A 57,671-nucleotide genomic window follows, 5' to 3' on the forward strand; every position below is an offset into this window, starting at 1 on the left:
CTCCTCCCCGTCTCCTTCCCCTCCTCCTTCCACCTCCTCTCTCTCGCCCACGCCCCGTCCCTGGGAGACCTCGCCATGCCCACAGCCATACCCAAATTCGCCCGAAACGCGGCTTTTGCCCTCACCGCCTCCGCCGTCCTGCTCACCACCGCCTGTACCGGCCAGTCGAGTTCGGGCGCCGACGACGACGCCTCCAAGGACACCACCATCAACTTCTGGCACGCCTGGAGCGCGCCGAACGAGGTCGCCGGGATCAAGGCGCTGATCGCCGGCTTCGAGAAGGCCCACCCCAACATCCATGTGAACGTCGTCGGCAACATGACCGACGACAAGATCAACCAGGCGCTGCGCACCGGCGGCGACCGGGCCCCCGACGTCATCTCCTCCTTCACCACCAACAACGTCGGCAAGTTCTGCTCGTCGGGCGCCCTGGTCGATCTCAACCCCTTCTTCAAGAAGTCGGGCATCGACCCGGAGGCGACCTTCCCGAAGGCGATGAACGAGTACACCCAGTTCGACGGCAATCGCTGCTCGGTACCGCTGCTGGGTGACGCGTACGGGCTCTACTACAACAAGACGGCGTTCGAGAAGGCGGGCATCGCCGCCCCTCCGAAGACCTGGTCCGAATTCGAGGCCGACGCCAAGAAGCTGACGATCTCCCAGGGCGACAGCTACAAGCAGCTCGGATTCATGCCGAACTACCACGGCTGGGAATCCACCACCGAGCACTACTTCGCCCAGTTCTCCCCGACGTACTTCGACAGCAGCGGAAAGTCCGACCTCGCCAAGGACCCGGCGTTCGAGGCCGGCTTCAAGCTGCAGAAGAAGCTCGTCGACGAACTCGGCGGTTTCCAGAAGCTGGAGAAGTTCCGCTCCACCCTCGGTGACGAATGGGGCGCCAAGCACCCCTTCCACACCGGCCAGGTCGCCATGCAGCTCGACGGCGAGTGGCGTCTGGGCATGGCCGAGGAGGCCAAGCCGAAGTTCGAGATCGGCGTCGCGCCGCTGCCCGTCCCCGACGACCAGGCGGACCAGTACGGCAAGGGCTACATCACCGGCACCATCGCGGGCATCGCCGCCACCAGCAAGAAGCAGAACGCGGCCTGGGAGCTGGTGAAGTACATGACCACCGACACGGACGCGGTGGTGGGCTTCTCCAACGCCATCCACAACGTGCCGTCCACGCTGACCGCGCTGAAGTCGCCGAAGCTGAAGTACGACCCGCGGTTCAAGACGTTCCTGGACATCGCCGCGAACCCGAATTCGACGACGACTCCCGCCTCGATCAACGGCGGTGTGTACCTGGTGACGATCCAGCAGTTCGGATACGACTACGAGAGCGGAAAGGTCACCGATCTCAAGGCGGGGCTGAAGAAGACGGCCGCGCAGATCGACACGGACATCGCCCAGGCGAAGTAATGAGCGCCATCACTCTCGCGTCGAAGCGCCGCCGGGCGGCGCTTCGTACGGCCGCCTTCATGTCGCCCTGGCTGATCGGCTTCGCGGTGTTCTTCGCGTATCCGCTGATCTCGACGGTGTATTTCTCGTTCATGCACTACGACGGTTTCAAACCGCCGACGTGGAGCGGAACGCAGAACTGGACCTACGTCTTCGAGCACTATCCCCTCTTCTGGCCCGCCCTGCGCAACACACTGTGGCTGGTCCTCGTGATGGTCACCCTCCGGGTCGTCTTCGGCCTCGGCGTCGGCATGCTCATCACGAAGATCAAGACGGGTACGGGTGTCTTCCGCACCCTCTTCTACCTGCCCTACCTCGCCCCGCCGGTCGCGGCCACGATGGCCTTCGCCTTCCTGCTCAACCCCGGTACGGGCCCGGTCAACTCCATCCTGGAGAAGACCGGCATCCCGGCGCCGGGCTGGTTCAACGACCCGGCCTGGTCCAAGCCGGCCCTCACGCTGCTGGCCCTGTGGGGCGTCGGCGACCTCATGGTCATCTTCATGGCCGCGCTGCTCGACGTGCCGACGGAGCAGTACGAGGCGGCCGAACTGGACGGCGCGTCGGCCTGGCAGCGCTTCCGGTACGTCACGCTGCCGAACATCTCCCCCATCGTGATGTTCGCGGTCGTCACCGGAGTGATCCAGACGATGCAGTACTACACCCAGCCACTGATCGCGGGGAAGGTCGCCTCCGGGGTGATCCAGGGCGCGGGCACGCAGTTCGAGCCCGGCTATCCGGAGAAGTCCACGCTCACCCTCCCCCAACTCGTCTACAACCTCGGCTTCCAGCGCTTCGACTACGGCTCCGCGTGTGTCGTCGCCCTCGTCCTCTTCGCCCTGTCGATGGTGTTCACCGCGTTCCTGATGCGGCGCCGGGGCGGTCTCATCCAGGCAGGTGACTGACCATGGCCCAGGTACTGGACAAGCCGGTGGAGCTGCGGCCGGCCGTGACGCCCGCCGAGCGCACCGCCCGCCGCAGGGCGCTCCTGGAGTGGATCGCGGTGCACTCCCTCGGGCTCGCCACCGCCCTCTTCTTCACCCTGCCCTTCGTCTTCGTGTTCCTGACCTCGCTGATGAGCGACAGCCAGGCGCTGAGCCGGGATCTGATCCCGCACACCTGGGAGTGGGGCAACTACAAAAAGGTGTTCGACACCCCGGGCTTTCTGACCTGGTGGAAGAACACCCTGATCTACGCCGGCCTGGGCACCGCCCTGACGGTCCTGTCGTCGGTCCCGGTGGCGTACGCGCTCGCCAAGTTCCGCTTCCGGGGCCGGAACCTGTCACTCATGCTGGTGATCTCGATGATGATGCTGCCACCGCAGGTGATCATCATCCCGATGTATCTGTTCTGGGCCAAGCAGCTCGATCTGTCCGGCACGCTGTGGCCGCTGATGATCCCGATGGCGTTCGGCGACGCGTTCTCCATCTTCCTGCTGCGCCAGTTCCTGATGACCATCCCCAACGAGTATCTGGACGCGGCCAGGGTGGACGGCTGCGGCGAGCTGCGGACTTTGCTGAAGGTCGTCCTGCCCATGGCGAAGCCCGGCATCGCGGCCGTCGCGCTCTTCCAGTTCTTCTACGCCTGGAACGACTACTTCGGCCCGCAGATCTACGCGTCCGAGAACCCGGGCGCCTGGACGCTGAGCTACGGCCTGGAGTCCTTCAAGGGTGCGCACCACACCGACTGGAACCTCACCATGGCCGCGACCGTGCTGGTCATGGCCCCCGTGATCCTCGTGTTCTTCTTCGCCCAGAAGGCGTTTGTCGAGGGCGTCACGCTCACCGGAGTGAAGGGTTGACACGTATGAAGCTCACCGTGGTCGGCGGAGGCTCGACCTACACCCCCGAACTCATCGACGGTTTCGCCCGGCTCAGGGACACCCTGCCCATCGAGGAACTGGTCCTGGTGGACCCGGCCGCCGAACGGCTGGAGCTGGTCGGCGGCCTGGCCCGCCGGATCTTCGCCAAGCAGGGCCACCCGGGCCGGATCGTCACCACGTCCGACCTGGACGCGGGCGTCGACGGCGCCGACGCCGTGCTGCTCCAGCTCCGCGTCGGCGGGCAGGCCGCCCGGGAAAAGGACGAGACCTGGCCCCTGGAGTGCGGCTGCATCGGCCAGGAGACCACCGGCGCGGGCGGTCTGGCCAAGGCGCTGCGGACGGTGCCCGTCGTCCTCGACATCGCGGAGCGGGTGCGGCGCGCCAACCCGCGCGCCTGGATCATCGACTTCACCAACCCGGTGGGCATCGTGACCCGTGCGCTGCTCCAGGCCGGGCACCGGGCGGTCGGGCTGTGCAACGTGGCGATCGGCTTCCAGCGGAAGTTCGCCGCGCTGCTCGGTGTGGCAGCGGCCGACGTCCATCTGGACCACGTCGGCCTCAACCACCTCACCTGGGAGACAGGTGTACGGCTCGGCGGTCCCGAGGGCGAGAACGTCCTGCCGAAGCTGCTGGCCGAGCACGGCGACGCCGTCGCCGACGACCTGCGGCTGCCCCGCCCGCTCCTGGACCGGCTCGGCGTGGTCCCCTCGTACTACCTGCGCTACTACTACGCGCACGACGCGGTGGTGCGGGAGCTGCGCACCAAGCCCTCCCGGGCGGCGGAAGTGGCCGCCATGGAACGCGAACTGCTGCGGATGTACGGCGATCCGGCCCTGGACGAGAAGCCGGAGCTGCTCGCCAAGCGGGGCGGTGCCTACTACTCGGAGGCCGCCGTGGACCTGGCCGCGTCGCTGCTGGGCGGCGTCGGCAGCACGTACCAGGTGGTGAACGCGTACAACGGGGGCACGCTGCCCTTCCTGCCGGACGACGCGGTGATCGAGGTGCAGGCGGCGGTCGGCCCGAAGGGGCCCGTCCCGCTGCCGGTGCCCGCGGTGGACCCGCTGTTCGCCGGCCTGGTGGCGAACGTGACGGCGTACGAGGAACTGGCTCTGGAGGCCGCGCTGCGCGGCGGCCGGGACCGGGTCTTCAAGGCGCTGCTGTCCCATCCGCTGATCGGCCAGTACGAGTACGCCGAAGCCCTGACCGACCGACTCGTCGCGCACAACCGGGAGCACCTCGCGTGGGCCTGACCGCAAGTGTCCTCGCCATCGACGCGGGCAACAGCAAGACCGACGTCGCGGTGCTGACGAGGGACGGGGAAGTCCTGGCCACGGCACGCGGCGGCGGGTTCCGGCCGCCGGCCGTGGGGGTGGAGACCGCGGTGGACGAACTGGCCGCGGCCGTCGCGCGGGCCTACGCCGACGCCGGGATCGCCTCCGTCTCCCATGTCTCCGCCTGTCTGGCGAACGCCGATCTGCCCGTGGAGGAGGAACAGCTGGCGACCGCGCTGCACGCGCGCGGGTGGGGCGCGTCGGTGGAGGTCCGCAACGACACGTTCGCGATCCTGCGGGCGGGCATTTCCGAGCCGCGCGGTGTGGCGGTGGTCTGCGGCGCGGGCATCAACTGCGTCGGCATGCGCCCCGACGGACGCACCGCCCGCTTCCCCGCCCTCGGCCGTATCTCCGGCGACTGGGGCGGCGGCTGGGGGCTGGCCGAGGAGGCGCTGTGGCACGCGGCCCGCGCGGAGGACGGGCGCGGGGGCCCGACGGAACTGACCCGGACCCTTCCGGCCCACTTCGGGCTCGACTCGATGTACGCGCTCATCGAGGCCCTGCACCTGGAGCACGTCGCGCACGCCCGGCGCCACGAGTTGACGCCGGTGCTGTTCGAGACGGCCGCGCGCGGTGACGCCGTGGCACGCTCGGTCGTCGCCCGGCTGGCCGAGGAGGTGGTCACCATGGCCACCGTCGCCCTGACCCGGCTCCAGCTGCTGGACGAGGAGACGCCCGTGCTGCTGGGCGGGGGTGTCCTCACCGCCGGCCATCCCCAACTCGACGACGGCATCCGGGACCTGTTGTCGTCGCGGGCACCGAAGGCGGTGGCGCGTGTGGTGACGGCGAGCCCGGTGCTGGGGGCGGCGCTGCTGGGGCTCGACCGGGTGGGCGCGGACGCGGAGGCGCAGGAGCGGGCGCGGGCCCATTGGGAGTCCTGAGCGGGGCGGCCCGTACCAGGGAACCGAACAGATTCCCGCAGCGTATTCATGGGCAGGGGGTGGTGCGGACACCGCACCGCGCCGCAAGTCGACCGGACTGCGATCCGATCAAGATCCAGTGAAGGCCGGTGCGGAATGTCGGTCCGGGCAGCGATACTGGCGGCGAACGATGACCACGGGGGAGGTCAACAGTGACACACCCGCCGACAAGCAGCACGGCACCACCAGGACCGGGGTCCGGCATGCCCACCATGCCGGCCGTCCCGCCCCAGCCCCGACCGCCCGCGCCCGCGGGCCGGCCGGGGCAGCCGCGTCGTACGGCGTTCGCCGAGGGCGCCGAGCGGCTGCGCGCCGCGGCGACCACCGAACCCGGCCGGCTGCGCATCATCGGTGCCGTACTGGCCCTCCTGGTCGTCGCGTTCGGCGCGGTCACCGCCTGGCAGACGACCGACCGCGCGGCCGCCGCGGACGACGTGCTGCACAGCAGCCAGCCGCTCAGCTCGGACGCGGCCGACATCTACCGCTCCCTGGCGGACGCCAACACGGCCGCCTCCAGCGGCTTCCTGGCGGGCGGCCAGGAGACGGCCGCCGCCCGCGACCGGTACGAGAAGGACATCAGCACGGCCGCCGCCAAACTGGTCACGGCGGCCGCGGCCTCCGACCCGGGCTCGCCCTCCGAGGCCGCGATATCCAAGCTCAACAAGCTCCTCCCGGAGTACAAGGGGCTGGTCGAGCGGGCCCGCACCTACAACCGGCAGGGCTATCCGGTCGGCGGCGCCTATCTGCGCTACGCCAACGACAAGATGCAGAACGAGATGCTCCCGGCGGCGGAGGACCTCTACAAGAAGGAGAACGACAAGCTCAGGTCCGACTACGGGAACGCCACCCCCTACCCGTGGGCGGCGATCGCCCTCGGCGTTCTCGTCCTGGCCGCGCTCGCCTGGGCCCAGCACCGCAACTACCGGCGCACCAACCGGGTGCTGAACCACGGCCTGGTCGGCGCCACGGCCTTCGCGACCGTGGTCCTGCTGTGGCTGGTCGTCGGCCACAGCATCGCCCGCGCGGGCCTGAACGACTCCTACGACCACGGCGTGCGTTCGCTGAACGTGCTGCACGACGCCCGGATCGCCTCCCTCAAGGCCCGCGGCAACGAGAACCTGAGCCTGGTGGCCCGCGGCGCCGAGACGATCACGGTCGGCGACACGACGTACGACGCGTTCTACTACGACTTCGACAAGGACATGAAGGCCCTGGGCAAGGGTCTGACCGAGGCGCAGCGGCTGTCCGACGACCAGGCGGGCAGCAAGCCGGTCAAGGCGGCCGAGGGCAATATGACGGTGTGGAAGCAGCGCCACGCGTCGGCCCGTACCGAGGACGAGAACGGCAACTACCAGCAGGCGCTGGACAAGGTGATCGGCGCCAAGGGCGCCACCGGCGAATGCTTCGACAGCGTCGACGACAACCTGAAGACCGCGATCACGCACGAGCAGGCCGAGTTCGGGCAGGCGGCCGGTGACGGCCGGGACGCGATGACCGGACTGCCCATCGGTGCGGCCGTGCTGGCCGTCCTGGGCGCGGCGGGCGCGCTGCTCGGCATCGGGCGCAGGCTTTCGGAGTACCGGTGAAAGGGGGCGTGACGATGAACGCACGCAAGGGCTTTTTTCGCCGGGTGCGGGCCTCCCTGCGCGGCTGGGGCGGAGTGGGCGCGATGGCGGTCGTCTGCGCCGTGGCGCTGGCGTTCGCCCTGCTGCTGCCGCTGACCCAGACGCACGGCGACGGGGACGGCGCCGCGGGCCTCGGCGGCCAGGGCGTGGCCAACGGCAGCCAGGCGCGGGCGGACGGCTGCAAGGACTCGGAGGCCCAGAAGCAGACGCTGTCCCCGTCCGGCGCGGACGGGGACACGATCGACGCGATCAAGGCCCGCCAGGGCGCGAAGCGGAAGCTGATCGTCGGCGTCGACCAGAACAGCTACCACTGGGGCTACCGCAACCCGAACAACAAGGACGCGGAGCTGGAGGGCTTCGACATCGACCTGGTCCACCGGATCGCCCAGGACATCCTCGGCGACCCGAACGCGGTCCAGTTCAAGGCGATCCCGACCAGCCAGCGCATCCCGGCGATCCAGGACGGCCGGGTCGACATGGTCGTGCGCACGATGACCATCAACTGCGACCGACTGGACCAGGTCGCCTTCTCCGCCCCGTACTTCAAGACGGGCCAGACGGTCCTGGCGCCCAAGTCCTCGTCCATCACGGGCTACGACAAGTCGCTGGCGGGAAAGAAGATCTGCACGGCGTCGGGGTCCACGGCGTTCGCCAAGCTGGACGCGGACCGCAAGGCCGGCAAGCTGGTCTCCTCGGCCGACATCGACCACAACGTCCCCAACCAGCTCGACTGCCTGGTGCGGCTGCAACTGGGCGAGGTCGACGCCGTGGTCACCGACGGCGCGCTGGCCGCGAGCCAGGCCGCGCAGGACCCGACGGTCGCCCTGAAGGGTTCCGCCTTCACCACCGAGTACTACGGCGTGGCGATGAAGAAGGACGCCAACGATCTGGTACGCCGGGTCAATCAGATCCTGGTGGGCTACCGCGCCAACGGCTGGCAGGCGTCGTACGACAAGTGGCTGTCGGCGACACTGGGGGAGGACGCGACGCCGTCGAAGCCGCCCGCGCCGGAATATCTGCGCAAGAGCTGACCGGGCGTCACCCGGGCGAACTCCGGGCAGACCTCCGGGAAGACCTCCGGTAGAACGGATCGCGAACACACAGCCGACACAGACCCCACACAGCAGCGAGAGGTGATCGATGGGCGTCACGGACCCCGCCGGGCCGGTGATGGACCGGGACGAGGTGGACCGTGCGCTGGCGCGGCTCGGCGCGGAGCACGAGGCGATCGAGAGCTCGCTGCTCGCCCTGCAGGACCACGCGGGCCGCAGACTCCTCGAAGGCGCCGAGCTGACCGGCACGACCAAGGAACGCTGGACGGCCGCGGACGCGTCGATCACCCTGCTGTGGGCGTACTTCGACGCGTACACGGCCGCGCTGCGCAGCGCCCGGGAGATCCGCGCCCGGCGCCGCTGGTCCAGCCGCGAGGACCTGCTGGAGCTGACCGAGCTGCTGCGCGGGGAGTCCGTCACGGTCGCGGGCAGCGCCACCGCGACGGCGAACGCGCCGACGCTGCTGTCCGCGGCGGGCCGGCTCAGCCAGCAGTTCACGCTGGCGGCGCTCGTGGAGCGGATGAACGAGCTGTACGCGAGCTCGCTGGACATGGTCGTGGCCGCCGACGCGGTGTGGTCGGCGCTGCCCGCCCGCATCGATTTACTCGCCGCGGAGCTCCAGCGCACCCGCAAGCTCGCGCACTCCGTCGGAGTGCGCCCCGGCGAGCACCCGTCCGGCGACGACCTGGAGCGGATCACGCGCACGCTGACGAGGCTGCGCGAGGAGGTCGTCTCCGATCCGCTCGCCTACTGGGTGCCGGCGCCGGGCAGTTCGGCTCCGGGCGGCGGCCGTCCGGACACGACGGTGTACGACCGTGAGGCGCGGGCCCTGGAGGAGGTACGGCGGGAGATCGACGCCGTGCTGACGGTCCGGCAGGACGCCGAGCAGCGCCTGGTGAAACTGCGGGACGTGCTCTCCCGCGCGGACCGCACGCTCGCCGAGGCGCGCACCGCGCGCGGCGAGGTCCTCGCGAAGATCGCCGCCACGGAGGTGCCGGTCGTCAGCGGGCCGCCGACCGTGCTGCAGGAGCAGCTGGCGACCGCCGCCGAGTACCGCAGACAGGCGCAGTGGCACCGTCTGTCCCCGCTCCTGGAGTCCCTGGAGCAGAAGGCGGAGGACGAACTGCTGCGCGCCCGCGAGTCGTTGACCGCGGTCACCGCGCCGCTGGCGGTCCGCGCCGAGCTGCGCGGCCGTCTCGACGCGTACAAGGCGAAGATCGCCCGGCACGGACTCGCGGAGGATCCGTTCCTCGTCGAGCGGTACGACGCGGCGCGCCGCATGCTGTGGAGCGCGCCGTGCGACCTGCGCGTGGCCGAACAGGCCGTACTGCGTTATCAGCAGGCGGCGGCCGAACTGCTGGGCGCCCCGCGGGTGCCGGGGCAGGGCGGGCCTCAGGACCGGAGGGGGGAGTAGCCAGCCATGAGTCAGGCAGGGCAGACATGTCAGCGGCCCGGCTGTGAGGGGTCGTACGAGGACGTGGGCGGCGGTGAGCTGTACTGCGACACATGCGGTCTGGCTCCCGTCGTCTCCGCCAACGGGATGGTCGGTTCGCCGCCCACCGGGATCAGCGGCAGCGGCAAGGGCTCGGCGGGCAGCGCCGGTTCGCGTGCCAGCGCCCGCAGTTCGCGTACGTCGTCGCAGTCGTCGAAGTCACGGCGTTCGGTGTCGGGGCGGCTGTCGCGCTCGGTGTCGGGCAAGTCCACCGGCCGTTCGGTGTCGGTGCGCAGCTCCGGCTCCGCCTCCGGCTCGTCCGGGCGTGCCCGGCTGGGCGCCGGCCTGGTGGCGGTGCCCCAGGTGCCGCGGCCCGACCCGCGCGCGATGGTGCTGGAGAACCCGGAGGTGCCCGAGCGCAAGCGGTTCTGCTCGCGCTCGGACTGCGGGGCGCCGGTGGGTCGGGCACGGGGTGAGCGCGAGGGCCGTACGGAGGGCTTCTGCACCAAGTGCGGCAACCCGTACTCGTTCGTGCCGAAGCTGAAGTCCGGCGACATCGTGCACGGCCAGTACGAGGTCGTGGGCTGTCTGGCGCACGGCGGTCTGGGCTGGATCTACCTCGCGGTGGACCGGGCGGTCTCCGACCGCTGGGTGGTGCTCAAGGGCCTGCTGGACACCGGTGACCAGGACGCGATGGCGGCGGCGATCTCCGAGCGGCGCTTCCTCGCGGAGATCGAGCACGCCAACATCGTGCGGATCTACAACTTCGTGGAGCACCTCGACCAGCGCACCGGCTCGCTCGACGGCTACATCGTCATGGAGTACGTCGGCGGCAAGTCGCTGAAGGAGATCGCCAACGCGCGCCGCACACCGGACGGCAGACGGGATCCGCTGCCGGTGGAGCAGGCGTGCGCGTACGGCATCGAGGCCCTGGAGGCGCTCGGCCATCTGCACAGCCGCAATCTGCTCTACTGCGACTTCAAGGTCGACAACGCGATCCAGACCGAGGACCAGCTCAAGCTGATCGACATGGGCGCGGTGCGCAGGATGGACGACGACGAGTCGGCCATCTACGGCACGGTCGGCTACCAGGCGCCGGAGGTCGCGGAGGTCGGCCCGTCGGTGGCGAGCGACCTCTACACCGTCGGCCGTACGCTCGCCGTGCTGACCTTCGACTTCCAGGGCTACACGAACGTCTTCGTGGACTCCCTGCCGGACCCGGACAACATCGAGGTCTTCCGCCAGTACGAGTCCTTCTACCGGCTGCTGGTCCGCGCCACCGACCCCGACCCGGCGCGCCGGTTCGCCTCCGCCCAGGAGATGTCCGAGCAGCTGACGGGTGTGCTGCGGGAGGTCGTGTCGCTGCAGACGGGGCGGGCGCGGCCCGCGCTGTCGACGCTGCTCGGGCCCGAACTCAAGGTCACCGACACGGAGCTGTTCCCGAAGCCGGACGGGGACGTGTCGCGGCTGGGGGCGAGAGAGGTGCCGTCCGGGAAGCGGAGAGCCTCCGGACAGCAGAGAACTTCCGGAGGGCAGGGGGCCTTTGCCGCGCCCGCTCCGGCGTCCCCGAACGGCGCGGCCGGACTCGTCAAGCCGATCGCCACGCCCGCCGCCGCCCTGGCGCTGCCCGTTCCGCTGGTGGACCCCTCGGACCCCAACGCCGGTTTCCTGGCGGGTCTGATGGCCTCCGCGTCGGGTGAGCTGCTCGGCGCGCTGGCCGCGGCTCCGCAGCAGACCGTCGAGACGCGGCTGCGGCAGATCCGTGCCCGGCTGGAGAACGACGACTCCGAGGCCGCGCTGATGTCCCTGGCGAAGCTGGAGGACGAACAGCCCGACGACTGGCGGGTGGTGTGGTACCGGGGTGTGACCTCGCTGGTCACCGGTGACTTCGAGGCAGCCGCGCTGGCCTTCGACGCGGTCTACGACGCCTTCCCCGGCGAGCCCGCGCCCAAGCTGGCGCTCGGCCTGTGCGCGGAGGTGCTCGGCCAGCTGGACAACGCCGCGGAGTACTACCGGCTGGTGTGGTCGACCGACCCGAGCTATGTGAGCGCGGCGTTCGGCCTGGCCCGTGTGCAGCTCGCGGCGGGCGACCGGCGCAGCGCCGTACGGACGCTGGAGTCGGTCCCGGAGTCCTCGATCCACTACACGGCCGCGCGGGTGGCCGCCGTACGGGCGCGGCTGCGGCAGCGCACGGCGACGGCCGGGGACACGCCGTTCCTGGAGGACCTGACGGCCGCCGCCGGGCAGGTCGAGGCCCTGGACGCATACGGTCTGGACCCGGCACGGCGCGAGCAGTTGTCGGCGGAGGTGCTCGGCAGCGCGCTCGACTGGATACTCTCCGGTGGCCAGGACGCACAGCCTGCCGCCGGCGGGCGGGTGCTGCTCGGCAGCGGCCTGGACGAGCGGGGCCTCCGCTTCGGTCTGGAGCGCTCGTACCGCACGCTGGCCCGGCTCGCGCCCGGCGGCGAGGAAAGGATCGACCTGGTGGAACGGGCCAACCGTTACCGCCCCCGGACGTGGGTGTAGTTGATGTCGCAGATGCCCCAGCAGGCCGCACCGTCGAAGTGCCCGAACTGCGCGGAGCCGCTTGAGTCGGGTGACCGTTTCTGCGGTGCGTGCGGGTACGACCTGTCGGTGGTGCCCACGCCGCCGCAGGACCACCCGACGCTCGCCATGAACGGCGCCGGCGCGTCCGCGGACGGTATGCCCTGGCCCGTCGCCCCCGAGCCGTCCGGCTCCGAGACACCGGCGGCGGTGCATCTGCCGACGGACCTCCCGGGGACCGACTCGGGCGGCTCGCCGCTGTCGCCCGCGTCGGGCTCTCCCGTCTCCCCGGCCTCGGGCGTACGGTTCGACCGGCCGCCGGAGCCCGAGGAGTACCCGCTGCAGGCACCGGACCCGCGGGTGGCCGCCGACCTCGCCGCCGGTGCGGAGAGCAAGGTGTGCGTGGCCTGCCGGGCGGGCCGGGTCGACGACGACGGCTACTGCGAGAACTGCGGGCACGCGCAGCCGCGCGAACGCGACCACATGGAGCAGGAGTCCGGCCCGCTCGCCGCGGTCAGTGACCGCGGGCTGCGCCACCACCGCAACGAGGACGCCTTCGCCATCGGCCACACCGCGCTGCCCGACGGCACGCCCGCGTCCGTGGCGATCGTCTGCGACGGCGTGTCCTCGGCGACCCGTCCCGACGACGCCTCGCTCGCCGCGTCGCAGGCGGCAGGCGAGTCGCTGCTGGCCGCCCTGCCGCGCGGTACGCATCCGCAGCAGGCGATGCACGAGGCGATCGTCGCGGCCTCGCACGCGGTCAACGCGCTGGCCGACGAGCCCGCGACGGCCCGTGAGCACGCCCCGCACCAGAACGCCCCGGCCTGCACGATCGTCGGCGCGGTGGTCACCTCCGGTCTGCTGGTCGTCGGCTGGGTCGGCGACAGCCGCGCCTACTGGGTGCCGGTGGACCGCAGTTCGCCCCCGGCCCGGCTCACCGAGGACGACTCCTGGGCGGCGCAGATGGTCGCCGCGGGCCTGATGAGCGAGGCGGAGGCATACGCCGACGAGCGCGCCCACGCGATCACCGGCTGGCTCGGCGCGGACGCCTATGAACTGGAGCCGCACACCGCCGCCTTCAAGCCGGACCGGGCGGGCGTGGTGGTGGTCTGCACCGACGGCCTGTGGAACTACGCGGAGGCGGCGGAGGAGATGTCCGAGGCCATCCCGTCGGACGCCGCCACCCGCCCGCTGCACAGCGCCCGGGTCCTGGTCGGGCACGCGCTGGACGGCGGGGGCCACGACAACGTAACAGTGGCCGTCGTCCCGTTCCCCGCGCCGCCGCAGGGGGCAGGATCGGCCTGAAGGCGCATACGGAGCCGACAGTCACATACGGGGAACCCTGAGCGGACCGGAGGGGACCGGTCCGCATACAGTCGTCGCCCACGCAACTGGTGGGGTCAGAGGGGGATTCAGAGCAGTCATGGCCAATTTCTCGAAATCCAACGTGCCGCAGTTCTCGATGGACGTGTACCAGAACGAGTACCTGCCGGAGGGCGGCCGCGAGGTCAACGCGATCGTCACCGTGACGGCGACGGGCGGCGGCACCGTCGGGAGCGCGGTCGGCGCGCCGCATCTGTACTCGGCCGGGCAGGGCCCTTCCGCGGCCGTGGCGATCATGGTCGACTGCTCGGGCTCGATGGACTACCCGCCGACCAAGATGCGCAACGCCCGCGACGCCACGGCCGCCGCGATCGACACCCTGCGCGACGGCGTGCACTTCGCGGTGATCGGCGGCACGCACGTCGCCAAGGAGGTCTACCCCGGCAACGGACGGCTCGCCGTCGCCGACGCCACCACCCGGGACCAGGCCAAGCAGGCGCTGCGCAAGCTCAGCGCCGGCGGCGGTACGGCCATCGGCACCTGGCTGCGGCTCGCCGACCGTCTGCTGTCCTCGGCGGACGTCGCCATCCGGCACGGAATCCTGCTCACCGACGGCCGCAACGAGCACGAGTCGCCCGAGGACCTGCGCGCCGCGCTCGACTCCTGCGCCGGTCGCTTCACCTGTGACGCCCGGGGCGTGGGCACCGACTGGGAAGTGAAAGAAGTCACAGCAATCGCCTCCGCCCTGCTCGGCACCGCCGACATCGTCGCCGACCCGACGGGCCTGGCCGCCGACTTCACGCAGATGATGGAGACGGCGATGGGCAAGGAGGTCGCGGACGTCGCCCTGCGGGTGTGGACGCCGGTCGGCACGGCCATCAAGTTCGTCAAGCAAGTGGCGCCGACGGTGGTGGAGTTGACGGACCGTCGCACGGAGGCGGGCCCGCGCGCCGGGGACTACCCGACCGGCTCCTGGGGAGACGAGTCCCGTGACTACCACATCTGCGTCGAGGTCCCCACGGCCGGTCTCGGCCAGGAGATGCTGGCCGCCCGGGTCTCCCTGGTCGTACCGCAGCCGGACGGAACCGTGCAGAACCTCGGCGCCCAGGGCCTGGTGAGGGCCGTGTGGACCGACGACATGGTCGCGTCCACCTCGATCAACCCCCAGGTCGCCCACTACACCGGCCAGGCCGAACTGGCACAGGCCATCCAACAGGGGCTGGACCTTCGCAAAGCGGGCGATATGGATGGAGCAACGGCCAAACTGGGCCGGGCCGTTCAGCTCGCGAGCGCCTCCGGGAACGCCGATACTGCGAAACTGCTTGCGAAGGTGGTGGACGTGGTGGATGCCGCGACGGGTACTGTGCGACTGAAGGCGAAGGTCGCGGAGGCCGACGAGATGACCCTCGAGACCCGGTCCACAAAGACTGTTCGTGTAAAGAAGTGACCTAGAGCGAGCTCAGGAAAATCCTGACAGAGAGGGGGAAGCGCCGACATGCCGACCTGCCCGAACGGACACCAGTCGGGTTCCGACGACTGGTGCGAGGTCTGCGGTCACCGCATGGCCGGTGCCGTACCTCCGCCTCCCCCGCCGCCGCCGGCCGGCGGCGGATACGGCTTCCCGCCACCGCCTCCGGGCGGCCCCGGCGGACGCCCCGCCGGCCGACCGAACCTGTCCGCCGTGCCGGACCTGGAACCGGAGCTCTGCCCGCAGTGCCGTACGCCCCGCGAGGGCGGCGCGCCGTTCTGCGAGGAGTGCCGGTGGAACTTCCTCACCAACACGGCCACCTCGTACACCCCGGCCGCCCCTCCGCGGCCCGCCGGCCCCGGCCAGGGTGCCCCGCGTTTCCAGCCGCCGCCCGGCCAGTCCTACGGCGGTGGTGACTCGTACGAGTACCAGGGCTCGCGCCCCTCGCAGATGAACCGTCCCGCTGAGCCGATCCCGCAGTTCGGCAGCGAGCCGTCGGGGCCGACGCCGTTCGGCGGCGAGCGCGGCCAGGGCGGTCCGCCGCCCTTCGGCGAGCGCGGCCCCGGCGGCCCCGGCCCCTCGGCGTTCGGCGGCGGGCAGGGTCCCTCCGGCCGCCCGGACTTCGGCGGGGGCCAGGCTCCCGGCGGTCCGCCGCCCTTCGGCCGTGAGCCCTCCGGTCCTCCCGGGCCGCCCGGCGCCTTCGGCGGCGACCCCTCGCGGCCGGTTCCGCCGCCCCCGGGTCCCGGTGCCACGACGGGTGGCCCTCCGCAGGCCTTCCAGCAGCCCGGTCCGCCCGCGCCCCCGGCCTTCCCGCAGGAGACCGGCCGGCCGCCGGCCGGCGGTCCGTCCTTCGGCGGCGGTGACGACGACTGGGTCATCTCCCCGCCGTCCACCGGCCAGGGCGGTGGCTACGGCTACCCGCAGCCCGGCGCCACCCAGGCCCCGTCCGGCCCCGCCTTCGGGCAGGTGCCGCAGGGGCCGGTCACCTGGACGGCGACCATCGGCCCGGACCGCGACTACTTCATGGCGATGATGCAGCGCTCGGGACCGGAGGCCACGGGTCTCAACCTGCCCGCGTACTCGCCCGAGCAGCAGCGCACGCTCACCGGCAACCAGGTCACCATCGGCCGCCGCCGCCACTCCACCGGAGACACCCCCGACATCGACCTGGCGGTGCCGCCGGAGGACCCGGGCGTCTCGCACCAGCACGCGGTCCTGGTCCAGCAGCCGGACGGCACCTGGGCGGTCGTCGACCAGAACTCGACGAACGGTACGACGGTCAACGGCTCGGAGGAGCCGATCCAGCCCTTCGTGCCGGTGCCGCTGCAGGACGGGGACCGGGTGCACGTGGGCGCCTGGACGACGATCACGATCCGGCGCGGCTGAGCACCGGTCAGTCCGGGAGGGGCCAGGCGTACGGCCCCTCCGGGTCGTCCAGCCATGCCCATGCCCGCTCGGCGCCGACCGTGATGCCGTAGCGCTCGCGCTCCGGCATGCCCTCGTGGTCCCAGAGCACAAACGCCTCCCGCGGCTCCAGGGCGCCCCGGGTCAGGGCCAGCAGGAACCGGAACAGCTCGTGTCCCCGGGCCCGGCGCGGCACTCCGGCCAGGGGCGGCGGCTCCGCCTCGGACCGGTGCTCGCCGCGCAGCGGCACGAAGTAGGCGGGCGTGTGCAGGAAGCGGCCCTCGGCGTGTCCGCTGTCCCGCACGGCCAGCGCGATCAGACCGGTGGACAGCGGTGCCAGGATCCGGGCGCCGGGGCCGCACTGGGCGAGCCAGGCGCGCGGGACCGTCGGCAGGGTGCAGGTCGCGATGATCCGGTCGAAGGGGGCGCGCGCGGGGACTCCGCGCGCTCCGTCGCCGGTGACCACCACCGGGTGGTACCCGGCCGCCGCCAGGTGCTGCCGGGCCAACTCGGTGATCTCCGGATCCAGGTCGACGGTGGTGACGAGGTCGTCGTCGCCGAGCCGGTGGGCGAGCAGGGCCGCGTTGTAGCCGGTGCCCGTGCCGATCTCCAGGACCCGGTCGCCGTCCCGCACCCGCAGCGCGACCAGCATGTCCGCCATCAGCGAGGGCTGGCTGCTGGACGTGACCAGCTCGCCGTCGCGCACCCGCGTGGCCAGCGGGCTGTCCGCGTAGGCACCGCGCACCCAGCGCTCGCGCTCCTCCGGATCGGGACTCTCGCTCCAGCAGCGCGCGTAGCCGCCCAGGACACCGATGTAGTAGTACGGCACGAAGAGGTGCCGCGGCACCTGCTCGAAGGCCTCCCGCCACACCGGGTCCTCGTCCCAGGCGCCGCTCTCGTCGATTTCCCGCACCAGCGCCGCCCGCGCCGAGGCGGCGATGTCGTCCAGGTCCCTGCCGGGAGCATGCGCGCCCATGGGTCCACTGTGCGGCGCCGGACGACGGGAGGCGAGCACGGGCGGATGTCCGCCGGTCCTACGCCTTGAGTCCTGGGTCATCCGGTCTGAGACCATGTACGGGTGAACGAGATTCGGCGCGGCACACTTCAGGAGCAGACCTTCTACGAGCAGGTCGGCGGCGAGGAGACCTTCCGCCGGCTGGTCCACCGGTTCTACGAGGAGGTGGCCGAGGACCCGTTCCTGCGGCCGATGTACCCGGAGGAGGACCTGGGCCCGGCCGAGGAGCGGCTGACCCTGTTCCTGATGCAGTACTGGGGCGGCCCGACGACCTACAGCGACAACCGCGGCCACCCCCGCCTTCGTATGCGCCACGCCCCCTTCACGGTCGACCGGGCCGCGCACGACGCCTGGCTGAAGCACATGAGGGTGGCCGTCGAGGAGCTCGGCCTGTCCGAGGAGCACGAGCGGACGCTGTGGAACTACCTGACGTACGCGGCGGCCTCGATGGTGAACACCCCGGAGTGAGCACGGCGGTGCTCCCCGCCCCGATGAGCGTCGGATTCCGGTCGTAGGACGCCGGAATCCGGTCACGATCCGGTCAAGTCCGGTTCTCAAGCGCTTACCTCCGGGCGGTCCCCTCTGTCAGCATCGCCGGAAGGTCTGGAAGTCCGGACAACACGGGGGCAGGGTGACGGGGTTCGTCCTTGTACGCGCACGGGCACACCGCCTGCTGCTCGCCGCCGCGCTGCTCACCGTCCTGCTGACCACGGCGGTCCTGGCGACCCTCACCGCGTACTCGGACGCGATCGGCGACGCCGCCCTGCGCCACTCCCTGAACGGCTCCCGCAACGCCGCCGACACCGCGCTGATCGTCAGGGCCGAGGTGCCCGCCGCTCGGCGCCCGGCCGCCGACGCCACCGTGCTCAAGGGGGCGCGGCGGACCTTCGACGGACTGCCGGTGACCGTACGGACCCTGGTCCGGTCCGGGCCGTACGCCCTGCCCCGCACCCTGCGGCCCCCGGCGGACCGCTCGGGCGACCCGGACCTCACCTATTTCGCGGCACTGGACCGCAGCCAGGTGCGGCTGGTCTCGGGGCGGCTCCCGCGGCCCGCCTCGGACGGCGTCGAGGTGGCCCTGCCCCGGACCGCCGCCCAGCGGCTCGGACTTGAGGCGGGCGCCCGGCTCACCCTCGCCGACCGGCTCGGCGGCCGCGCGGTACGGATCCGGGTGACCGGGCTGTACCGTCCCGCCACCGTCACCGCGGCCTACTGGCAGCTCGACGACCTGCTCGGCCGCGGCATCAAGAAGTCCGGCTTCACGACGTACGGCCCCCTGCTCGCCGCCCCCTCCGTCCTCGCCGACGGAACGGTGAGCGCCGGGCCGTCCGCGTGGCTGGCGTCGGCCGACTTCACCCCGCTGACGACCGGGCGGATCGGCGCGCTGCGCGAGGCGGCCAGGCACGGCAGTGCCGCGCTGCGCAAGCCGTCCGGGCTGAGCGGTGTGACGGCCTCGGCCACCTCCCTGCCCGATGTCCTGGACCGCATCGACCGCGCGCTGCTCGTCTCCCGCTCCACCCTCCTGATCGTCGCCCTCCAGCTCGCCCTGCTCGCCGGTTACGCCCTGCTCCTCGTGGCCCGGCTGCTGAGCGTCGAACGCGCGGGCGAGATGCGGCTGCTGCGGGCGCGCGGCGCCTCCCGGGCCCGGGTCACGGGGCTCGCCGCCGGGGAGGCGCTGCTGCTCGCGGTGCCCGCTGCCGTGTGCGCGCCGCTGCTCGCCGGTCCGTTGACCCGACTGCTGGCCGGGCGGGGCGCGCTGGCCCGGATCGGACTGCACCTGGACGCGCCGTCGGGCGGACGGGGCGGGGTGTGGCTGGTGGCGGCGGGCGTGGCGCTGGGCTGCGCGCTGGCGGTGACGGTGCCCGCCCTGGCCGGTGAACGCAGCGGCTCCCCTGCCGACGCGGCCCGGCCGCGCCCCTCCCGCGACTCCTCGGCGCACCGGGTCCGGGGCGCGTCCGCCGGCCGGTTCCGGGTGGGCCGGGGCCGGGTGACGGCCGGCGTGCGGCAACGGTCCGGCGGGGCGCTGCCCGCTCCGGTGCGCGCCGGTGCCGACGTCGGGCTGCTGGCGGTGGCGGGGGTGGCGTACTGGCAGCTGAACCGGCAGACCTCGGGTGCCGTCGGCGCCGACCGGTCCGGGACGCTCGGCATCGATCCGCTGCTGGTCGCGGCGCCCGCGCTGGCGCTGCTCGCCGGGACGGTGCTGACACTGCGGCTGCTGCCGCCGGTGGCCCGGCTCGCGGAGCGGCGGGCGGCGGCCGGGCGCGGGCTGCCGGTGGCGCTGGCGGGGTGGCAGTTCAGCCGCCGCCCGATGCGCGGCGCGGGGCCGGTGCTGCTGCTCGTCCTCGCCGTCGCGCTCGGCATGCTGGCGATCGGGCAGGGCGCCTCCTGGGACCGCTCGCAGAACGACCAGGCGGACTTCCGGGCCGGCGTGCCGGTACGGGTCCAGGCCGCCGGGGACGCCGGACTCGGCCGCACCGAGACCTTCGCCGGCCTCCCGCACGTACGCGAGGCCGCCCCTGCCGCACGCACCGCGCAGCCCCTGTCCGGCGACCGCACGGCGACCGTGCTCGCCCTGGACACGGCGCACATGGCGGACGCGGTGCTGATGCGCCGGGACCTGGCGTCCGGACCGGTGCCGCCGATGCTGGCCGCGCTGGCACCGAAGGGCTCCCCGGCCGGCACCCGGGTACCCGCGGGCACGACCCGGCTGCGGCTCGCGGCGGGCATCCACAGCTCCACCGGGCCCGGCACGACGGTCGAGGTGACGGCGACGCTGGAGGACCGCTCCGGAATCCCGTACGACCTCTCGCTCGGCCAGTTGCCCACCGACGGCCGCACCCACGCCCTGGTCCTCGACCTCACCTCCTCCCCCGGCCCCTCGACGCTCACCGGCCTGCGCCTCGACATGCCCCAGCCCGGCGACCGGGCCGAGCGACACCGCCTCACCGTCTCGGAGTTGACCGCCACGGACGCGGCCGGAACGGTACGGCGGCTGTCCCTCCCCGGTTCCTGGACCGCGACCACGCAGACCAGCGGCGACGTCTACGCCAACGCGGCCACCGGCCCCACCCGGCCGCGGGTGCGCTCGACCACGCCGCTGACCGTCGACTACGGCACGGGATACCTCCCGGACGAGGACATGTGGACCGTGTCCTCCGTGACGGTCCGGCTGCGGGTGGCGCAGCCCCGGGCGCCCGAGGTCACCGCCGTCGCCACCGACCGTTTCCTCACCTCGGCGGGCGCCCGCACCGGGCAGCGCGTGGACGTGACGTTCGGCGGCGAGAGCCTGCCGGTGCGGATCGTACGGAGTGTGCGGGCCCTGCCCACCACGGACGACCCGGCGAACTCCGGGGAGCAGGACGGCGGGGCCGTGCTGGTCGATCTGCGGTCGGTCAACCGTGCGTTTCAGGCGCGGTACGGCCAGAGCGTCACGCCCACCGAGTGGTGGCTGCGGACCGCACCGGGCGACGCCGCCGCGGTGGCCGCCGCCGTGCGGGCGATGCCGGACGTCGATCCCGGGCAGGTCGTGGTGCGCGACGAGATCGCCGCCGAGCTGCGTGACGATCCCTTCGGCGCGGGCCCCGAGGCCGCGTTCGCCGCGGCGGCCGTGGTGGCGGCGGCGCTCGCCGCGGTCGGCTTCGCGGTGAGCGCGGCCGGATCGCTGCGGGAGCGGGGCGCAGAGTTCGCGGTGCTGCGCGCGCTGGGCGCCTCCCGCCGTCGGCTGGCCCGGATGATCGCCGCCGAGCAGGGCGTCCTGCTGGTGCTGGCCCTGGTGGTGGGCGTCGCCCTGGGCACCGTGCTGACCCGGGCCGTACTCCCGCTGATCGTGCTGACCTCCCGGGCGACCCGGCCCGTACCGACGCTGCTGGTCGAACTCCCGCCCGGCCGGGTGGCGTTGCTGCTGGCGGGGGTGGCGGCCGCCCCGCTGCTCGTCACGGCGGCACTCGCGCTGCGGCGCGCGGATCCGTCGAACGCACTGCGCGACCAGGGAGGCGAGTGAGGTGAACCCCGTGACCGTCTCCTGGGTACGCACCCGGCTGCGGGCCGCGCCGCTCGCCGCGGTCGCCCTGGCCGTACTCGTGGCGCTGACCGCCTGTCTGGCCGCCGCGTTCCCGCGCGCGGTCGACCGGTACGAGGACGCGGGGCTGCTGCGGGCCGTACGGCAGGCCCGGCCCGACCGCACCACCGTGCAGGTGACCGCCTCACAGCCCGATCTCGCCCTGCCGCCCAAGGAGCGGGCACACGAGCTGCGTCCCGGCACCCTGCGCTCGCAGTACGAGCAGATCCTCACGACCGTCCCGCGGCCACTGGGCGTCGACCTGGCCCAGTCGTCGTACGGCGTGATCACCGCCCGCGCCCCGGCGGTGCCGGACGCCTGGATACCCCAGCCCTCCGGGCTCCCCGCGCATGTGTCCCTCGTCGCCCAGAGCGGCCTCGCCGAGCACGCGCGGGTGCGCGAGGGGCGGCTGCCGCGCGTCTCCGGCACCGTGGACGAGACGACCACCGAGGTGGAGGCCGCCGTCTCCGCCGCCACGGCCAAGAGCCTGCACATCGAGGTGGGTTCGGTCATCCACGTGCCCGGCGTGGTCCGCGCCCCGCTCAAGGTGCGGGTCACCGGCATCCTCGACCCGCGCTCCCCGGCCGACGCCTACTGGTCCACCCGCCCCCTGCTGCGCACCCCGTCCCTGGTGAGCCTGCCCGCACCGGGCCCGGACCCCCAGAAGTACTGGCTCGGCGCCCTGCTGCTGCACCCGGATGCGGCCCCCGCCCTCCTGGGCACGAACGGCGCCCCGATCCGCTCCTGGCTGCTGGCCCCCCGTCTGGACGGCCTCCACGCCCACGACCTGGGCCGCCTGAAGTCCGCCGTGGCCGCCCTGGAGTCCGGCCCCGGTCTGCGCCGGGCCCGCGACCTCACCGACGCGAGCGGCGACGTGAGCACCGAACTCGACGACGTCCTCACCTCCTTCTCCCGGCTGCGCTCGGGTATCGGGCCGCTGGTCGCCGTGGCCGCCTTCGGCACCGGGACGGTCGCCGCGGTCGTCCTCGTCATGGCGGGCGGGCTCGCCGCCGACCGGCGCCGGAGCGAGCTGGCCCTGCTGCGTGCCCGGGGCTCCTCCCTGCGCGGGCTGGCCGGGCGGCTGTGCGCCGAGACGGCCGTGGTCGCCGTACCCGCGGGCGCGCTCGGCCTGGTGGCCGCGCTGCTCGCCGTCCCGGAGGGCCGCACCTCCTACGCTGTAGCCGCCGCCCTCGCGGTCACCCTCACCGCCTGCGCCGCGCTCCCGCTGCGCGCGGCACTCGCCCACCGGTCCGTACGGGCCACCGGTCCGCGCGAGGACGTGGCGACCGTACGTCCCTCCCGGCGCCGCAGGGTCGCCGAGCTGACGCTGCTCGTCCTGGCGGCGGGGGCCGTGGCGGCGCTGCGGAGGCGAGGGACCTCGGGATCGTCCTCGGACGGCTCCTCGGGCGATCAACTGGTGTCGGTGGCACCGGTGCTGGTCGGGGTGATCGCGGCGCTGGTGCTGGTGCGGCTGTATCCGCTGCTGCTGCGGCGGCTGGCGTGGCCCGCCGGGCGGCTGCGCGGGGTGGTGGGCCATCTGTCCCTGGCCCGTGCGGGCCGGACCTCCGTCTCTGCGGTGCTGCCCCTGCTGGCACTGCTGACCGCGCTCACCACGGCCGCGTTCGGCGGCTCGGTTCTGGCGGGCGTGGCCGAGGCCCGCGACCGGGCGGCGCTGCTGTCGGTCGGCGCCGACGCCCGTGTGGACTCCGAGGCGCCCCTGCCCCCGGGGCTCGCCGACCGGGTCCGGGGCCTGCCGGGGGTGGCCGGGGTCGCCGCGGTGAGCATCGCGTACCAGGCGAAGCCGCGGGACGAGCTGGTCTCGGTGCCGTTGGTGGGCGTGGAACCGGGCGCGTACGGGGCGCTGGCGCGGCGGACGGGTCTTGGCGCCTTCCGGGAGGGGCAGTTGAGGCGCCCGGGGAACGGGGACCCGAGCGCGGGCCCTCTGCCCGCCCTTGCCTCACCGTCCGTGGCACAGGCCTACGGCACCCGTCGCCCCTTCCCGGTGCGGCTGGAGGACGGCAGCTCGGTCACCGTCCGGATCACGGGCGTACGGTCCCGTACCCCCGCCCTGACCGGAACGGACTTCCTGATCGTGGACCGCGCCGGGCTGAGCTCCACGGCCGCCCGGCCGACGGCGCTGCTGCTGACCGGCGAGCACCTGGACGCCGGGGCGCTGCGCAGGGCGGCGGGCGCCTCAGGCTCGGTCGATACGCGGGCGCAGGAGCGGGCACGGTTCACCGACTCGCCGCTCCAGTCCGGTGCCGAGCGGGTGTACACGGCGGCGGTGGTGGCCGGTGCCGGGTACGCCGTCCTGGCCCTGCTCCTCGCCCTGCTGCGCACCGCCCCCGAACGCGCCGCACTCCTGGCCCGTCTGCGCACGATGGGCCTCACCCGGTCCCAGGGCCGCCGTCTCCTCGTCCTGGAGTCCCTCCCCCAGGCCTTCCTCGCCGCGGCCGGCGGCGCCCTGACCGGCTGGGCCGCCATCCGTCTCCTCGCTCCCGGTGTCGACCTGACCACCATCGCGCTGGCCTCGGCCCGGACGCCGGTCGGCCAGGCCGAACTGCACACCGACGCCCTGTCGCTGACGGTGCCGGCGATCACCGTCGTGGTGGTGGCGGTGGGGGCCGCCGGGGCGCAGGCCTGGTGGACCGGACGGCGGGGATCGGTGGCAGAGCTGAGAGCAGGGGATGCGCGATGAACCGAGGGGCCAGTCCGACCGTCCAGGAGAGCCGATGACGACCAACCCCACCCTTGCCGATCTCGCCGACCGGGCCGCCGAGGCCCGCAACCGCCCGGCCTACGGCCATGACGCCCTGATCACCTGCGACCGTCTCGTCCGGATCTTCTCCACCGCCGGCGTGGAGGTGCAGGCGCTCCAAGGCCTGGATCTCCTGGTCCGCGAGGGAGAGTTGATGGCCCTGGTCGGTGCCTCCGGCAGCGGCAAGTCCACGCTCATGAACATCCTGGCGGGACTCGACACCCCCACGGCCGGGTCGGCCAAGGTCGCGGGCCGGGATCTGCTCGCCATGACCGCCAAGGACCGGCTGGCCTACCGCCGCGAGGTCGTCGGCTTCGTCTGGCAGCAGACCTCCCGCAATCTGCTCCCCTATCTGACCGCGGCCCAGAACGTCGCCCTCCCGCTCCAGCTGTCCGGCACCCGCACACCCCGCCGTGCCCGGTCCGAACGCGCCCTGGCGCTCCTGGAGCTGCTGGGGGTCGCCGACTGCCGCGACCGCCGCCCGCGCGAGATGTCCGGCGGGCAGCAGCAGCGCGTCGCCATCGCCGTGGCCCTCTCCGGCTCCCCCGCGGTGCTGCTGGCCGACGAGCCGACGGGCGAGCTGGACTCCCACACGGCCGCGCAGATCTTCGACGCCTTCCGCAGGGCGAACGAGCAACTGGGCACCACCGTCGTGATCGTCACACATGACCAGGCGGTGGCCGGAGAAGTCCGCCGCACGGTCGCCATCCGCGACGGCCGCACCTCCACGGAGGTCCTGCGCCGCAGCGAGGTCGATGCCACGACCGGCCACGAGACGGTGGTCGCCCGCGAGTACGCCATGCTCGACCGCGCAGGCCGCCTCCAGCTGCCCGCCGAGTACACCCGGGCCCTCGGCATGCGCGACCGCGTCGCCCTGGAGCTGGAACCGGACCACATCGGAGTGTGGCCGGACGACAGCGAATGATCACCGGCCGGAGCCGAGGGCGGTGAGCGCCGCTCAGCGGACGCTGACGTCCAGCGCGCCGAGTCCCGCCCTGCGTACGGCGATCGAACCGTAGGGCGTGCGCAGCCTCAGCCACGCGCTGGAGGAGAGGAGCGCCAGTGACGGCTCGCCGGTCGGGTACGCGGTGCCCGGCGGGGTGGGCGTCCGCAGGAATCCCAGCGACTGGGCCGCGTGCACGGCCCGTACCGGCAGAGGGGTCTCGCCGACCGTGCGGGACCAGATCTCCCGACCGACCCGGTCGAGTTCGGCGCGCGTACGCCGCTCCGGCGCCAACTCCTGCGTACGGGACCGGAATTCGGCGACCGCGGCGCCGACCATGGCACGCAGGGCGTCCGGTGCCGGCAGCCCGGGCTCGGCGCGCCAGCCGCCGCGTGGCGGAAGGACTCCCGCCCACGGCGGCCCGGTCACCGCGGCCGGGACGGCGGCCGTGGCCGCCGACTCGTCCACGGACTCCAGGAACTCACCGGCGGACACGGTCACGTCGAGCGTGGCGTCGAGCCCGTTCTCGTACGGCTTCGCCAGCCGCACCGCGCGGATCGCCAGCACCTCGAAGGACGGCGGCCGCCCGAACACGGCGAGCGCCTTCCCCGCCGCCTGGAGGCGTACCGCCGCTGAGCGGTCGTAGTGGAGCAGCCGGGAGAGGAAAGCCGCGAGGTCCGCCGCTTCCCCCTCGTCGGCGAGGTGGAGCACCGTCATGCGGCGACGGCCTCCTCCTCGCTGTCGGCCTCGCTGTCGTCGGCCTTGTCGTCCGTGTACTCCTGGAGGAACTCCCGCTCCTCCGCGGTGATCCGGCGCGGCCGCTGCGCCTGGAAGTCGAACGGCACGATCACCGTGGACGCCCGGACGTACACCAGGTCGTCGTCCTTCACCTCGTAGGTGAGGGTGAAGGACGCCGCCCTGATCTCCGTGACCCACAGCTCGATGACCACCGGCGCGTGCCGGTGGACGAGCTGCCGCTTGTAGTCGATCTCGTGGCGCGCCACCACGGACCCCTGCTTGAAGTCCTTCTCCGGGCGGAACAGGAAGTCGATACGGGCTTCCTCCAGGTAGCGGAGGAACACCACGTTGTTGACGTGGCCGTACGCGTCCATGTCCGCCCAGCGCAGCGGGCAGTGGTAGATGTGCCGCAAGATCAGCCCCGGGTCAGCTTCTTGTAGGTGGCGCGGTGCGGACGCGCGGCGTCCGGTCCGAGCCGCTCGATCTTGTTCTTCTCGTACGACTCGAAATTGCCCTCGAACCAGAACCACCGGGACTCGCCCTCGTAGGCGAGGATGTGCGTGGCGACGCGGTCGAGGAACCACCGGTCGTGGGAGACGACCACGGCACAGCCCGGGAATTCGAGCAGGGCGTTCTCGAGGCTCGACAGGGTCTCGACGTCGAGGTCGTTGGTCGGCTCGTCGAGGAGCAGCAGGTTGCCGCCCTGCTTCAGGGTGAGCGCCAGGTTGAGACGGTTGCGCTCACCACCGGAGAGGATGCCGGCCGGCTTCTGCTGGTCCGGGCCCTTGAAGCCGAAGGCGGAGACATAGGCGCGCGAGGGCATCTCGACCTGGCCGACGTTGATGTAGTCGAGTCCGTCGGACACGACCTCCCACAGCGTCTTCTTGGGGTCGATGTTGGAGCGGCCCTGGTCGACGTAGGAGATCTTGACGGTCTCGCCGACCTTGATGTCGCCGGCGTCCGGCGTCTCCAGGCCCTGGATCATCTTGAACAGCGTGGTCTTGCCGGCGCCGTTCGGGCCGATCACGCCGACGATGCCGTTGCGCGGCAGGGTGAAGGACAGGCCGTCGACGAGGATCTTCTCGCCGAAGCCCTTCTGGAGGTCGTTCACCTCGACCACGACGTTGCCCAGACGCGGGCCCGGCGGGATCTGGATCTCCTCGAAGTCCAGCTTCCGCATCTTGTCCGCCTCGGCCGCCATCTCCTCGTACCGCGCGAGGCGGGCCTTGGACTTGGCCTGGCGGCCCTTGGCGTTGGAGCGCACCCACTCCAGCTCTTCCTTGAGGCGCTTCTGCCGCTTGGCGTCCTTCTGGCCCTCGACCTTGAGACGGGTGGCCTTGGTCTCCAGGTACGTGGAGTAGTTGCCCTCGTACGGGTAGGCGCGGCCGCGGTCGAGTTCGAGGATCCACTCGGCGACGTTGTCCAGGAAGTACCGGTCGTGGGTGATCGCCACGACGGTGCCCGCGTACTTGGCGAGGTGCTGCTCCAGCCAGTTCACCGACTCGGCGTCGAGGTGGTTGGTGGGCTCGTCGAGGAGCAGCAGGTCGGGCTGCTCCAGCAGGAGCTTGCACAGGGCGACGCGGCGGCGCTCACCACCGGAGAGGTTGGTGACGGCCCAGTCGCCGGGCGGGCAGCCCAGGGCGTCCATGGCCTGCTCCAGCTGGGCGTCGAGGTCCCAGGCGTTGGCGTGGTCGAGCTCCTCCTGGAGCTTGCCCATCTCGTCGAGCAGCGCGTCCGAGTAGTCGGTCGCCATCAGCTCGGCGATCTCGTTGAACCGGTCGAGCTTGCCCTTGATCTCGGCGACACCCTCCTGGACGTTCTCCAGGACGGTCTTCTCCTCGTTCAGCGGGGGCTCCTGGAGCAGGATGCCGACGCTGTAGCCGGGCGAGAGGTAGGCGTCACCGTTGGACGGCTGCTCCAGACCAGCCATGATCTTCAGCACGGTCGACTTACCGGCACCGTTCGGACCGACGACGCCGATCTTGGCACCCGGCAGGAAGTTCAGGGTGACATCGTCGAGAATCACCTTGTCGCCGTGCGCTTTGCGCGCCTTGCGCATGGTGTAAATGAACTCAGCCAAGAGAAACCGTCCGGCAGCTTGAAATCTGGCAGTGGGCAGATACACCCCATCTTGCCGCATGGCCGGGCACCGGTGAAAACCGGCTGGTGACCGTCGGTCGTCGCGGTGCGGGACGGCCCGGGGCCGTGCGGGGGCGGGCCGGGGTCGTCTGTTCGGGGAGTAACCTCACGGCCACTCGCTGTTGAGTTCTCAAGGTGCGGTCATGCTCTTGCGGTGCCGCTGGTGCCGTGTCGCTCGTGTCGTGCGGCTCAGTCCCCCGCCGGTGTCTCCCGCTTGCGGAGCAGGACGAGGGCCGCGCCGCCGATCACTACGAGGGCGATGGCCACGCCGGCTATCACGGGGGTGGCGCTGGTGCCGCCGGTGGCGGCGAGGTTGGTGCCGCCGGAGGTGCCGCCCACCGAGGCCGGGCTCGGCTCGCTGAGCGTCTGGGTGGACTCGCCGCCCGCGCTGCCCTGGGTCTTGCAGTCGAGGACGCCGCTGAAGCGCTGCGCGAAGCCGTTCGGCCCGGTGATCGTGAAGTCGTAGGCCTGGTCCTCCTGCAGCGGGATGGTCACGGTGCGTGAGGTGCCCGCCGGGATGGAGTACTCGGTGCCCATCAGCTCGAAGGTGAAGGGCTTGTCGCCCTTGTTGGCCGCGCTGATGTCCACGCCGCCCACGGCGCAGTTCTTCCGGGCCGACAGCGCGGGTATCGCGCCCTTCTCCGCCCAGGTCGCACTGGCCGTGGCGGAGACCGTCGACTCGCTGGAGCCGGCCAGGATCTGGGTCTGGCTGCGGCTCTCGGAGGCGAAGGCGCGGCCGACCGGCACGGTGGTCGACGCCTGCACGGTCAGCTCGGCCGTGCCGTCGGCGGCGTCCCCGGGGATGTCGAAGAACAGCCGGCTGCCGTCCTGCGCCGAGGTGATGACCTTGCCGGTGCCGTCGACGATCCGGACACCGCTGATGGCCGCGTTCGCCGGTGGCGTCACCGTCACCGCGTGTGCGTTGGTGTGGACGGTCACCGGTCCGACCCGGCCACCGGGGCGGCCGGAGACGGCGGGCGGGTCGAGGGTCAGCGAGGCCTTCGGCTCGGCCAGGTCGCGTGCGCTCTTCTCGAGGTAGTCGGCGAGCTTCTCGGCCTGCGGGTCGACGGCGTCGACGTGCGCTCCGTCCGAGTAGCGCCAGATGGCCACCTGGGTGCCGGCCGCGGCGTCCTGTTCGGTGAGCCCGGTGACACCCGCCCGCCCGGCGAGTGCCGCCAGGTCGTTGACCTGCGGGTAGGAGTTCTGCAGGATCCAGCGGATCTTGCCGGCGGCCTTGTTGGTGCCCAGCGAGGTGCTGCTCCAGGGCGTCTCCTGGTATTTGGCGTCCTTCTGCGTGGGGTTGTGGATGTCGACGCAGTACGTCTGCAGGGTGCCGCCGCCCTCCACCGACATCTCGAACAGGCCCGCGGCCACCTTGAGGTCGCTGCCGTCCTCGTGGACGACGGCCTCGCCGTAGGTCTTCAGGCCCTCGATGGTGGCGGTGGCCCCGCCCTGGTTCTGCGGGGTCCCCTCAGCGGCGGCCGCGCCTGCCCCGGCCAGTACGCCGGCGGCCACGAGCGCGGACACCAGCGTCGCGGCGGCGAGGCGGGCCGCACCTCGTCCGCGCGCGGACGGCGCGGACGTACCGGAGAGCCCAGAGAACGCAAGATGCACGGAATTCCCCTTCGAGCAGGACCCTTTGACGCGGAGGGTGCGGTCCTACCAGCAGAATCAGCAGCCCCGAGAGCTACGCCCGGCATCCTAAGGATCAGGCACACCAGCCTTGCCGGTCCTATGGTCGGATGACCGATCCGAATCGGAATCGTTATCGCGATGACGGTCCGTGAGCAGGGCTTATCGACAAATCCACCGGGTCGTTCGGAGCGCATTCGCCGATAAGCCGCAGTTCGGTCAACCGGCCAATGTGGCTGACATCACGTCACCGCGACGCTCTCCGCGTGCTGTTGTGCCTGAGTGTCTCCCGACTCCTCCGCCGGTGTCTCCCAGTTGGGCTCGGGCCGCGGCGGCGCCGACGCCGCCTCGGGTTTGGCCGCGCGGCGGAAGAACGCGGTGCCGCGCGCCAGGTCATGGCCGATCGCCACCGCGTCGATGTCCGCCGAGGCCCAGTTCGGCTGCCCCTCACGTGTCTCCGTGCGCACCTTCAGCCTGCCCTGGACGACGACGGGCTCGCCCACGTTCAGCGAGGCCGCCGCGTTGACCGCGAGCTGGCGGTTGGCCCACACCGTGAAGAAGTTGGTGTGCCCGTCCGTCCAGACGCTCTTCTCGCGGTCCCAGTAACGCGACGTCACCGCCATCCGGAAGCGCGCCGAGGGCCCCGAGGGCAACTCCCGGTACACCGGCTGCGTCGCCACGTTGCCCACCACACAGAGCACCGTCTCGTTCATCGTGAATCCCTCCCTCGCCCGGGTCCTTGACGCCGGGCCGGCCTGCGTACGGGCCCGTCCCGTACGGCTGCGTCTGCTGCCGCGACCGCTTTCGTCCTCCGTCGCGATCGCCGCAGAGCCAGACTGCCTCCGTCGGGCCGGGCCCGCTGAGCGCTGTGGACCACCGGCCTCCTGTGGAAAACCTCGCCACCCCGACGAGTGATCCACATCCCGCGAACTCACCCCACGGCGGTTCCGGCCCTGGTCACCCGCACGTACTGCTCCCGCACCTCCCGGTACCGCAGCAGCTCCGCGGCCAGTGGATCGAGCACCCTGGCCCGACCGCAGCCCGCGGCCGCCTCCCGCAAGCGCCGCTCCGCCTCCTGGCCGTACCGCCGTGCCGGCCCGCGCGCCCCCATCCGGCAGCTCCACTCCACCAGCGGCCCACCGACGATGCCCGCCAGCATCAGCAGCACCGGCACCGCGAGGTTCGGCGCAAGGAGCCCGGCGATCTGACCCACCAGCCACAGCCCGCCGACGACCTGAAGGATCGTCATGGACACCTGGGCCAGCACGGCCGCCGGCCACCAGCCCGGTCGCGGCGGTCGCCCCGGTGGCAGACCGGCCCGCGCCGCCAGGTCGTCCAGCGCCTCGGGCAGGCCCTGGGACCCCCGTACCGCCGCCTCGCGCACCGCCTGCGCCCAGGGCGCCGGCAGCCCGGCCGAGGCCCGTTCGGAGACCGTACGGACCGCCTGCTCGACGCGCTGACGTGCCGTCGCCTCCTCGTCCGCCTGCGTACGCAGGGTCATCGGCCCGGTGGAAAGCTCGCCGCGGCCCTGGTACCAGCGCCACAACCGGAGCCAGGGCGTGCCGCAGGCCCGGTTCGCGTTGCGCAGCCAGGCACGTTCGGCGGCCTCGCCCGCGGCGGTGGCGCCGACCGCCTCGGCGAGCCGGGCGGAGAACTCGTCCCGCGCCTCCTCGCTCAGCCCCGTGCGACGCCCGGTGGCGTACACGGGCAGCAGCCGGTCCGCGGCCGAGTCCAGATCGGCCGCGATACGCCGGGCCGCCACCCGATGCTGCGACACGAACTGGCCCAGCACCTCTCGTAGTTCGCCGACGCCGTCCCCGGTGAGCGCGGACAGCGCGAGCACGGTCGCGCCCGGTTCGCCGTGCTCCCCCAGGGCGATCCCGTCCTCGTCGAGCAGCCGCCGCAGGTCGCAGAGGACCTGATCGGTGGCCTCGCCGGGCAGCCGGTCGATCTGGTTGAGGGCGATGATCATGACCTCGGAGTGGCCCGCCATGGGCCGCAGATAGCGCTCGTGCAGCATGGCGTCGGCGTACTTCTCCGGGTCGACGACCCAGATGACGGCATCGACGAGCTTCAGGATGCGGTCCACCTGCTCGCGGTGCTGCACGGCCGCCGAGTCGTGGTCGGGCAGGTCGACCAGGACGAGCCCGCGCAGCTGTGCCTCCGCCTCCGGGCTCTGCACCGGCCGCCGGCGCAGTCGTCCGGGGATGCCCAGGCGGTCGATGAGGCTCGCCGCGCCGTCGCTCCAGCTGCAGGTGATGGGAGCGGCGGTGGTCGGCCGCCGTACCCCCGTCTCCGAAATGGCCACGCCCGCGAGCGCGTTGAACAGCTGCGACTTGCCGCTGCCGGTGGCGCCCGCGATCGCGACGACGGTGTGCTCTCCGGAGAGCTTGCGGCGCGCGGTCGCCTCGTCGAGGACCCGGCCGGCCTCGGCGAGGGTCCGGCTGTCGAGGCGGGTGCGGGAGAGGCCGACCAGTTCGCGCAGGGCGTCGAGGCGGGAGCGGAGCGGGCCGTCGTACGCGAGGGAGGCCACCGGCTGTGTGCCGGGGTGGCGGGTCTCGACGAGGGACGCCGGTTCAGTGGCGCCCTCGGTGACACGCCGTGCGATGAGGCCGTCGTCCCAGACTTCCGAGGTGCCGGCCGGGGACTCGGCGGAGGAGTCGGAGGGGGGCGGGTCGCTGTCGCCGTGCCCCACTCGCGCGTGCCGCGGCGCGGTCGCGCGATCGGCTTCGGGGGCGGTGTCGGCGCCAGCTGCCGCGGAGGTGCCCGCTCTACGCAGGGCGTTGTCGCGTTCCTCGGTCTTGTTGCTGGTGGTGTTCTTGGCGTTCTTGGTGACGTTGGTGTTGTTGGTGGCCGTGGCGGCTTCCGTGTGCTCTGTGTGTCCCGTGTGCTCCCTGCGTTCAGGGTGTTCCGGTTGGTCCGTGTGGTCCTGGTCAGTGACGGCAGTCACCGGTCACCTCTCCTTCTGCAGTACGGACAGCGCGGCGATGAGTTCGGCCTGGTGTTCGGCGTGGACGTCGAGGGCGTCCAGCGGGGCGAGGCGACGCTCGCGTTCGGTGTACATGACCCGGTCCAGGTGTTCGTTGAGCAGCCGTCCGGCGCGTTCGCGCAGCCGCATCGCACCGTGGACACCGATCCGCTCGGCGAGTCCCTCACCCGCGGTCCGGGCCCGGTGTGCGCCCAGCAGCGCCGTGGCGGCCAGGGCGGCGACGATCTCGGCGTCGGGCGCGAGACTCCGTTCGATCTTGCGTACTTCGTCCTCGGCGTACTCCTCGAGTTCGCGCCGCCAGCGCCGTACGGCCAGACCGATGCGGTGCTCGGCGCTCTCCAGGGACGGGTCCCGCTCCGTGAGCCCGGGGGCGCTCGCGGCCGGCTCCCGCCGCCAGGACTGGTCGACCCGCTCGTCGGCGGCGCTGACGGCACACAGCAGCAGCGCCGCCAGGCTCTCCAGCAGGGCGTCGAGCAGTTCGCTCGCGGTGCAGTCGAGGGGAAAGGCGCGCCAGCGCTTCAGGGCGCCCCCGGCGAGTACGGCGCCGGACTGCAACCGCCCCCGCACGCGCGTGTGCTCGCTGTCGTAGGCCGCCTCGACCGCGGAGGTGAGGCGCAGCGCGGCCGCGTACTGGGCGGCGGTGGCACTGGCCAGCTCCGGCAGCCGGGCCTTCAGCGACTCCAGGACCCCGTACGCCGTACGCGCCAGGGCGTGCTGCCGGGCGCCGGGATCCTGTGCCATGTGGACGAGCCAGGTCCGCAGCGGGGCCACGGCGCTGGCCGGCAACAGTCCGCCGCCCCAGGCCGATTCGGGCAGCTCAGGCACGGTGAACCGGGGTACGTGGCCGAGGCCGGCCTTGGTGAGCAGGGCGCCGTACTGGCGGGAGACCTCGGCGACGACCTGGTGCGGCACCCGGTCGAGGACGGTCACCAAGGTGACGTCGTACTCCTTGGCCGTGCGCAGCAGATGCCAGGGCACGGCGTCGGCGTACCGGGCGGCCGTGGTCACCATGACCCAGATGTCGGCGGCGCAGATCAGCTCGGCGGCGAGGACGCGGTTCTCGGCGACGAGGGAGTCGACGTCGGGCGCGTCGAGCAGGGCGAGCCCGCGCGGGAGGCTCTCCACGGTCTCGATCCGCAGCACGCGCGCGGGGTCCTCACCCGGGAGGAGCAGGTCGTCCCCCGGTTCCTGCTGGGGGACCCACACGCGCGTGAGGTCGGGCAGCACCCGCATGCCGCTGAACCAGTGATGGTCCTCCGGATGGCACACCAGCACAGGTGTCCGGGTCGTCGGCCGCAGCACACCCGCTTCGCTGACCCGCCGCCCCACGAGGGAGTTCACGAGGGTCGACTTGCCGGCCCCCGTGGATCCCCCGACAACGGCCAGCAATGGCGCTTCGGGTTCTCTCAATCGGGGCACCAAATAGTCGTCGAGCTGTGCGAGCAGTTCGTCGCGGTTGGCACGCGCGCGTGGGGCCCCCGCCAGAGGCAGCGGGAAGCGTGCGGCGGCGACACGGTCGCGCAGGGCGGAGAGTGTGTCGAGCAGCTGAGGCCGTACGTCCAAGGTCACCACATGCGAAGAATGCCCAATTTTGGGGGAATTCTGAAGCATATAGACATGTCTGCGCGCCGACGGGACACATCGGACGGAAGGGATGACTGGGACGCAGGCACAGTCCAGGCATAACGAGTGCACAACACCCGGTGCGCGAGACGCCAAAAGCGGTGCACGATTCGTACCTGCCTGCGATTATCAGGACCGCTTCACCGAACCTCCACATTGAGCCACGGAGGCGAAGCAACAGGGACATGGATCCGGGAGCCCTATCCTTGTCCCCGGCAACGTCACGGATCAGCCCACACCCGGGCAGCACGTACGAGGCCACCACACCGGCCCCCGTAGCTCAGTGGATAGAGCAGGCGCCTTCTAAGCGCTTGGCCGCAGGTTCGAGTCCTGCCGGGGGCGCCGAGTCTCCGCCCTCCCCTCGGGAGGGCGTTTTTGCTGTTCAGGGCAGGTTTCGCAGCGTACGACGAAGCCGCACGAGCACACGGGCCGACTTGCACGGAGTGCAGCGCGGACTCGAACACCGTTTAAGTCCGTCGGCTACGCTGACTCCATGCCGCGGGAAACGTTGAATCGCGATCAAATCGTCGAAGCCGCGATCGAGCTCCTCGACGACGAGGGGATCGAGGGTCTGAGCATGCGGCGCCTCGGCAAGCGGCTGAATTCGGCCGCGACGGCCATGTACTGGCACGTCGGCAGCAAGGAGAACCTGGTGGTGCTCGCCGCCGACCGGGTCTGGGGCGAGATCGAGCTGCTCGACCCCGTCCGGACCGGCTGGCGGACCGCCGCACGCGCGCTGGTCCAGGACACGTACGCGATGGTCAAGCGTCACCCCTGGCTGGTCCCGGCGATCAGCACGTACTTCGTGCACGGCCCCGGCATGGCCCGCTTCCAGAACCACTCGTACGCCGTCTACGAGGCGGCCGGGTTCAAGGGACGCGACCTCGACTGGGCCGTGAACACCGCCTTCACCTTCGTGGCGGGCACCGCCCTGCTCGACGCCACCCAGGCCGCCGCGGCCAAGGCCAAGACCTCCGATCCTGCGAACCGGACGGACGAGATCGCCGCCCAGTACCCCCGGCTGCGCGAGCGCACGGCGGTGCTGAGCGGGGCCGACGCCGCCGAACTGCTCAGCCGGAGCTTCGCCTTCGGCCTCGACACCATCCTCGACGGCCTGGAGGCCCGGCTGCGCGGCGAGGGCGGCGAGGATGGCGAGGGCGGCGCGGCCGGGGTCCCCTCGATCGCCGGCACCTCCAACGCCGTACCCGGCTTGCTCCACTGACTGCCCCCGGGGCCCGCCGAGTACAGTCGCCGACGAGGAGGGCGAGACGACGTGCGACTTCGCTGTGCGGTGCTGGACGACTTCCAGGGTGTGGCCACCGGGTCGGCCGACTGGTCGGTGCTCGAAGAGGAAGTAGAGATCGTCGCGCTGCGCGAGCACATCGCCGATGAGGACGGCCTCGCGGTGGCGCTCGCCGACTTCGACATCGTGGTCACCCTGCGCGAGCGCGTGCCGTTCCCGGGCTCGCTCATCGCCCGGCTGCCCCGGCTGCGGCTGCTCGTCGCCTCCGGGATGCGCAACAGCGTGATCGACTATGCGGCCGCCGAGGCGCACGGCGTCACCGTGTGCGGCACCACGAGTTCCGCGACCCCGCCGGTCGAACTGACCTGGGCGCTGCTGCTCGGGCTCGCCCGCGGCATCGTCGAGGAGAGCAACTCGCTTCGCTCCGGCGGTCCTTGGCAGTCCACCGTCGGCGCCGACCTGCACGGCCGACGGCTCGGTCTGCTCGGGCTCGGCAAGATCGGCAGCAAGGTGGCACAGATCGGGCTCGCCTTCGGCATGCAGGTCAGTGCCTGGAGCCGGAACCTCACCAAGGAGCGCGCCGACGAGGTGGGCGTCGACCTGGCCCCCTCGCTGGACGACCTCCTGGCCACCAGCGACTTCGTCTCCGTCCATCTGGCCCTCGGCGACCGCACCCGCGGACTGCTCGGTCCGGCCGAACTCGCCCTGCTGAAGCCGACCGCCTACTTGGTCAACACCTCCCGCGCGGCGATCGTCGACCAGGACGCGCTGCTGGCCGTGCTCCACGGGGGCCGTATCGCCGGCGCCGCCGTCGACGTCTTCGACATCGAACCCCTCCCCGCCGACCACCCGATGCGCACCGCGCCCCGCCTCCTGGCCACTCCCCACCTCGGCTATGTCTCACGGGACAACTACGCCGCCTACTACGGCCAGGCGATCGAGAACATCCGCGCCTACCTGGCGGGTTCACCGGTACGGCGACTGCCCTGAGCCGGGATCAGCTCGTCCAGAAGTCCCACCAACGGGTGAGGACCAGCATGCCGACGATGCCGATGTGCAGCACCGGCAGCACCCAGGTGAACTCGGCGAGGAGGGCCTTCAACGCATCGGGGGCGGGCAGGAAGCCGTTGAGCACGTTGAAGGACGTCACGTACCAGAACATGATGATCGTCGCGATCCAGGCCAGACAGCACCACAGACACAGGGCGTTGATCCGGTACAGCGACTCGAACTGGAGCCACGACACGAACCCGATGCCGAACAGGCACCCGGCCTCGAAAGTCAGCCAGTACCAGCCGGGGAACACGGCCCCGGCCAGCAGGCTCATGCCGACGCAGATCACGATGCCGTAGGCCACCAGGCCCAGCATCGGGTTGGGGAAGCCGAAGACCGCGGCCTGAGCGCTCTTCATCACGCTGCCGCAGGACACCACCGGGTTCAGGCTGCACCCCGGCACGAAGGCCGGGTTCTCCAGCAGCTTGAACTTGTCGAGGGTGATGATCCAGGAGGCCAGCAGCCCGGCCGCCCCCGTGAGCACCAGCATCAGCGCGAAGGCGCGGCCGGTGCCCGCTGTCCGCCGCATCAGCCGCGCAGGCTGCGGGCCGGCAGGAGGACGTGCGCGGCGGCGTTCAGGGTCTCCTCGGCGCCGGCGAACGCGATCAGCGCCTCCGGGGCGACCGGCTCACCGGGACGGGCCCCGGGCCACGGGCGGGTGGTGAACACCAGGTGGGCGTGGCCGCGTCCGGCGACCGCCGCCAACCACTCCGGCGGCGCGGCGCACTGGGCCCTGAACTGCGGCGTGGTGAGCACGGCCTGACCGGCCTCGACGAGCAGGGTCATCGGCAGGCCCGGCTTGTCGGCGGCGTCGACCAGGTCCCCGTCGGCCCGCAGGCCGTTGAGCGCCAGCAGCCGCTCGATCGCCACCGCGGTAGCCGCCGGGCCGCCCTGCACGTCGCCGAGGGAGTAGACCAGCAGGTACGGCATGTCGGTTCCGTCGGAGCCCGGGCCGCTCCAGGGGAGTACGACGAGGGTGCCGACGTCGGCGACGCGGAAGGGGCGCGTTGCGCTTGAGGTTGAGGTCACCGCGCGACCATATCCACGGGCCGGCGGGCGGCCGGACGTGTCATCACCCGACCGGCGGATACCGCTGGGGGCCTCCACACGAACGAGGGACGCCTCTTGACGTCCCTCAACGTCCCTCAACGTCCCTCAACCTCCCTGGAACGCCCGACGCGCGGGTCAGCTCTGCAGCGGCAGACCGCCCAGCAGCGGGCTGTGCTGGTTGACGGCACCGGTCACACCCTTCAGCGCGTTGAGCACGGAGCCCTTGTTCTCGCTGTCGAGGGCGTCCGACTGATGCTGCAGCGGCATCACGTCGTTCAGCTCCAGAGGACCCTTGGTGAGGGTGTTCACGCCGCCGTTGAGGCTGGTGGGCGTGAGGTCGGCGGTGCTGTGGGCGAACGCGGGCGCCGCGGTGCCGGCGAGGGCCAGGGAACCGGCAACGACAGCGGCAGCCTTCAGGGACTTCATCGTGTTCCTTTCTCGGCGACTCATGTCACCTCGGGTGGGTCCGACGCCGTGTGCAACGAGTTCCGGCCGGGGCGGAAACCCCGTGCGCGGAAGACATACGAAATCTCCGCCGGAGTACGGCCGTCGGCGCCCCCGGTGCGGGCAGACGCAAGCCGGCCGCCCTCCCGCGGGGAAACCGCGGACGGACGGCCGGCCGAAGGGGTGTGCTGCGACGTCAGCCGTTGGTGCAGGCGTTGCCGAACGACGGGTTCAGCAGGGCGGCCACGTCAACGGTGTTGCCGCAGACGTTGACCGGCACGTGGACCGGAACCTGGATGACGTTGCCCGACAGCACGCCCGGCGAGTTGCTGGCGGTGCCTTGCGCGCCACTGTCGGCAGCGGCGATTCCGGCACCGCCGGCAACGGCAGCGGCAGCGGCGGTGGTCAGAACCAGGCCCTTCGCGATACGCGACATGGAGAGGTGCTCCTTGGGGTCGAGACAAACATCCGGACGGGGATGCCCGGCGTTGTGTCAACGCGTGGTTCTCCCGCGAGTTGTGCCCCCAAAGGGGTGATCCGAGAAGTGAGTCACCATCTTCACGAATCAGACACAGACGCCTGATTTATTTGAGATTAGTACGGATAGCGGCCGGAGTTGTGGGACACGCCCGCCACGCGAACCTGCGCTCCACCTGCGCATGACAAGCAACCACAAACACTGCTCAAACGCCGCACAAGCGCAGCACACACGCCGCGCGCACGGCGGCGGCCGTCACGGCCGGCACGCACGTGCGCGAGGGGTGCGGGCGCCGGAGCGCGCGCCGAAAAACACGGGTGCCGGGCGATGGCGGCCCGGCACCCGGAGAACTACCGACGGGACGTGGCTCGGCCACGCCGGTACAGGATCGTCCCGCCCATGACCAACGCCAGGCTGGCGGCGGAGGCCGCAAGCGTGGCCTCCGTACCGGTGCGCGCCAGCTGGGGCGGCGCTGCCTGGTCGTCACTGCCGGGGGTGGTGAGAGGCGTCGCCGCCGGCGTGGCGGTACGCGGCGGCGTGACGGTACGCGGCGGGGTCACCGGCGTCGTCGTACGCGGCGGCGTCACGGGCGGCGTGCCCGGGGGCGTCACCGGCGGGGTCACGGGAGGCGTGACCGGCGGCGTCGTCGTACCCGGCGGGGTGACCGGCGGCGTCGTCGTACCCGGCGGGGTCACCGGCGGCGTCGTCGTACCCGGCGGGGTCACCGGCGGCGTCGTCGTGCCCGGCGGGGTCACCGGCGGCGTCGTCGTGCCCGGCGGGGTCACCGGCGGCCTCGTCGTGCCCGGCGGGGTCACCGGCGTGTTGGTCCTGCCCGGCGGAGTGGCGGTGTTGGCACAGCCGTTTCCGAAGACGGGGTTGAGTACGCCGATCACGTTCGCGGAGTTGCCGCACACGTTCACCGGCACATCCACCGGCACCTGCGCGGTGTTGCCGGAGCCGACACCGGGCGAGTCCGTCGAGGTGCCGGACGCCGACGCGCCGGTGGTGGCACTGCCGGAGCCCGAGGTGTTCGCGCACGCGTTGCCGAACGCCGGGTTCAACAGGCTGGCGACATCAACGGAGTTGCCGCACGCGTTCACCGGCACATGCACCGGCGCCTGGACGGTGTTGCCGGACGCGACTCCGGGCGAGTTCGCCGTGGAGCCGGTGGCCGACGCACCGGTGGTGCCGGCACTCCCGGAGCCCGAGGTGTTCGCGCACGAGTTGCCGAACGCCGGGTTCAACGCGCCGACGACGTCAACGGAGTTGCCGCACGCGTTCACCGGCACGTGCACCGGTACCTGGACGGTGTTGCCGGACGCGACTCCGGGCGAGTCCTTGGCGGACCCGTTCGCACCCGTGTCGGCCAGCGCGACGCCGCCGCACAGGGACACGATGCTCGTCGCGGCGGCAGCCGCGACCATTCCCTTACTCAGGGTCTGTCGCAATCTCGTTGATCTTCCTGCTTGAAGAATTGGGAGACCGGCCTCGGAGCGAGTGAACCCAGGGATCGAGGGATCGAGGGATCAACGGTCCAAGGCCGGCCGTAACGCGGCCGGGTGGCCGGCGCGTTGCGCTACGTCGTCAGTGGTTGCTGCAGGCGTTGCCCGACGCCGGGTTGAGCAGACCGACGATGTTCAGCGAGTTGCCGCACACGTTGACCGGGATGTGCACGGGGACCTGGATGACGTTGCCGGACAGGACACCCGGGCTCCCGGTGGCCGCGCCGGAGGCGCCGGAGTCGGCGAACGCCGGGACGGCCGCACCGAGAGCCAAAACGATGCCGGCGGCGACGACAGTGGTCTTCTTCATGAACTTTCCCTTCTCTGCGGTCATGCCTATGACGGCCGAAACCGAGCGAGCACGACTTGTACGGCTCGCACCATGACCGACAGGCTGTAGAACGAGGGATAGACGGTCGAAGAAACTGCGGAACGCGCGGCACCCAGGAATTCACCCTAACGCCCTTACAGAATTGACAAAGCGTTAGTGAAACGCTCTTCCTGGGCGGCGGGAAATTCTCAGCTGTTGCCGGTGCCGTTGGCGGACAGCGCCGAGATGTCGTCCGCGATGTGCGACAGCGCCTCGTCGCCCTTGGCCTGCGTCGAGTTCTCGGCGCACTGCTGGTTCTGCGGCGTCGCCAGGACGTTGACGTCCTGGACGGCGACCGGGACGAGGCCGACGAGCGAGCCCGCGTTGGCCTTGGCCGGCAGGCCGACACAGAGCTTGTTCAGCGATCCCTGGACCGCCGAGAGCTGCGGGCTCATGGCGCCGCCGGTGGCCGAGTTGCCGAACGACTGAGTGGCGCCGACGCCGCTGGCGGAGGTGGTGCCCGTGTCGTTGCCGGTGGCAAGCGCCTCGGGAGCCGCTGCCGCCGACGCACCGACGACGGATGCGGCGACAGCCGCCGCGGCCATTGCCTTCTTGAGCATTTCGCTATTCCTTTCCTGTCCTGGCTCCTCGCCAAGACGCACGTTCCTGCGTCCACTTCAACCGGCAGCGCCGTGAATGGTTGCGGCCCGTCACCCGAACGGACCCGTTTGGCGCATTGAATTCGTTTGGGCCGACCGAGTGAATTGCAGCAACCATGCGCCCCGGTGCCAGTTGAAGCAGGGCGCTCCGGTGGACGGGGTTTCTCCAGAAGGGAACTGCAAGTGATCAAGAAGGTTCTGGCCTCCGCAGCGGTCGCCGCTTCCGTCGTGGGTGCCTCGGCCGCCGCCGCCTCACCCGCGCTCGCGACCGGCAACGACACGGGCACCACTTCCGCCAGCGGCGTCGGGGCCGCCCAGTCGTTCGGCAACTCGGCCACGTACGGCAACATGAGCCCCCAGATGGCGCTCATCCAGGGCTCCCTCAACAAGCCCTGTGTCGGTCTGCCCGCCAAGGCGAACGTCGGCTCGCTCGTCGGCCTCGTCCCGGTCGCGGTTCAGGACGTCAACGTCCTGTCGTCCCCGCAGAACCAGCAGTGTGTCGAGAACTCGACGCAGGCCAAGGGCGACGAGCCGCTGTCGCACATCCTGGACGACATCTCGGCACTGTCCGCCAACGGCACGGGCAACAGCTGATCGGACGCTTCCCGGACCCCCTTCCGGGTTGTCACCAGCGGGCCGCCGAGTTTTCGGCGGCCCGCTGACTTACGTTGCGTCACGCCCAGGGGACACGGGGGCGCCTTTTCCCATGATCGGACTGAGCTGGGCCGATCGGAGCAGCCCCCGCAACCTCGACCGCTCCGAACAGTTGACGATCATGCAGCTCCTCCCCGGAGTCCGCTTTTTCGAAGGGAACGAACATGAAGAAGCTGTGGGCAACCGCGGCTGTCGCCGCCTCCGTCGCCGGTCTCGCGGGCGCGGCCGCCCCGCAGGCGCTCGCCATCGGCAACGACAACGGCACCACGTCCGCCAGCGGCACCGACGCCACGTCGATGTTCGGCAACTCGGCCACCGCCGGCGACATGAGCCCGCAGCTGTCGCTGGTCCAGGGATCGCTGAACAAGCCCTGCGTCGGTCTGCCCGCCAAGGTGAACGCGGGTTCCCTGGTCGGCGCCATCCCGGTCGCCGTTCAGGACATCAACGTCCTTTCCTCCCCGCAGAACCAGCAGTGCGTCGAGAACTCGACCCAGGCCAAGGGCGACGAGCCGCTGTCGCACGTCCTGGACGACATCTCGGCCCTGTCCGGCAACGGCACCAGCAACGGCTGAGCCTGCCCTCCGCCTCGGCGGGTCACCGGTCCCTTCCGGTGGCCCGCCGTTCGCGTGTCACGGGCGGTAGATCGCCTCGATCTGCTCCGCGTACGCCGCCGTCACCGCGTGCCGCTTGACCTTGAGGGACGGTGTCAGCAACCCGTTGTCCTCGCTGAACTCCCCCTCGACCAGGGCGAAGGCGCGGATGGACTCGGCGCGCGAGACGGCCTCGTTGGCGTAGTCGACGGCCTTTTGCACCTCGGCGCGCAGCCGTGGGTCCCGGACCAGCTCGGACGGCGGGGTGTCCGCGGGCAGCTTCCGTACGGACAGCCAGTGGGCGACCGCCTCGGGGTCGAGGGTGATCAGCGCGGCGACGAAGGGACGGTTGTCGCCGACGACCAGGCACTGGCCGACCGGGGAGCGGCTGCGCAGCCGGTCCTCCAGGACGGCCGGGGAGACGTTCTTGCCGCCGGAGGTGACGAGGATGTCCTTCTTGCGGCCGGTGATGGTGAGGTAGCCGTCGTCGTCGAGGGAGCCGAGGTCGCCGGTGGCGAACCAGCCCTCGCGCAGCACCGCCTCGGTCGCGGCCGGGTCGTTCCAGTACGCCCCGAAGACCAGCCCGCCCTTGATCAGCACCTCGCCGTCCTCCGCGATACGGACGGCCGCTCCGGGTACCGGCTGGCCGACCGTGCCGGGGCGGGGCCCCAGCGGGGGCACGATGGTGGCGGCGGCGGTGGTCTCGGTGAGGCCGTAGCCCTCGTAGACGATGATTCCGGCCGCGGAGAAGAACAGGTTGAGGTTGCGGTCGAGCGGGGAGCCGCCGCTGATGGCGTACCGCAGGCGGCCGCCGAGTTCCTTGCGGATACGGCGGTAGACCAGCAGGTCGTACAGTGCCCAGGCGGCGTACAGGCCGGGGCCGGGGCCCTTGCCTGTGCCCAGGAACCTGCGCAGATACGCCTCCCCGAAGCGCACGGCGATCCGGTCGGCGCGGTCGAAGGACGCGCCCCGGCCGATCCGCTCGGCGGTCGCGCGCCCGGCGTCGTGGATCTTCTCGAAGAGATACGGCACCCCGACCAGGAAGGTGGGGCGGAACTCCCGCAGCGCCGGGCGGAGTTCGTCGGGCTTGACGCTGGGGAAGTGGCCGATCTCGATACGGGCCATCAGACAGGCGATCTGCAGGGTGCGGCCCATGATGTGGGCGAGCGGCAGGAAGAGCAGGGTGGAGGCGGTCTGTCCGGTGACCGCCTGGAAGACGGGGTGGAGCAGTTCGACCGTGTTCGCGGCCTCGGCGTGCAGATTGGCATGGGTGAGGACGCAGCCCTTGGGCTTTCCCGTGGTGCCGGAGGTGTAACAGACCGTGGCCACGGTGTCTGGGGTCAGGGAGCCGCGGCGCTTGGCGACCTCCTCCTCGGCGATGTCCCGGCCGAGGGTGGTGAGTTCGGCCAGGGCGTCCGCGTCGAGCCGCCAGACGCGCGGGGGTTCGGGATGGCCGGCGGTGCCGGTGGCGACGGTGGCCGCGTTCTCCGCCGTCTCGGCGACCACGTAACGGGCGCCGGAGTCGCGCACGATCCACTCCACCTGCTCGGCGGAGGAGGTCGCGTAGATGGGCACGGTCTGGCCGCCGGCCGCCCAGATCGCGAAGTCCAGGACGGTCCACTCGTAGCGGGTGCGGGACATGACGGCGACCCGGCCGCCCGGTTCGAGGCCCGCCGCGATCAGTCCCTTGGCCACGTCCGTGACGTCGCGGGCGAAGGCGGCCGCCGTGACCGGGCGCCACACGCCGCTCTCACGGCGGCGCAGCACCACGGCGCCCGGGGCCTCGGCCGCGTTGGTGAAGGGCAGGTCGGCGGTGGAGCCGGTCGTCGTGGCCGCGGCGAGCGCCGGGGTGCGGGCCTCGCGTACGACGCCGTGCTCGTCCCTGACGGTCTCGACCCGGATGCGCGCCGCAAGATCGGTGCGCCGCCGTGCCCGCTTCAAGTCCCTGCGTACGCCCATGACGGCTCCCGTCGCGGCTGTTGGCTGCCCTGCTGCCGAACGCACTTACCGGGTGGTCAACTTACTCATGCGTAAGCGTAGGTCAATGGGTCCGGCAGCACCGGGAAGCGCGCGCTAGTCCAGTCCGCGTCCGGCCTCCTCGATGGCCTGGGCCAGCTGCCGTACTGCCTCGTCCTCAGTGGTGCGGGCCAATTGCGCGGCGTGGCCGTGGAGTTCGCCGAGTCCTGGGTCGCCGGGCAGCGTGGTCCAGCGGTCGTCCCCCTCGCGGAGGGCGTCGGCGAAGTAGGCGGCCACCGCGGTGACCTGGAAGCGGGGGCTCGCGCTCCAGACGGAGTCCTGCAGCGCGCCGGTCTCCAGTTCGCCGGACTCCTCGTGCGGGTCGCGGGTGCCGGGGTCGAGCCAGCGGACGGTGGCCGTGGCGAGATGGCCGTCGGTGCCGGACTTGGTACGGACCGCGTACAGGGCGGTGACGGTGTGGCCGGGGCCGACCTCGCCGCCGTCGACGTGGTCGTTGCGGAAGTCGTCGTCGGCGACCCTGCGGTCGTCGTAGCCGACCAGGCGGAACTCGGCGACCGTGTGCGGGTCGAAGGCGACCTGGGCCTTGGCGTCGCGAGCGGTGAGCTCGATGTTCTGCGGGAGCTGCTCGCAGAACACCTTGCGGGCGTCCTCGGTGTCGGACACATACACCGTGTGCCCGTCGCCCTTGTCGGCGAGGCGCTCCATCAGGGCGTCGCCGTAGTCGCTGCCGACGCCGACGCCGAAGAGGGTGATGCCGTGCTCGCGCCGGGCGGTGGAGATGCGTTCGAGGATGGAGTCCGGGTCGGTGTCGCCGGTGTTGGCGAGCGCGTCGGATACGAGGACGACCCGGTTGGTGGCGCCCTCGCGCAGGCCCTCGACGGCGGTGGCGTACCCGGTCTCGACACCCGCGCCGAGGTCGGTGGAGGACAGCGCCTCCAGACCGTCGATCGCGTCGTGGATCTCGCCGCGGTGGCCGCCGAGCCGGGTCATCGGCAGCACGGTCTCGGCCTCCGAGCTGAAGCTGACGATCGCGACGGAGTCGTCGTCGCGCAGCCGGTCCGTCATCGTGTCGAGGGACTGCTTGGCGAGGTCCAGCCGTCCCGGTTCGCTCATGGAGCCGGAGACGTCGACGACGAACGTCAGGGCGGCGGGCGGACGTTCACCGTTCTGCCCGGCGGTGCGGGTGGCCAGGCCGACCCGGACCAGGGACCAGTTCGGCTTGTCGGTGCGGGCGCCGTCGACCGTGACGGAGAAGCCGTTGCCGTCCGGGCGCCGGTAGTCCTGGCGGAAGCTGTTGACGAACTCCTCGGGGCGGATGGTCGACGGGTCGGGGCGCTGCCCGTCGGCGAGCGTGCGGCGCGCATAGCCGTAGGAGGCGGTGTCCACGTCCAGGGCGAAGGTGGAGAGGTAGTCGGCCGAGGGGGTGTTCCACTCGTCGCCCTGTGCCTTCCGTGAGCCCTGGCTCTGCGCGGGGGCGGGCGCCGGGGCCGGAAGCCCGCCGTTCTTCGAACCGCCGTTGTTCGCCTCGCGGTGGGAACCGTCCGCGCTGCCGCCCGAGCAGCCGGTGAGCAGCAGGCCGCCCGCCGCCGCGAGGGCGATCAGCACACTCCGTGTCCGCCGTGTCCTGTGCCACTCCATCTCGTGTGCCCCCTGTGCCCGTTGACGTCGACATCTGTGACTGTGACGGCGCCACGGGCGGGAACGTGCGGTACGGAGCGTTGCGGATGCGTCTCGAAGCGGCCACGGAGCGGGCCCGCCGAGACCGGTGGGTGATCCTCCGGTGACCTAGGAGACCACGTCCTTGCGGGCGAAACCGCTGAAGGCCAGGGCGAAGAGCACGAGCGCGTACGTTATGGAAATCGCGGTGCCCTGGATCATGCCGGACCACTCGGGGTGCGGCTGTACGGCGTCGGCCCAGGCGAACTGCCAGTGCGCGGGCAGGAAGTCGCGCCAGTGGCCGAGGGCGGTGACGGCGTCCAGGACATTGCCGACGATGGTCAGACCGACCGCGCCGCCGACCGCGCCCAGCGGGGCGTCCGTCTTGGTCGACAGCCAGAACGCCAGGCCCGCGGTGACCAGTTGGGACACAAACACATACGCGACGACCACCACCAGGCGCTGGGCGGCGGTGCCCGAGTCGAGCGCGCCGCCGGTGGGGATCTCCAGTGGCCCCCAGCCGTAGGCCGCCGTGCCGACCGCGAGCGCCACCACCGGCAGCAGCACCATCGCGGCCAGGCTGAGCCCGAGCCCCACGACGAGCTTGGACCACAGCAGCCGGCCCCGGGGCACGGGCGCGGCGAGCAGATAGCGCAGGGAGGACCAGCCGGCCTCCGAGGCGACCGTGTCCCCGCAGAACAACGCCACCGGGATCACCAGCAGGAAGCCCGCCGAGACGAACAGGTTCACCGCGGCGAAGTTGGCGCCGGAGGCGGTGGCCGTGTCCATCAGCGTGACCTGGCCGTTGCGGCTGCCCGGGTCACCTCCGATCGCGAAGGCGATGACCAGCACGAACGGCAGTACGGCGAGGATCCCGCCCATGATCAGCGTGCGGCGCCGCTTGAGCTGGCGGACCAGCTCCACCCGCAGCGGCAGCGTGCGCCCGGCCCGGTAGCCGAAGGCCACCTCGACGGGCTCGGTGTGCTCGGTGCGCGTGCTCACGCGGAACCTCCGATCAGGGTGAGGAAGGCGTCCTCCAGGCGGCGGTGGGGGCCGACCGACTCGACGGGCACGTCGAGCCGTACGAGGTCGGCGACCAGCCGCTGTGCGCTTCCGCCGGGCTCCAGGCGCACGAGGAGGCCGTCCTCGGTGCGGACCGCGGAGGCGACGCCGGACAGCGCGCCCACCTTCTCGACGACGGGCTCCTCCACGGGTACGGCGGTGCCGACGAGCAGCGTGTCGCCGGAGCCGATGATCTCCCCCACCGGGCCGGCCTGGACGAGCCGGCCGCGGTCCATCACCACCAGGTGGGTGCAGGACTGCTCGACCTCGGCCAGGAGGTGGCTGGAGACGATCACCGTGCGTCCCGCGGCCGCGTAGCGGATCATCACCTCGCGCATCTCGCGGATCTGTGGCGGATCGAGACCGTTGGTGGGCTCGTCGAGGATGAGCAGATCGGGCAGGCCGAGCATGGCCTGGGCGATGGCGAGGCGCTGGCGCATGCCCTGCGAGTAGGTGCGCACCGCGCGGGCGAGCGCGTCACCGAGGCCCGCGATCTCCAGGGCCTCCTCCAGGTGCGCGTCCTCGGCCGGGCGGCCGGTCGCCTGCCAGTACAGCTCCAGGTTCTCGCGGCCCGAGAGGTGCGGCAGGAATCCCGCGCCCTCGACGAAGGCGCCCACCCGGGACAGCACCGGCGCGCCCGGTCGGATCGCGTGCCCGAAGACCCGTATCTCGCCGTCGTCCGGCTTGATGAGGCCCATCAGCATGCGCAGCGTCGTCGTCTTGCCCGCGCCGTTCGGCCCGAGCAGGCCCAGCACCTGGCCCTTCTCGACGCGGAAGGACAGCTCGCGCACCGCGTACCGGTCCGCGGACTTCGCGTACCGCTTGCTCAGGTCCGTTATCTGGAGCGGGACTTCGGCCAGAGCGGGGTCGGGCGCGGGGAGGGCCGTACGGCGCCGGCCGGTGACCAGCAGGGCGAGGGCGAACAGCGCGCCGGCCGGCGGCAGCCACCACACCCAGGAGGGCAGCGCGGCGGCCGCGGTGGTGACGGCCGGGGCGGTGGGCACGCTCAGGTCTCCCTTCAGGGAGACGGTGTAGGTGGCCGGGGCCGCCGGGGAGGCGTAGCCGAGGTCCGTGGAGGCGAACACCAGCCGCAGCCGGTGGCCCTTCTGCACCTCGTGGTCGATCGCCGGGAGCGTGACCGTGACGTCCTTGCCCGCCTTGGCACCCTCGACGCGCAGGGGCGCGACCAGCTGGGAGGGCAACACCTGCTGGGTGCCGCCGGGCCCGACGTCGTACACCTTTCCGAACAGGACGGCGTCGTCACCGGTCGACGTCACATGGACGGTGACCGTCGGCGAGCCGGTGATCCGCAGGTCGGTGGTGACGGGTGCGGAGTCGAACTTCGCGTACTGGCCGGGGAAGTCGAGGGAGATGCCGACGCCGAGGGCGGACAGCTGGGCGAGGCCGTCGCCGCTGCCGCCGCCGATGCCGGGCAGGGCGGAGACGGCGGGCGGGCTGGCTCCGGCCGGGTTGGTGAAGCGCTGCTCGCCGCCGCGCAGGGCGATGGCCCGCCGGTGGTTCTCCAGGCCGGGGTAGGTGTCGGCGCTCGCGCCGCGCAGTTGGGCGGCGCCGTCGGTTGAGTCGACGCCTCCGGTGCGGGTGATCCGGAAGGCGGGGCCGGTGTCGGCCTTCTTGTCGCCCTTGAGGTAGCGGTCGAACCAGGCCGTCACCCGTGCCTGCACCCGGCTTGACTCCATGTCACCGCCGTCGTGCCCGCCCGCGATCCAGTCGACGTCGACCGGGGCGCCGTTCGCGCGGATCGCCTTCGCGGCCGCGTCGGACTGGGCGAGGGTGAAGAGGGAGTCGGTCTGTCCCTGCACCAGGAGGGTGGGCACCTTGATGCGGTCGGCGACGGCGGACGGCGAGCGCTGCTCCAGCAGCTTGCGCGCGGCCTCGTCCGGCTTGCCCGACTCGGCGACCCGGTCGTACATCCGGCACAGCGCGGGCTCGAACCGGTCGCAGCCGCCGCCGGAGTTGAAGAAGATCCCGGCCCAGAGCTTCTTGAACACACCGTCCGGGAACAGGGCGTCCGCGAGGTTCCAGTAGGTGATCGCCGGGGCGATGGCGTCCACCCGGTCGTCGTGTCCGGCGGCGAGCAGGGAGATGGCTCCGCCGTACGAGCCGCCGGCCACGCCCACGCGCGGGTCGCCGCTCCTGTCGAGCTGCACCTGGGGCTGCTTCGCCAGCCAGTCGATGAGCCGGGAGACGTCGGCGACCTCGCCCGCGGGGTCGTTCAGCCCGATCTTCCCGGTCGACCTGCCGAAGCCGCGCGCGGACCAGGTCAGCACCGCGTACCCGTCCCGGGCGAGGTCCTCCGCCTCCTGCCGTACGTCGTCCTTGCTGCCGCCGAAGCCGTGCCCCAGCAGGACGGCCGGGCGGCGGCCGGCGGTGGCGGAGGTGAAGTACGAGGTGTCGATGCGCACCCCGTCGCCGGTCGTGACGACCCGGTCGGCCCGGCGCACCGGGGGCGGGTCGTCGGAGGCGACCGCCGTCCACGTACCGGCGCCGGCGAGCACGACGACGACGGCCGCGGCGGCCATCAGCCGCCGCGGCCCCCGAAGCAGCCCCCGGAATCCGGGCACTCGAAGATCCATGGCTCAACGGTACGGGCCGGCACCGACAACGGATGCAGCCGCCGGGTTGAACCCCTTACCCTCCTGTGGGAGTAGAGGGCTCCTCCGGCGTACTTCGGTCGTGGTACGAAGGCGCATGGACATCCGTCGTGCCACCACGGTCGCCGAAGTCGCCGCGGCCGAGCATCTGTTCGACCATCCGGTCCGCACGGAGTGGGCCGAGCGCTTCCTGACCGCCGCCGGACACCATCTGTTCCTCGCGTATGAGGAGGACGGCGAGAACGGTGAGACCGGCCCCGTCGGATTCGTCAGCGGCGTGGAGACCATCCACCCCGACAAGGGCACCGAGATGTTCCTGTACGAGCTCGCGGTCGCGGAGCCGTACCGGCGCCGGGGCATCGGGCAGGCGCTGGTGGGCCGGCTCGCCGGGCTGGGCCGGGAGCTGGGCTGCTACGGCATGTGGGTGCTGGTCGACACCGGGAACGACGTCGCCCTTGCCGCCTATCGCAGTGCGGGCGGCAAGGACGACGGTACGTGCTCTGTGGTGACCTGGGACTTCGGCTGAGCCGGGGTTACACCTGCGCGTCCTCGGGGATCGACACCAGCCAGCGGGTCTCGCCGCGCGGGCGGAGGTAGAAGACCCAGTAGAGGGTGGCGACGGCGGTGATGCCGCCGGTCCACAGCAGGTAGGTGGTCTCCTGCTGGACGAGGATGTCCGCCAGGACGACGATGAGCAGGATCGGCATCGCGGGCCACAGCGGCATGCGCCAGGCGGGCGTGTGCTTGTGGTGGCCGCGGCGGGCGAGCAGGGCGGCGACCGCGACGAGCAGGTACATGCCGGTCACCGAGACGCCCGTGACGCCGTAGAGCGTGTCCAGGTTGACGAAGCAGAGCAGCGCGCCGGGGACGCCCACCGCGAGCGTGGCGACCCAGGGGGAGCCGAAGCGGCCGAGCTTGGAGAAGACGTTGTTGACCGGCTCGGGCCAGGCCTTGTCGCGGGCGGAGGCGAACAGGACGCGGGAGTTCTGGATGACCATGACGATGCCCGCGTTGATGATCGCGAGGGCCACGCAGAGGCTGACGAAGGTGCCGACGGCCGAGTTGGACCAGGCGGTGACCATGGTGCTGATGTCGCCGCCGGTCAGCTCCTTGATGTCGGAGGCGCCCATGGTGATGGCGACGACCGGGACCAGGATGATCACGGTGGAGATGGCGAGGGTGGCCAGGACCGTGCGGGCGACGTTGCGGCGCGGGTGCTCCAGCTCCTCGGAGAGGTAGACGGCGGTGGAGAAGCCCTGGGTGACGAAGAGGGCGATCGCCAGGCCGGAGACGACCAGCATGGCCGTCACGGTGTCCGTGTGTCCGTTGCCGCCCGCGACCTGCATCGAGGTGAGGCTGCCGAGGCCGCGGTGGCCGTGGGTGAAGCCGAGCATGGCGACGACACCGGCGGCGATGACCTCCAGGACCAGGAAGATGCCGGTGATCCAGGCGTTGGCCCGCAGGTCGAGCAGACCGGCCAGGGTGGCGAGGAGCATCACGCCGGCGCCGGTCATCGCCGGGTCGAGGTGCACGATCGGCGCGAGGTAGTCGGCCGTGCCCATCGCGATCACCGGTGGGACGATCATCACGACCAGCAGGGACAGCACGAAGACCAGCCAGCCCGCCAGGCGTCCGGCCATCGTCGAGACCATGGCGTACTCGCCGCCGGCGCTGGGGATGAGGGTGCCCAGCTCCGAGTAGCAGAACGCCACGGCGATACAGAGGAGGGAGCCGATGGCGATCGTCAGGGCGGTCGCGGTGCCGAGCGAGCCGAACAGGTCCGGGACCACCACGAACAGCGTGGAGGCGGGCGTCACGCACGACAGGGTCAGCAGGGTGCCGCCGACCACTCCGATGGAACGCTTGAGCTTCTGAGGGGCGTCCGGGCTCCCGTCCGGGACGGCGGTCTCGACGGGGCGGAGCGTGTCGGTCATGCGGCGGTTCCGATCGACTCGTGCGGTGGTGGTTCGGGCGGGAGCGCTATCGCCTCCGGCGGCTCGCGTCGTACGTGTTTCTGTCGCTCCCGGCGCTGATGGAACCCCGACGAAAACCGGCGCGTCAATGGGTGTTTACCTACGGAATTCGAAGATCAACAGGCACTTTGATCACGTAAACAGCAGCTCGATGCAGGCAATTCGGCACCTGGGGTCCATACGAGAATCGCAGGACGAACGGCAAAAAAAGTAGCAGCGTCCGGTATACGGACGCCGTAAAGCGGTCGCACGACTGTCGGTGGGGCCCGCTAGAGTCAAGGAATCACAAGCACACAGCAAATTCAGGGGTGGGGAACACCATGAAGCTGAAGCACACCGTGGCCTGGGTGGGGTGTACGGCGGCGGCACTGCTGGCAACCTCCGCGTGCGGCTCCGAGGGCGCGAAGTCGGCGGCCAAGGCCGTGGACAACGCCGACAAGGCGATGGCGGCACTCGCGCGGGCGACGGACCGGACGGAGAACCTCGGCTCGGCCGAGGTGAAGATGAGCACCGACCTGGGCACGGGCACGGGCCCGGTGGCCATGGAAGGCACGTACTCCTGGGGCGACGGTTTCGCCTTCGACGTCGACATGGACACCAAGGCCGTCCAGATGCAGACGCTGACGAGCTCACCGACGGTCCGCATGCTCTTCGTGGACGGCGCTTACTACTACGACGTCGACCCGCAGCCCTCCGGCCCGCTCAAGGGCAAGGAGTGGATGAAGATCGACGGCTCGGCCGTGTTCGGCGAGAAGGGCGGCCAGGCGATGGCCGGGGGCACCGGCGGCGGCAGCCCGGTGGCCTCCATGAAGGCCCTGAAGTACGCCAGCGACGTCGACGACCTCGGCAAGCAGACCGTCGACGGACAGAGCACGACCCACTACCACGCCGTGGTGAAGGCGGACCAGATGGGCAAGCTCAAGGACGTCTACGGCGACCAGAACAACATGCTCAGCCAGATGACCGGCGCCAACGGCCAGATGACCATGGACATCTGGGTCAACGACAAGGACCTGCCGGTCCGCATGAAGCAGGCGTTCGGCTCCGCGACCGTCACCATGGACTTCAAGAAGTTCGGCAAGACGGCCACGGTCAAGGCCCCGCCCGCCGCGCAGACCGGTGACCTCACCGAGCTGGTCAAGCAGCAGCAACAGCAGAAGCAGTAGACCCGGGCACGGCGGTGCCCCGCCCTCTCCCTTGCGGAGGACGGGGCACGCCGTACGGGCTCAGTGGTTGCGCGGGAAGCCCAGGTCCACGCCCGCCGGGGCGTCGGCCGGGTCGGGCCAGCGCGTGGTGACGACCTTGCCGCGGGTGTAGAAGTGCGTGCCGTCGTTGCCGTAGATGTGGTGGTCGCCGAAGAGCGAGTCCTTCCAGCCACCGAAGGAGTGGTAGCCCACCGGCACCGGGATCGGCACGTTCACGCCGACCATGCCGGCCTCGATCTCCAGCTGGAAGCGACGGGCCGCGCCGCCGTCCCGGGTGAAGATCGCGGTGCCGTTGCCGAACGGCGAGGCGTTGATGAGGGCCACGCCCTCCTCGTAGGTGTCGACGCGCAGCACGCACAGCACCGGGCCGAAGATCTCGTCCTGGTAGGCCTTGGCGCTGGTCGGCACCTTGTCGAGCAGCGAGATGCCGAGCCAGTGGCCGTCCTCGAAGCCGTCCACGGTATAACCGGTGCCGTCCAGCACCACCTCGGCGCCCTCGGCCGCGGCGCCCTCCACATAGGAGGCCACCTTGTCGCGGTGCACCTTGGTGATCAGCGGGCCCATCTCGGAGGCCGGGTCGTTGCCCGGGCCGATCTTGATCTTCTCGGCGCGCTCGCGGATCTTCTCCACCAGCGTGTCGCCGATGGAGCCGACCGCGACGACCGCGGAGATGGCCATGCAGCGCTCGCCCGCAGAGCCGTAGGCGGCCGAGACGACGGCGTCGGCGGCCGCGTCCAGGTCGGCGTCCGGCAGCACCAGCATGTGGTTCTTGGCGCCGCCCAGGGCCTGCACGCGCTTGCCGTTGGCGGAGGCGGTGGTGTGGATGTAGCGGGCGATCGGGGTCGAGCCGACGAAGGAGACGGCCTTGACGTCCGGGTGCTCCAGCAGGCGGTCCACGGCCAGCTTGTCGCCGTGCACGACGTTGAAGACACCGTCCGGCAGACCGGCCTCGGCCAGCAGCTCGGCGATCTTGATGGACGCCGACGGGTCCTTCTCGGACGGCTTCAGCACGAAGGTGTTGCCGCACGCGATCGCGATCGGGAACATCCACATCGGGACCATCGCCGGGAAGTTGAACGGCGTGATGCCCGCGACGACACCCAGCGGCTGCCGGATCGAGGCCACGTCGACGCGGCTGGCGACCTGCGTCGACAGCTCGCCCTTCAGCTGCACGTTGATGCCGCAGGCCAGGTCGACGATCTCCAGGCCGCGGGCCACCTCGCCGAGGGCGTCGCTGTGCACCTTGCCGTGCTCGGCGGTGATCAGCTCGGCGATCTCGTCGCGGTGGGCGTCGAGCAGCGCGCGGAACTTGAACAGGACCGTGGTGCGCTGGGCCAGCGAGGACTGGCCCCAGGTGGCGTAGGCGTCCTTGGCGGCGGCGACCGCCGCGTCGACCTCGTCCACGGAGGCGAACGCGACCTTGGTGGTGACCGCGCCGGTCGCCGGGTCCGTGACCGGCCCGTACGAACCCGACGCGCCTTCGACGGTCTTACCGCCGATCCAGTGGTTGACGATCTTCGTCATGCCCGGTTACTCCTTCACAGATGGCGGCGTCGGGTAGAGACGTGCCGTTCGTACAGCTCACGTGCCTTGACCGCGGAGGATCGGGTCGCGGTCTCGGCCACAGGAACATCCCACCAGGCCTGCGCCGGAGGCGCGCCCGACACAGTGTCTGCGGTTTCGGTCTCCACGTAGACACAAGTGGGAGTGTCGGCCGCCCGCGCCTCGGCGAGTGCCGTGCGCAGGTCACCGACGGTCTTCGCGCGCAGCACGCGCATGCCGAGGCTGGCCGCGTTGGCGGCCAGGTCGACGGGCAGCGGGGCGCCCGTGTAGGTGCCGTCCTGGGCCTGGAAGCGGTAGGCGGTGCCGAACCGCTCGCCGCCCACCGTCTCGGACAGCCCGCCGATCGAGGCGTACCCGTGGTTCTGCACGAGCAGCAGCTTGATCGCGACGCCCTCCTGCACGGCGGTCACGATCTCCGTCGGCATCATCAGATACGTCCCGTCACCGACCAGCGCCCACACGGGCCGGTCGGGGGCGGCGAGCTTCACACCGATCGCGGCCGGGATCTCGTAGCCCATGCAGGAGTAGCCGTACTCCAGGTGGTACTGGTCCCACGAGCGCGACCGCCACAGCTTGTGCAGATCGCCGGGGAGCGAACCGGCCGCGTTGATGATCACGTCCGTCTCGTCGACTATCGAGTCCAGCGCGCCCAGCACCTGCGGCTGCGTCGGCCGTACGTCCGGCTCGTCGGCCTCGTAGCAGGCGTCGACGCGCTGCTCCCAGCGCTCCTTGTCCTCGGTGTACTCAGTGGCGTACGCGTCGGACACCCGGTGGGCGTGCAGCTCCAGGGCCTCGGTCAGCTCCTCCAGGCCGCTGCGGGCATCCGTGATCAGGGGTGTGCCGGAGAGCTTGTGGCCGTCGAAGGGCGCGATGTTGAGGTTGAGGAAGCGCACGTCCGGGTGGGCGAAGAGGGTGCCGGAGGCGGTGGTGAAGTCGGTGTACCGGGTGCCCACGCCGATCACCAGGTCGGCGGTGCGGGCGAGTTCGTCGGCGGTCGCGGTGCCGGTGTGGCCGACGCCGCCGACGTCCTGGGGGTGGTCCCAGCGCAGGGAACCCTTGCCGGCCTGGGTGGAGGCGACCGGGATGCGGGTGGCCTCGGCGAACTCGGCGAGGGCGTCCTCGGCACGGCTGTGGTGGACCCCGCCGCCCGCGATCACCAGCGGCCGCCGCGCCGCCCGGATCGCCCGCACGGCCTCGGCGAGTTCGACCGGGTCGGGGCCCGGCCGCCGTACGGTCCACACGCGCTCGGCGAAGAACTCGTCCGGCCAGTCGTACGCCTCCGCCTGCACGTCCTGCGGGAGGGCGAGGGTGACGGCGCCGGTCTCGACCGGGTCGGCCAGCACGCGCATGGCCTGGAGGGCGGCCGGGATCAGGGCCTCGGGCCGGGTGATCCGGTCGAAGTACTTCGACACCGGGCGCAGACAGTCGTTGACCGACACGTCGCCCGCGTACGGGACTTCGAGCTGCTGCAGGACCGGGTCGGCGGGGCGGGTGGCGAAGACGTCGCCGGGCAGGAGCAGGACGGGGAGGTGATTGACGGTGGCCAGGGCGGCGCCGGTCACCAGGTTGGTGGCGCCGGGGCCGATGGACGTCGTCACGGCGTGTGTGGACAGGCGGTTGGACTGACGCGCGTAGCCGACCGCCGCGTGCACCATGGACTGCTCGTTGCGGCCCTGGTGGTACGGCATGTCGCCGCCGTACTCGATGAGCGCCTGGCCGATCCCGGCGACGTTGCCGTGGCCGAAGATGCCCCAGGTGGCGTCGATCAGCCGGCGGCGTACGCCGTCCCGCTCCGTGTACTGCGCGGCCAGGAAGCGGACGAGCGCCTGCGCGACCGTGAGCCTCGTCGTTGAGGTCATCGGTAACCCTCTGTGCTTTCTAGGTGGGCCGGATGGAAGCAGATCCGCCACTCCCGTGTCTCACCCGGACCGGACATGACGTTCAGGTAGTACATGTCGTGCCCGGGCTGGGCGATCGACGGTCCGTGCCATCCGTCGGGGACGAGGACGGCATCGCCGGAGCGGACCTCGGCGAGGACGTCGGTTCCGCCCTCACGGGAGGGGAATACGCGCTGATAGCCGAAACCGTTCGGGCCGTCGATCTCGAAGTAGTAGATCTCCTCCAGCTCCGACTCCTCGCCGGGCCGGTGTTCGTCGTGCTTGTGCGGCGGGTACGAGGACCAGTTGCCGCCGGGCGTGATCACCTCGACGGCGATCAGCTTGTCGCAGTCGAAGGAGTCGGCGGAGGCGAAGTTGCGGACGCGGCGCGAGCAGTTGCCGCTGCCGCGCACCTCGACGGAAACCTCCGGCGCGGGGCCGTAGCGGGCGGGGAGTCGTCGCTCGCACTTCGCTCCTGCCAGGGCGAAGCGGCCTCCCGCGCCGGAGGCGATCTGGACCCGGGCGTCACGGGGGGCGTAGGCGAAGTCGGAGGCTCCGCCGAACACGCTTTCCCTGCCCAGGAGTTGGAACTCGTTTCCCTCTGTCCGGACGGTACATCCGCCTTCCAGCGGAAGCACGATCCACTCGCTGTCACCGGTGGTGAAGATATGCGTACCGCCGGGCTCCAGCTCGACGATCCGCAGACTGCTGTGCGTCCATCCGGCCCGTTTGGGGTCGATGTCGACGACATACTGGGCGCCCGCGGTCGAGCCCTTGCGGAGGTGCAGGTCATTGCTGGTCATACGGCCCCCTCACAGCAGTCCTACGGCGGTGTCCACGGCGGCGGCCACATCGCCGTCCGCCGGGTACAGCAGTGAACGTCCCACCACCAGGCCCCGCACGGTGGGCAGTTGGAGGGCGCCGTGCCACTTCTCGTACGCCGCCTCCTGGTCGTCCCCGACCTCGCCGCCCAGCAGTACCGCGGGGAGCGTGGAGGTCTCCATGACCCGGGCCATGTCGTCGGGGTTGTCGGTGACCGGCAACTTCAGCCAGGTGTAGGCCGAGCTGCCGCCCAGGCCCGAGGCGATGGCGATGGACTTGGTGACGGCCTCGGCGGACAGGTCGTTCGTCACCTTCCCGTCGGGGGTGCGGCTGCTGATGAACGGCTCGACGAAGACCGGGAGCCGGCGGGCGGCCATGTCGTCGATGGCCCGGGCGGTGGACTCCAGGGTGGTCAGGGAGCCCGGGTCGTCGTAGTCGATGCGCAGCAGCAGCTTGCCCGCGTCGAAGCCCAGCCTCTGTATGTCCTCGGGGCGGTGGCCGGTGAAGCGGTCGTCCATCTCGAAGGACGCGCCCTGCAGTCCGCCGCGGTTCATCGAGCCCATGACGACCTTGTGGTCGAGGGCGCCGAGCAGCAGCAGGTCGTCGAGGATGTCGGCGGTGGCGAGCACGCCGTCGACGCCGGGCCGCGACAGCGCGAGGCAGAGGCGTTC

The 57,671-nt window shown here is 71.6% G+C and carries 46 protein-coding genes and 1 tRNA gene (1 of these 47 cut by a window edge); 23 read left to right on the forward strand and 24 right to left on the reverse strand.

What is annotated here, in order from left to right; translation table 11 throughout:
• Positions 1 to 75 precede the first annotated feature (75 nt).
• The 12 genes from AB0I54_RS08880 (at position 76) to AB0I54_RS08935 (ending at position 16,358) form a co-directional block, all read left to right on the forward strand.
• A complete protein-coding gene (locus AB0I54_RS08880) occupies positions 76 to 1,419 on the forward strand; it encodes an ABC transporter substrate-binding protein (RefSeq protein ID WP_363295221.1) in 1,344 nt (447 codons plus the stop codon).
• Positions 1,419 to 2,360 (forward strand): sugar ABC transporter permease, encoded by a 942-nt coding sequence (locus AB0I54_RS08885; RefSeq protein ID WP_363295222.1) that lies wholly within the window; start codon positions 1,419 to 1,421, stop codon positions 2,358 to 2,360. Before AB0I54_RS08880 ends, AB0I54_RS08885 begins: the two co-directional genes overlap by 1 nt.
• A gap of 2 nt (positions 2,361 to 2,362) precedes the next feature.
• A complete protein-coding gene (locus AB0I54_RS08890; RefSeq protein WP_363295223.1) occupies positions 2,363 to 3,256 on the forward strand; it encodes a carbohydrate ABC transporter permease in 894 nt (297 codons plus the stop codon).
• A gap of 5 nt (positions 3,257 to 3,261) precedes the next feature.
• A complete protein-coding gene (locus AB0I54_RS08895; protein WP_363295224.1) occupies positions 3,262 to 4,527 on the forward strand; it encodes a 6-phospho-beta-glucosidase in 1,266 nt (421 codons plus the stop codon).
• Positions 4,518 to 5,489: a BadF/BadG/BcrA/BcrD ATPase family protein gene (locus AB0I54_RS08900; protein ID WP_363295225.1), complete on the forward strand. Its 972-nt coding sequence runs from the start codon at positions 4,518 to 4,520 to the stop codon at positions 5,487 to 5,489. Before AB0I54_RS08895 ends, AB0I54_RS08900 begins: the two co-directional genes overlap by 10 nt.
• Before the next feature lie 251 nt (positions 5,490 to 5,740).
• Entirely contained in the window at positions 5,741 to 7,114 is a 1,374-nt protein-coding gene (locus tag AB0I54_RS08905) for a hypothetical protein (protein ID WP_363295511.1), read from the forward strand.
• 14 nt (positions 7,115 to 7,128) lie between these two features.
• Positions 7,129 to 8,184 (forward strand): glutamate ABC transporter substrate-binding protein, encoded by a 1,056-nt coding sequence (locus tag AB0I54_RS08910; protein WP_363295226.1) that lies wholly within the window; start codon positions 7,129 to 7,131, stop codon positions 8,182 to 8,184.
• A 109-nt stretch (positions 8,185 to 8,293) separates the two neighbouring features.
• A complete protein-coding gene (locus tag AB0I54_RS08915; protein WP_363295227.1) occupies positions 8,294 to 9,619 on the forward strand; it encodes a hypothetical protein in 1,326 nt (441 codons plus the stop codon).
• 6 nt (positions 9,620 to 9,625) lie between these two features.
• The gene (locus AB0I54_RS08920; protein WP_363295228.1) at positions 9,626 to 12,163 is read left to right on the forward strand and encodes a tetratricopeptide repeat protein; all 2,538 of its coding nucleotides are present in this window, start codon (positions 9,626 to 9,628) and stop codon (positions 12,161 to 12,163) included.
• Positions 12,164 to 12,166: 3 nt separating this feature from the next.
• Positions 12,167 to 13,486 carry a PP2C family serine/threonine-protein phosphatase gene (locus AB0I54_RS08925; RefSeq protein ID WP_363295229.1) on the forward strand — a complete coding sequence of 440 codons (1,320 nt, stop codon included), beginning with the start codon at positions 12,167 to 12,169 and terminating at the stop codon, positions 13,484 to 13,486.
• A gap of 118 nt (positions 13,487 to 13,604) precedes the next feature.
• Positions 13,605 to 14,951: a VWA domain-containing protein gene (locus tag AB0I54_RS08930; protein WP_363295230.1), complete on the forward strand. Its 1,347-nt coding sequence runs from the start codon at positions 13,605 to 13,607 to the stop codon at positions 14,949 to 14,951.
• Positions 14,952 to 14,999: 48 nt separating this feature from the next.
• Positions 15,000 to 16,358, forward strand: a complete 1,359-nt coding sequence (locus AB0I54_RS08935) for an FHA domain-containing protein (RefSeq protein ID WP_363295231.1) — start codon at positions 15,000 to 15,002, stop codon at positions 16,356 to 16,358.
• Between the two features lie 7 nt (positions 16,359 to 16,365).
• On the opposite strand, the gene AB0I54_RS08940 is transcribed toward AB0I54_RS08935, so the two are convergent.
• Positions 16,366 to 17,352 (reverse strand): methyltransferase domain-containing protein, encoded by a 987-nt coding sequence (locus AB0I54_RS08940; RefSeq protein WP_363295232.1) that lies wholly within the window; start codon positions 17,350 to 17,352, stop codon positions 16,366 to 16,368.
• Between the two features lie 102 nt (positions 17,353 to 17,454).
• Between AB0I54_RS08940 and AB0I54_RS08945 the strand changes: the two genes are divergently transcribed.
• From AB0I54_RS08945 to AB0I54_RS08960, 4 genes are all read left to right on the forward strand, one after another.
• Positions 17,455 to 17,859 carry a globin gene (locus tag AB0I54_RS08945; protein ID WP_363295233.1) on the forward strand — a complete coding sequence of 135 codons (405 nt, stop codon included), beginning with the start codon at positions 17,455 to 17,457 and terminating at the stop codon, positions 17,857 to 17,859.
• A gap of 163 nt (positions 17,860 to 18,022) precedes the next feature.
• A complete protein-coding gene (locus AB0I54_RS08950; RefSeq protein WP_363295234.1) occupies positions 18,023 to 21,391 on the forward strand; it encodes an FtsX-like permease family protein in 3,369 nt (1,122 codons plus the stop codon).
• A gap of 1 nt (position 21,392) precedes the next feature.
• On the forward strand, positions 21,393 to 24,146 hold the full coding sequence (locus tag AB0I54_RS08955; protein WP_363295235.1) for an FtsX-like permease family protein: 2,754 nt from the start codon (positions 21,393 to 21,395) through the stop codon (positions 24,144 to 24,146).
• A 34-nt stretch (positions 24,147 to 24,180) separates the two neighbouring features.
• Entirely contained in the window at positions 24,181 to 25,131 is a 951-nt protein-coding gene (locus AB0I54_RS08960; RefSeq protein WP_363295236.1) for an ABC transporter ATP-binding protein, read from the forward strand.
• A gap of 33 nt (positions 25,132 to 25,164) precedes the next feature.
• On the opposite strand, the gene AB0I54_RS08965 is transcribed toward AB0I54_RS08960, so the two are convergent.
• From AB0I54_RS08965 to AB0I54_RS08995, 7 genes are all read right to left on the reverse strand, one after another.
• Positions 25,165 to 25,866, reverse strand: a complete 702-nt coding sequence (locus AB0I54_RS08965; protein ID WP_363295237.1) for a hypothetical protein — start codon at positions 25,864 to 25,866, stop codon at positions 25,165 to 25,167.
• Positions 25,863 to 26,300 carry a thioesterase family protein gene (locus AB0I54_RS08970; RefSeq protein WP_363295238.1) on the reverse strand — a complete coding sequence of 146 codons (438 nt, stop codon included), beginning with the start codon at positions 26,298 to 26,300 and terminating at the stop codon, positions 25,863 to 25,865. Before AB0I54_RS08970 ends, AB0I54_RS08965 begins: the two co-directional genes overlap by 4 nt.
• 2 nt (positions 26,301 to 26,302) lie before the next feature.
• Positions 26,303 to 27,967, reverse strand: a complete 1,665-nt coding sequence (ettA, locus tag AB0I54_RS08975) for an energy-dependent translational throttle protein EttA (RefSeq protein WP_363295239.1) — start codon at positions 27,965 to 27,967, stop codon at positions 26,303 to 26,305.
• A 248-nt stretch (positions 27,968 to 28,215) separates the two neighbouring features.
• Complete coding sequence (locus AB0I54_RS08980) at positions 28,216 to 29,640, reverse strand: Cys-Gln thioester bond-forming surface protein (RefSeq protein WP_363295240.1); 1,425 nt, start codon at positions 29,638 to 29,640, stop codon at positions 28,216 to 28,218.
• A 260-nt stretch (positions 29,641 to 29,900) separates the two neighbouring features.
• The gene (locus AB0I54_RS08985) at positions 29,901 to 30,371 is read right to left on the reverse strand and encodes a single-stranded DNA-binding protein (RefSeq protein WP_363295241.1); all 471 of its coding nucleotides are present in this window, start codon (positions 30,369 to 30,371) and stop codon (positions 29,901 to 29,903) included.
• Between the two features lie 218 nt (positions 30,372 to 30,589).
• Entirely contained in the window at positions 30,590 to 32,608 is a 2,019-nt protein-coding gene (locus AB0I54_RS08990; protein ID WP_363295242.1) for a YfjP family GTPase, read from the reverse strand.
• 3 nt (positions 32,609 to 32,611) lie between these two features.
• Positions 32,612 to 34,219, reverse strand: a complete 1,608-nt coding sequence (locus AB0I54_RS08995; RefSeq protein ID WP_363295243.1) for a dynamin family protein — start codon at positions 34,217 to 34,219, stop codon at positions 32,612 to 32,614.
• A 320-nt stretch (positions 34,220 to 34,539) separates the two neighbouring features.
• On the opposite strand from AB0I54_RS08995, the gene AB0I54_RS09000 reads away from it, so the two are divergent.
• From AB0I54_RS09000 to AB0I54_RS09010, 3 genes are all read left to right on the forward strand, one after another.
• Positions 34,540 to 34,612: transfer RNA gene (locus AB0I54_RS09000), tRNA-Arg, on the forward strand.
• A 151-nt stretch (positions 34,613 to 34,763) separates the two neighbouring features.
• Entirely contained in the window at positions 34,764 to 35,492 is a 729-nt protein-coding gene (locus AB0I54_RS09005; RefSeq protein WP_363295244.1) for a TetR/AcrR family transcriptional regulator C-terminal domain-containing protein, read from the forward strand.
• 51 nt (positions 35,493 to 35,543) lie between these two features.
• Positions 35,544 to 36,503, forward strand: coding sequence for a D-2-hydroxyacid dehydrogenase family protein (locus tag AB0I54_RS09010; RefSeq protein ID WP_363295245.1), 960 nt, complete (start codon positions 35,544 to 35,546; stop codon positions 36,501 to 36,503).
• Between the two features lie 7 nt (positions 36,504 to 36,510).
• On the opposite strand, the gene AB0I54_RS09015 is transcribed toward AB0I54_RS09010, so the two are convergent.
• The 7 genes from AB0I54_RS09015 to AB0I54_RS09045 all read right to left on the reverse strand — a co-directional run bounded on the left by AB0I54_RS09015 (position 36,511) and on the right by AB0I54_RS09045 (position 40,970).
• The gene (locus AB0I54_RS09015; RefSeq protein ID WP_363295246.1) at positions 36,511 to 37,095 is read right to left on the reverse strand and encodes a vitamin K epoxide reductase family protein; all 585 of its coding nucleotides are present in this window, start codon (positions 37,093 to 37,095) and stop codon (positions 36,511 to 36,513) included.
• Complete coding sequence (locus tag AB0I54_RS09020) at positions 37,095 to 37,595, reverse strand: DUF5949 family protein (RefSeq protein WP_363295247.1); 501 nt, start codon at positions 37,593 to 37,595, stop codon at positions 37,095 to 37,097. The genes AB0I54_RS09015 and AB0I54_RS09020 overlap by 1 nt, the downstream gene beginning before the upstream one ends.
• 156 nt (positions 37,596 to 37,751) lie before the next feature.
• Positions 37,752 to 38,042 carry a hypothetical protein gene (locus AB0I54_RS09025; RefSeq protein ID WP_363295248.1) on the reverse strand — a complete coding sequence of 97 codons (291 nt, stop codon included), beginning with the start codon at positions 38,040 to 38,042 and terminating at the stop codon, positions 37,752 to 37,754.
• Positions 38,043 to 38,256: 214 nt separating this feature from the next.
• Positions 38,257 to 38,496 carry a chaplin gene (locus tag AB0I54_RS09030; protein WP_363295249.1) on the reverse strand — a complete coding sequence of 80 codons (240 nt, stop codon included), beginning with the start codon at positions 38,494 to 38,496 and terminating at the stop codon, positions 38,257 to 38,259.
• A gap of 392 nt (positions 38,497 to 38,888) precedes the next feature.
• Positions 38,889 to 39,962 carry a chaplin gene (locus tag AB0I54_RS09035; protein ID WP_363295250.1) on the reverse strand — a complete coding sequence of 358 codons (1,074 nt, stop codon included), beginning with the start codon at positions 39,960 to 39,962 and terminating at the stop codon, positions 38,889 to 38,891.
• 160 nt (positions 39,963 to 40,122) lie between these two features.
• On the reverse strand, positions 40,123 to 40,350 hold the full coding sequence (locus AB0I54_RS09040) for a chaplin (protein WP_363295251.1): 228 nt from the start codon (positions 40,348 to 40,350) through the stop codon (positions 40,123 to 40,125).
• 209 nt (positions 40,351 to 40,559) lie between these two features.
• Entirely contained in the window at positions 40,560 to 40,970 is a 411-nt protein-coding gene (locus tag AB0I54_RS09045; protein ID WP_363295252.1) for a rodlin, read from the reverse strand.
• Positions 40,971 to 41,192: 222 nt separating this feature from the next.
• On the opposite strand from AB0I54_RS09045, the gene AB0I54_RS09050 reads away from it, so the two are divergent.
• Both AB0I54_RS09050 and AB0I54_RS09055 read left to right on the forward strand, forming a co-directional pair.
• Entirely contained in the window at positions 41,193 to 41,603 is a 411-nt protein-coding gene (locus AB0I54_RS09050; protein WP_363295253.1) for a rodlin, read from the forward strand.
• A 224-nt stretch (positions 41,604 to 41,827) separates the two neighbouring features.
• Positions 41,828 to 42,235 carry a rodlin gene (locus AB0I54_RS09055; RefSeq protein WP_363295254.1) on the forward strand — a complete coding sequence of 136 codons (408 nt, stop codon included), beginning with the start codon at positions 41,828 to 41,830 and terminating at the stop codon, positions 42,233 to 42,235.
• A 57-nt stretch (positions 42,236 to 42,292) separates the two neighbouring features.
• Here AB0I54_RS09055 and AB0I54_RS09060 read toward each other — a convergent pair whose 3' ends face one another.
• From AB0I54_RS09060 to AB0I54_RS09075, 4 genes are all read right to left on the reverse strand, one after another.
• Positions 42,293 to 44,212: an AMP-dependent synthetase/ligase gene (locus AB0I54_RS09060; RefSeq protein ID WP_363295255.1), complete on the reverse strand. Its 1,920-nt coding sequence runs from the start codon at positions 44,210 to 44,212 to the stop codon at positions 42,293 to 42,295.
• A gap of 114 nt (positions 44,213 to 44,326) precedes the next feature.
• Positions 44,327 to 45,868, reverse strand: coding sequence for a von Willebrand factor type A domain-containing protein (locus AB0I54_RS09065; RefSeq protein ID WP_363295256.1), 1,542 nt, complete (start codon positions 45,866 to 45,868; stop codon positions 44,327 to 44,329).
• 147 nt (positions 45,869 to 46,015) lie between these two features.
• The gene (locus AB0I54_RS09070) at positions 46,016 to 46,888 is read right to left on the reverse strand and encodes an ABC transporter permease (RefSeq protein ID WP_363295257.1); all 873 of its coding nucleotides are present in this window, start codon (positions 46,886 to 46,888) and stop codon (positions 46,016 to 46,018) included.
• On the reverse strand, positions 46,885 to 49,542 hold the full coding sequence (locus AB0I54_RS09075) for a CocE/NonD family hydrolase (protein WP_363295258.1): 2,658 nt from the start codon (positions 49,540 to 49,542) through the stop codon (positions 46,885 to 46,887). The genes AB0I54_RS09070 and AB0I54_RS09075 overlap by 4 nt, the downstream gene beginning before the upstream one ends.
• A gap of 115 nt (positions 49,543 to 49,657) precedes the next feature.
• Between AB0I54_RS09075 and AB0I54_RS09080 the strand changes: the two genes are divergently transcribed.
• Positions 49,658 to 50,086: a GNAT family N-acetyltransferase gene (locus AB0I54_RS09080; protein ID WP_363295259.1), complete on the forward strand. Its 429-nt coding sequence runs from the start codon at positions 49,658 to 49,660 to the stop codon at positions 50,084 to 50,086.
• A gap of 7 nt (positions 50,087 to 50,093) precedes the next feature.
• Here AB0I54_RS09080 and AB0I54_RS09085 read toward each other — a convergent pair whose 3' ends face one another.
• A complete protein-coding gene (locus tag AB0I54_RS09085) occupies positions 50,094 to 51,494 on the reverse strand; it encodes an APC family permease (RefSeq protein WP_363295260.1) in 1,401 nt (466 codons plus the stop codon).
• Positions 51,495 to 51,853: 359 nt separating this feature from the next.
• On the opposite strand from AB0I54_RS09085, the gene AB0I54_RS09090 reads away from it, so the two are divergent.
• The gene (locus AB0I54_RS09090) at positions 51,854 to 52,699 is read left to right on the forward strand and encodes a hypothetical protein (RefSeq protein WP_363295261.1); all 846 of its coding nucleotides are present in this window, start codon (positions 51,854 to 51,856) and stop codon (positions 52,697 to 52,699) included.
• A gap of 60 nt (positions 52,700 to 52,759) precedes the next feature.
• Here AB0I54_RS09090 and mmsA read toward each other — a convergent pair whose 3' ends face one another.
• The 4 genes in view from mmsA to AB0I54_RS09110 are tightly spaced (at most 14 nt apart) and all read right to left on the reverse strand, a layout consistent with a single transcriptional unit that may run on beyond the window.
• The gene (gene mmsA, locus AB0I54_RS09095) at positions 52,760 to 54,262 is read right to left on the reverse strand and encodes a CoA-acylating methylmalonate-semialdehyde dehydrogenase (RefSeq protein ID WP_363295262.1); all 1,503 of its coding nucleotides are present in this window, start codon (positions 54,260 to 54,262) and stop codon (positions 52,760 to 52,762) included.
• A gap of 14 nt (positions 54,263 to 54,276) precedes the next feature.
• Positions 54,277 to 56,160, reverse strand: coding sequence for a 3D-(3,5/4)-trihydroxycyclohexane-1,2-dione acylhydrolase (decyclizing) (iolD, locus tag AB0I54_RS09100; protein WP_363295263.1), 1,884 nt, complete (start codon positions 56,158 to 56,160; stop codon positions 54,277 to 54,279).
• Positions 56,157 to 56,981 (reverse strand): 5-deoxy-glucuronate isomerase, encoded by an 825-nt coding sequence (gene iolB, locus AB0I54_RS09105; RefSeq protein WP_363295264.1) that lies wholly within the window; start codon positions 56,979 to 56,981, stop codon positions 56,157 to 56,159. Before iolB ends, iolD begins: the two co-directional genes overlap by 4 nt.
• 9 nt (positions 56,982 to 56,990) lie before the next feature.
• Positions 56,991 to 57,671, reverse strand: partial view of a deoxyribose-phosphate aldolase gene (locus tag AB0I54_RS09110; RefSeq protein ID WP_363295512.1) — the 3' portion only. It continues 210 nt past the right edge of the window; the window shows 681 of its 891 coding nt (coding positions 211–891); its start codon lies off the right edge, out of view; its stop codon occupies positions 56,991 to 56,993.

It is taken from the genome of Streptomyces sp. NPDC050625 (assembly GCF_040654755.1).
Taxonomy (GTDB): Bacteria; Actinomycetota; Actinomycetes; order Streptomycetales; family Streptomycetaceae; genus Streptomyces.

Bases quoted from the DNA above. Each gene is read 5' to 3' on its own strand.
- AB0I54_RS08880 (WP_363295221.1), top strand. From the start codon at position 76: ATGCCCACAGCCATACCCAAATTCGCCCGAAACGCGGCTTTTGCCCTC.
- AB0I54_RS08885 (WP_363295222.1), top strand. From the start codon at position 1,419: ATGAGCGCCATCACTCTCGCGTCGAAGCGCCGCCGGGCGGCGCTTCGT.
- AB0I54_RS08890 (WP_363295223.1), top strand. From the start codon at position 2,363: ATGGCCCAGGTACTGGACAAGCCGGTGGAGCTGCGGCCGGCCGTGACG.
- AB0I54_RS08895 (WP_363295224.1), top strand. From the start codon at position 3,262: ATGAAGCTCACCGTGGTCGGCGGAGGCTCGACCTACACCCCCGAACTC.
- AB0I54_RS08905 (WP_363295511.1), top strand. From the start codon at position 5,741: ATGCCGGCCGTCCCGCCCCAGCCCCGACCGCCCGCGCCCGCGGGCCGG.
- AB0I54_RS08910 (WP_363295226.1), top strand. From the start codon at position 7,129: ATGAACGCACGCAAGGGCTTTTTTCGCCGGGTGCGGGCCTCCCTGCGC.
- AB0I54_RS08915 (WP_363295227.1), top strand. From the start codon at position 8,294: ATGGGCGTCACGGACCCCGCCGGGCCGGTGATGGACCGGGACGAGGTG.
- AB0I54_RS08920 (WP_363295228.1), top strand. From the start codon at position 9,626: ATGAGTCAGGCAGGGCAGACATGTCAGCGGCCCGGCTGTGAGGGGTCG.
- AB0I54_RS08925 (WP_363295229.1), top strand. From the start codon at position 12,167: ATGTCGCAGATGCCCCAGCAGGCCGCACCGTCGAAGTGCCCGAACTGC.
- AB0I54_RS08930 (WP_363295230.1), top strand. From the start codon at position 13,605: ATGGCCAATTTCTCGAAATCCAACGTGCCGCAGTTCTCGATGGACGTG.
- AB0I54_RS08935 (WP_363295231.1), top strand. From the start codon at position 15,000: ATGCCGACCTGCCCGAACGGACACCAGTCGGGTTCCGACGACTGGTGC.
- AB0I54_RS08940 (WP_363295232.1), bottom strand. From the start codon at position 17,352: ATGGGCGCGCATGCTCCCGGCAGGGACCTGGACGACATCGCCGCCTCG.
- AB0I54_RS08960 (WP_363295236.1), top strand. From the start codon at position 24,181: ATGACGACCAACCCCACCCTTGCCGATCTCGCCGACCGGGCCGCCGAG.
- AB0I54_RS08965 (WP_363295237.1), bottom strand. From the start codon at position 25,866: ATGACGGTGCTCCACCTCGCCGACGAGGGGGAAGCGGCGGACCTCGCG.
- AB0I54_RS08985 (WP_363295241.1), bottom strand. From the start codon at position 30,371: ATGAACGAGACGGTGCTCTGTGTGGTGGGCAACGTGGCGACGCAGCCG.
- AB0I54_RS09005 (WP_363295244.1), top strand. From the start codon at position 34,764: ATGCCGCGGGAAACGTTGAATCGCGATCAAATCGTCGAAGCCGCGATC.
- AB0I54_RS09015 (WP_363295246.1), bottom strand. From the start codon at position 37,095: ATGCGGCGGACAGCGGGCACCGGCCGCGCCTTCGCGCTGATGCTGGTG.
- AB0I54_RS09025 (WP_363295248.1), bottom strand. From the start codon at position 38,042: ATGAAGTCCCTGAAGGCTGCCGCTGTCGTTGCCGGTTCCCTGGCCCTC.
- AB0I54_RS09030 (WP_363295249.1), bottom strand. From the start codon at position 38,496: ATGTCGCGTATCGCGAAGGGCCTGGTTCTGACCACCGCCGCTGCCGCT.
- AB0I54_RS09035 (WP_363295250.1), bottom strand. From the start codon at position 39,962: ATGGTCGCGGCTGCCGCCGCGACGAGCATCGTGTCCCTGTGCGGCGGC.
- AB0I54_RS09040 (WP_363295251.1), bottom strand. From the start codon at position 40,350: ATGAAGAAGACCACTGTCGTCGCCGCCGGCATCGTTTTGGCTCTCGGT.
- AB0I54_RS09045 (WP_363295252.1), bottom strand. From the start codon at position 40,970: ATGCTCAAGAAGGCAATGGCCGCGGCGGCTGTCGCCGCATCCGTCGTC.
- AB0I54_RS09055 (WP_363295254.1), top strand. From the start codon at position 41,828: ATGAAGAAGCTGTGGGCAACCGCGGCTGTCGCCGCCTCCGTCGCCGGT.
- AB0I54_RS09060 (WP_363295255.1), bottom strand. From the start codon at position 44,212: ATGGGCGTACGCAGGGACTTGAAGCGGGCACGGCGGCGCACCGATCTT.
- AB0I54_RS09065 (WP_363295256.1), bottom strand. From the start codon at position 45,868: ATGGAGTGGCACAGGACACGGCGGACACGGAGTGTGCTGATCGCCCTC.
- AB0I54_RS09075 (WP_363295258.1), bottom strand. From the start codon at position 49,542: ATGGATCTTCGAGTGCCCGGATTCCGGGGGCTGCTTCGGGGGCCGCGG.
- AB0I54_RS09080 (WP_363295259.1), top strand. From the start codon at position 49,658: ATGGACATCCGTCGTGCCACCACGGTCGCCGAAGTCGCCGCGGCCGAG.
- AB0I54_RS09085 (WP_363295260.1), bottom strand. From the start codon at position 51,494: ATGACCGACACGCTCCGCCCCGTCGAGACCGCCGTCCCGGACGGGAGC.
- AB0I54_RS09090 (WP_363295261.1), top strand. From the start codon at position 51,854: ATGAAGCTGAAGCACACCGTGGCCTGGGTGGGGTGTACGGCGGCGGCA.
- mmsA (WP_363295262.1), bottom strand. From the start codon at position 54,262: ATGACGAAGATCGTCAACCACTGGATCGGCGGTAAGACCGTCGAAGGC.
- iolD (WP_363295263.1), bottom strand. From the start codon at position 56,160: ATGACCTCAACGACGAGGCTCACGGTCGCGCAGGCGCTCGTCCGCTTC.
- iolB (WP_363295264.1), bottom strand. From the start codon at position 56,981: ATGACCAGCAATGACCTGCACCTCCGCAAGGGCTCGACCGCGGGCGCC.